The organism is uncultured Jannaschia sp. (assembly GCF_947503795.1).
Classification (GTDB): domain Bacteria; phylum Pseudomonadota; class Alphaproteobacteria; order Rhodobacterales; family Rhodobacteraceae; genus Jannaschia.
Map to the genome: position 1 here is coordinate 115,001 of NZ_CANNEZ010000001.1, position 55,394 is coordinate 170,394.

Genomic DNA, 55,394 nt, shown 5'->3' on the forward strand with positions numbered 1-55,394 from the left:
AACACAGGGCTCTGCGAAGTCGCAAGACGACGTATAGGGTCTGACGCCTGCCCGGTGCCTGAAGGTTAAAAGGAGGAGTGCAAGCTCCGAATTGAAGCCCAGGTAAACGGCGGCCGTAACTATAACGGTCCTAAGGTAGCGAAATTCCTTGTCGGGTAAGTTCCGACCTGCACGAATGGCGTAACGACTTCCCCGCTGTCTCCAACATCGACTCAGCGAAATTGAATTACCTGTCAAGATGCAGGTTACCCGCGGTTAGACGGAAAGACCCCGTGCACCTTTACTACAGCTTCAGACTGGTATCAGGCCAGGCATGTGCAGGATAGGTGGTAGGCTTTGAAGCGGTGACGCCAGTCGCCGTGGAGCCTCCCTTGAGATACCACCCTTGCCTCGCTTGATATCTAACCGCGGTCCGTTATCCGGATCCGGGACCCTCTGTGGCGGGTAGTTTGACTGGGGCGGTCGCCTCCTAAAGAGTAACGGAGGCGCGCGAAGGTTGGCTCAGATCGGTCGGACATCGATCGTTGAGTGCAATGGCAGAAGCCAGCCTGACTGCGAGACTGACAAGTCGAGCAGAGTCGAAAGACGGCCATAGTGATCCGGTGGTCCCAAGTGGGAGGGCCATCGCTCAACGGATAAAAGGTACGCCGGGGATAACAGGCTGATACTGCCCAAGAGTCCATATCGACGGCAGTGTTTGGCACCTCGATGTCGGCTCATCTCATCCTGGGGCTGGAGCAGGTCCCAAGGGTACGGCTGTTCGCCGTTTAAAGAGGTACGTGAGCTGGGTTTAGAACGTCGTGAGACAGTTCGGTCCCTATCTTCCGTGGGTGTAGGATATTTGAGAAGAGTTGCCCCTAGTACGAGAGGACCGGGGTGAACGATCCACTGGTGGACCAGTTGTTATGCCAATAGCAGTGCTGGGTAGCTATGATCGGACAGGATAACCGCTGAAGGCATCTAAGCGGGAAGCCCCCTTCAAAACAAGATATCCCTGAGGACCGTGGTAGACCACCACGTCGATAGGCCAGAGATGTAAGCGCCGTAAGGCGTTCAGTTGACTGGTACTAATTGTCCGATAGGCTTGATTTGATCCAGTAGAAGCTTGGCTTCTGATTGGACTGAACAAGAGCATACACGCACAGCGTGCTTGACTTGGAATTCGATGTGTTTCCTCGGTTTGGTGATCATAGCGCAAGCAAAACACCCGGTCCCATCCCGAACCCGGCCGTTAAGTGCTGTAGCGCCGATGGTACTGCGTCTTAAGACGTGGGAGAGTAGGTCATCGCCAAACCTAGGAAGCACATCGAATGTATCTCTCGAACGATGATGAATTGGCGCGGGATGGAGCAGCCCGGTAGCTCGTCAGGCTCATAACCTGAAGGTCGTAGGTTCAAATCCTACTCCCGCAACCATTTCCAAGATCCACGCCACAGGCCGCCTTCGGGCGGCTTTTTCGCGTTTCGCCGATGTTCATGGCGCCAGAGCCGTGAGGAGGTGGTGTACGATCGGACCACTGCACTCCCGGTCGGTCACGTCAGGCCCCCTTCCAATGCATCGCAATCTGGCAATCCTGTCGCGGGAGGGGGCGACGAGGCCCTCTGTGCGGACGACGCTCGACCTCCAATCTCAATGACGCCGGGGCAGCGCGGGTGCGATTTGGCGTTTGCGGGCTAGGTCGCCCCGGATTTCTGTCTTACGCTCACGTCAGACGATGCCGGATCCGGCGCTGTCGGTCCGTGAAGGCGGCGCTACGCCCACTCGGGCGCGACGTAGCGAAGGAACGGCCGGGGGGCTGCAGAATGCTCGGGGCATTGATGACGGGAGGTCGGGCATGAGTTTGTCGCTGCAGGGCGTGACACAGCAGGTGGGTGCCCAGACGCATATCCACCCGACGGATCTGACGCTTGAGAACGGTACGATGAACGTGCTGCTCGGGCCGACATCCTCGGGGAAAACGACGCTGATGCGGCTGATGGCCGGGCTCGACCAGCCGACCTCCGGGCGCGTCGTCTGGCAGGGTGAGGACGTCACGGGGATGCGGGTGCAGGATCGCAAGGTCGCGATGGTCTACCAGCAGTTCATCAACTACCCGTCGATGACCGTGCGCGAGAACATCGCCTCTCCGATGAAGCTGATGGGAATCGACCGGGGCGAAATCGACCGACGGGTCGAGGAAACGGCCGAGATGATGAAGCTGACCCCGATGCTGGAGCGCAAGCCGCTGGAGCTCTCGGGCGGTCAGCAGCAGCGCTGCGCCCTGGCGCGCGCGCTGGTGAAGAATGCGGGCCTCGTCCTGCTCGACGAGCCGCTCGCCAATCTCGACTACAAACTGCGCGAGGAGCTTCGCGCCGAGATCCCCCGCATCTTCGAGGCCTCGGGCGCGATCTTCGTCTACGCCACGACCGAGCCCGAAGAGGCGCTGCTCCTCGGGGGGCATTGCGCCACGCTCTGGGAGGGGCGGGTGACGCAATTCGGACCGACTGCCGAGGTCTACCGGCAGCCCGCTGACGCGACCACGGCGCGGGTCTTTTCGGACCCGCCGATGAACTTCCTGACGCTACAGAAGCGCGGCGACGCCATGACCTACGGCGCCGATGACGCGCTGCCGCACGGCCATCTCGGGGGAGGGCTGCCCGACGGGACCTATCTTGCCGGGTTCCGACCCAACCATCTTTCGCTGGAGCCGGTCGAGGGCGCGATCCGATTCGAGACGACGCTGACGGTCACCGAGATCACCGGGTCCGAGACCTTCGTCCATCTCGACCATCACGGCGAGCGGTGGGTCGGCCTGATCCACGGCATCCGCGACCTCGCGCCGGGGCAGGCGCTGGACGTCTATCTCCACCCGTCGCGGGTCTATCTCTTCGATGCAGACGGCGCGCTCGTCGTCGGCGCCAGCTATGCAGAGGCCGCCTGATGGCCAAGATCACGCTCGACAATCTGGCGCATTCCTACATGGCGAACCCGAAGGGGCCCGACGATTTCGCCCTGAAGGAGCTGCACCACGACTGGACCGATGGCGAAGCCTACGCCCTTTTGGGGGCGTCTGGCTGCGGCAAGTCCACGCTCCTGAACATCATCTCCGGGCTTCTGCGCCCGAGCCATGGTCGCGTGCTCTTCGACGGGCAGGACGTCACCGATGCGCCCACCGCCGAGCGCAACATCGCGCAGGTGTTCCAGTTCCCGGTCGTCTACGACACGATGACCGTCCGCGAGAACCTCGCGTTTCCGCTGAAGAACCGCGGCCTTCCGGCGGATGAGATCGCGCGCCGCGTCCAGAAGGTCGGCGCGATGATCGACATGGAGGATCAGCTCAACCGCAAGGCGCGAGGCCTGACGGCGGACGCCAAGCAGAAGATCAGCCTTGGGCGCGGCATGGTGCGCGAGGACGTGAACGCGCTCCTCTTCGACGAGCCGCTGACCGTGATCGACCCGCACATGAAATGGGAGCTTCGCACCCAGCTCAAGAAGCTGCACGACGATTTCGGTCACACGATGATCTACGTGACGCACGACCAGACCGAGGCGCTGACCTTCGCCGACAAGGTCGTCGTGATGCATGACGGGCGCGTGGTGCAGATCGGCACCCCGCGCGAGCTGTTCGAGCGGCCGGCCCACACCTTCGTCGGGTATTTCATCGGCTCGCCGGGGATGAACCTGTTTGACGCAACACTGGACGGGCGCCTGGCGCGGATCGGCGCGACGGCGATCGACCTCGGGGCCGTCTATTCGGGCGAGGGGCGCATCCAGATCGGCGTGCGGCCCGAATTCATCCAGCTCCGGTCCGGTGGCGAAGGTCTGCCCGCCACCATCACCCGGATCGAGGATGTCGGGCGGCACAGGATCGTCCGGCTCGACGTGATGGGCCACGAGGTCAGCGCGATCGCGGGCGAGGGTGATCCCATTCCCGCCGATGTCGACCGCATCGGATTGGCGCCCGAGGGCATCAACGTCTACGCTGATGACTGGCGCCTCGCGCCGATCGGGTCGGATGACACACAGGGGAGGGTTGCGTGATGCAGAAGACCGTCAACCACAAGGCCTGGTTCCTCGTCCTTCCGGTGCTGCTGCTTGTCGCGTTCTCAGCGGTCATCCCGTTGATGACGGTGGTGAATTACTCGGTTCAGGACACCTTCGGGAACAACCAGTTCTTCTGGGCCGGCCTTGCCTGGTTCGAGGAGATGCTGGCGTCCGAGCGGATGTGGAACGCGCTGGCCCGCCAGCTGACCTTCTCGGCGATCATCCTCGCCATCGAGGTGCCGCTGGGCATCTTCGTCGCCCTGAACATGCCGAAATCGGGCTTCTGGTCGTCCTTCTGCCTCGTGGCGATGTCGCTGCCGCTGCTGATCCCGTGGAACGTGGTGGGCACGATCTGGCAGATCTTCGGGCGCGTCGATATCGGACTGCTGGGCTATACGCTCGACGCGCTGGGGATCGACTACAACTACACGCAGAACACCGTCGATGCGTGGGTCACCGTGATCGTGATGGATGTCTGGCACTGGACGTCGCTGGTCGCCCTTCTGGCCTTTGCCGGCCTGCGTTCGATCCCCGACGCCTATTACCAGGCCGCCAAGATCGATCAGGCGAGCCGCTGGGCCGTCTTCCGCTTCATCGAGCTGCCCAAGATGGCGGGTGTCCTGATGATCGCGATCCTTCTGCGCTTCATGGACAGCTTCATGATCTACACCGAACCCTTCGTCGTCACCGGCGGCGGTCCGGGCAATGCCACGACCTTCCTGTCGATCGACCTCGTGAAGATGGCGCTGGGGCAGTTCGACCTCGGGCCGGCGGCGGCGTTCAGCCTGATGTACTTCCTCGTGATCCTGCTGATCTCCTGGGTGTTCTACACCGTCATGACCAATCTCGACGCGCGGGAGTCCCGGGGATGACCGACAACACCGTCCAGGCCCCCGGCGCCGGCACCATCCCCGGCAATGTCGCCACCTCGCGGCCCAATGCCGCGACCCGAAGGCGCTTCCGCCCATCGGGCAGCGCGGTGGTCATGACGCTGTATCTGCTGTTCCTGCTGGTGCCGATCTACTGGCTCCTGAACATGAGCCTGAAGACCAATTCCGAGATTCTCGGGGCCTTCTCGCTCTGGCCGCGCGACCTGACGCTGGCGAACTACGCCAAGATCCTGAACGACCCGTCCTGGTACATGGGCTACGTCAATTCGCTGATCTACGTAGTGATGAACACGGTGATCTCGCTGACCGTCGCGCTGCCCGCGGCCTATGCCTTCTCGCGCTACAGCTTCATGGGCGACAAGCACCTGTTCTTCTGGCTCCTGACCAATCGGATGGCCCCGCCCGCGGTCTTCGCGCTGCCGTTCTTCCAGCTCTATTCCTCGGTCGGGCTCTTCGACACGCATATCGCTGTCGCCCTTGCCCACTGCCTCTTCAACGTGCCGCTTGCGGTGTGGATCCTCGAAGGCTTCATGCGCGGTGTCCCCAAGGAAATCGACGAAACGGCCTATATCGACGGCTATTCCTTCGGCGGTTTCTTCGTGAAGATCTTCATGCCCCTGATCGCCTCCGGCATCGGCGTCGCAGCCTTCTTCTGCTTCATGTTCTCGTGGGTCGAACTGCTTTTGTCGCGCACGCTGACGACGGTGGATGCCAAGCCCATCGCGGCGATCATGACGCGGACGCAAGGGGCATCGGGCATCGACTGGGGCGTGCTCGCCGCGGCCGGCGTGCTGACGATCGTGCCCGGCGCGCTCGTGATCTATTTCGTGCGCAACTACATCGCCAAGGGCTTCGCCCTGGGGCGGGTGTGATGATCGGTCCAGAGGAGATGCGTCATGCTTGACTGGATGGCCTGGACCTGGCCCACGGCGGCGTTCTTCGGGGTGATCGCGCTCCTGCTCGTGACCTTCACGGTGCTCGCGATCCGCTATCCCGAGACGCCGCGCACCGGCATCCTCAGGATCGAGACGACGCGGGGCGACCGACTGTTCATCACGCTTCTGGGCTCGGCCTTCATCAACCTGATCTGGCTCGCGCTGGGGATCGGTCCGCAATATTGGGCCCTCGTCCTCTGCCTCGCCTACGCCGCCGCCGTGTTCCGGTGGGTCTAGGCGATACCGAATTCGTGCCGCCTTCGGGCCGGCGCGGGTAACCAAGAAAACGTCCAAGACCAATGGGAGGTAAAGGATGAAAACCCTGATACGATCAACGAGCGCGATGGGGATGGCACTCGCGCTGCTCGCCGGGCCGGCCTTCGCGGACATGGAGGCCGCGATGTCGTTCCTCGACAACGAGATCGACGGTCTCTCGGTCCTCACCCGCGAGGAGCAGGAAGCCGAGATGCAGTGGTTCGTCGATGCGGCCCAGCCCTTCGCCGGCATGGAGATCAACGTCGTCTCCGAGACGATCACGACCCACGAATACGAAAGCCAGGTGCTGGCACCCGCCTTCACCGCGATCACCGGGATCTCGGTGACGCACGACCTGATCGGCGAGGGCGATGTCGTCGAGAAGCTGCAGACGCAGATGCAGTCGGGGCAGAACGTCTATGACGCCTATGTCAACGACTCCGACCTGATCGGCACGCATTGGCGCTATCAGCAGGTGCGCAACCTGACCGACTGGATGGCGAACGAAGGCGCGGACGTCACCTCGCCCACGCTGAACCTCGACGACTTCATCGGGCTCCAGTTCACGACGGCGCCCGACGGCAAGCTTTACCAGCTGCCCGACCAGCAGTTCGCAAACCTCTACTGGTTCCGCTACGACTGGTTCAATGACGAGAAGAACAAGACCGACTTCATGGACACCTTCGGCTACGAGCTGGGTGTTCCGGTCAACTGGTCGGCCTACGAGGACATCGCCGAGTTCTTCACCGGCCGCGACCTGAGCCACATGGGCGTCGAAGGCGACGTCTACGGCAACATGGATTACGGCAAGAAGGACCCGAGCCTTGGCTGGCGTTACACCGACGCATGGATGTCGATGGCCGGCATGGGCGACGTGGGCGAACCCAACGGCCTTCCGGTCGACGAGTGGGGCATCCGCGTCAACGAGAACAGCCAGCCCGTCGGCTCCTGCGTGGCTCGGGGCGGCGCGACGAACTCGCCCGCCGCGGTCTATGCGGTCAACAAGGCGATCGAATGGCTGCAGAAGTACTCGCCGCCCTCGGCTGCCGGTATGACCTTCGGCGAAGCGGGTCCGATCCCGGCGCAGGGCCAGATCGCCCAGCAGATGTTCTGGTACACCGCGTTCACCGCCGACATGGTCGGTGACGGCGCGGCGGCGGTGCTCAACGAGGACGGTACGCCCAAGTGGCGCATGGCCCCCTCGCCGCACGGCGTCTACTGGAAGGACGGCCAGAAGGTCGGCTATCAGGACGTGGGATCGTGGACGCTGATGCAGTCCACGCCCGTCGACCGGGCACAGGCCGCGTGGCTCTACGCGCAGTTCGTGACCTCGATGACGGTGGACCTCAAGAAGTCCGACGTGGGTCTCACGTTCATCCGCGAGTCGACGATCAACTCCGACCACTTCTCGGAGCGTGCCAACCTTCTGGGTGGTCTGATCGAGTTCTACCGCTCGCCCGCCCGCGTGGCGTGGTCGCCGACCGGGACGAACGTGCCGGACTACCCCAAGCTGGCACAGCTCTGGTGGCAGAACATCGGTGACGCCATGTCCGGCGCCAAGACCGCACAGGAAGCGCTCGACGCGCTGTGCGAGGCGCAGGAAAGCGTGCTGGAGCGTCTCGAGCGCGCCGGCGTGCAGGGCGATATCGGTCCGGTCATGAACGACGAGCAGGACCCGCAGGTCTGGTTCGACATGGACGGCGCGCCCTATGCCAAGATCGAGAACGAGGACGAGGAGCCGATGACGGTCTCCTACGACGAGCTCGTCCAGTCCTGGCAGCAGTGATCCGTCACTGAGCGACACCGGGCCGGGCCGCATCCAAATGCGGCCCGGCCCTTCTTGTTTCGGGAAACGGTGTCGCGTCGGTCAGTCGTCAGATGTGACGACGTTGCGCACGCGGTCCCAGGTGTTCGTCAGATGCCGCTCCATGGTCTCGGCCAGCCGCTCGCCGTCGCGCGCGCGCAGGGCCTCGGCCATCTCGGCATGCTCCTCGACCGCCGCCTGCCAGAAATCCTCTTGCCGGTTGCCGATGAAGCGGATGCGCTTCAGGCGGGCCTGCAGGCTTCTTTGGGTCTCGGCCAACGCCTCGTTGCCCGTGATCTCGGATAGCCGCGTATGGAATGCCTGGTTCAGCTTGTAATAGGGCAGGCGGTCGCGCGCTTCGTAGAGCGCCATCATCCGGTCGTGGATCTCGAGCAATTCGTCGATCTCGGCATCCGAGGCCCGCGCGCAGGCAAGACGGCCCGCAAAGGCCTCCAGATGGGCCTGCAATTCCAGCATCCCGCGCACCTCGTCGGCCGAGAGCTTCCGCACGACGCTGCCCCGTGACGGTCGGATCTCGATCAACCCTTCGGCGGCCAGCGTCCGCAGCGCTTCGCGGAATGGGGTGCGCGAAATGCCCAGCTTCACGATCAGCACGGCCTCGTCGATCCGGTGCCCCGGCTCCAGGTGGCCTTCGATGATCAGGTCCCTGATCTGCTCGACGGCCTGATCGTGCAGGCTGCGTTTGGCGATGGTGCGGATCGGGGTCGAATGCATGTCGCGGGCGACTCGTCTGGTGGGCCTGACACGCACCTATCAGCCTTCCGCTTGTCATTCGAGACCGCGTGTGTATTTTGTATACAAACGGGAGGCGGGATGACGGAGCAGCGGCGAATCGCAATGGCCCTCGGCGATGCCGGCGGCATCGGTCTCGAGCTGGCGGCCCGCGTTCTGGCCGACGCCTCGGCGGGTGCCGACATCACCGTCTTCGGCGATGCCCGCGCGCTGGCGCTCGGGGCTTCGCAGGCGGGTGTGACGCTGGACGTGCCGTCCGTCACGCCGGGCGATGTGACTCGGCCGGGCAAGGGGACCGTGCTGGTCGATCTGCACAACTCCGATCCGGCCGACGCCTCCGTGGGCAAGGCCACGGGTGCGGCCGGGAATGCGGCGCTGGAGAATTTCCGGGCGGCCCTTCTGGCGGCGCGCGCGGGCCTCGCCGACGCCGTGGCCTTCACCCCCTTCAACAAGGCCGCCATGCGGATGGCCAAGCCCGACCATGTCGACGAGATCGGGTTCATCGACGCGGTTCTCGACGCGCCGCGCTCGGGGCGGGAATTCAACGTGCTCGACGAGGTATGGAACGCCCGCGTGACGTCCCATATCCCGCTGCGCGACGTCGCGGGCACCCTGAGCACGGACCGCATCTTCGACAGCTTGGCGCTGACGATCGAGGTCATGGAGGACGCGGGCTTCGACCGCCCGCGTATCGGCGTCGCCGCACTCAACCCCCATGCGGGCGACGGGCGCAATTTCGGGACCGAGGATGACGACATCATACTGCCCGCCGTCGCACGCGCACAGGCCCGACAGATGGCGGTCATCGGCCCCGTGCCGTCGGACACCGTCTTCGTGCGGGCGCTCAAGGGCGAGTTCGACGCCGTGCTGACCATGTTCCACGACCAGGGCCAGATCGCGATGAAGCTGATCGGGTTCGATCGCGGCGTGACGCTGATCGCGGGCTACGGCTTCCCGATCGTCACGCCCGCCCACGGCACCGCCTACGACATCGCGGGGCAGGGCATCGCGGATACGGGCGCGACGCTGGCGGCGCTGGCGCTGGGGCGCAAGCTTGCTGCGCGACGCCCGCCGAAGACCATGGATGACGCGGCGCGCGCGGAGTTGCGCGCGGCGCTGATGACCCGGCCGGACTGGTCGGCCGGGACGACCGGCCTCAGCGAGGCGGCTGCCGGGGGCTAGGACCGTCGGCGCGGGCCGACTGAACGAAGATCATTCTGGGAGGATGACATGAGAACGATGAAGCTGGGCGCGCTGGTCGCGCTGACACTTGGGTGGGGCGGCACGGTCACCGCGCAGGAAGAGATCATTTTCGGTGTCTCGGCCACGCCGAACTCGCTGCAGGGCCAGTCGGCCTACGAATTCCAGCGTCGCGCAAACGAAAAGCTGGGCGATCTGGGCGAGGTCACGGTCTTCGACAGCTCGCAGCTCGGCAAGGACAAGGACATGCTCCAGAAGATCCGGCTGGGCACGATGCACATCACGCTCCCGTCGTCGGTCATGCCCGAGATCGCGCCGGAATACGCGATCTTCGATCTGCCCTTCCTCGTGGCCGATCGCGACCATCTCGCGCGGATGGACGAGACGCTGTTCAGCGGCACGCTCGTGCCCGCCGCCGAGGCCAAGGGCTACCGCCCGCTTGCGGTGTGGGAGAACGGGTTCCGGCAGATCACCAACAACGAGCGCCCGGTCAACGTGCCCGCCGATCTCGACGGCCTGAAGATCCGTACGCCCAATTCGTCCTGGCGCGTCTCGATGTTCGAGGAGTGGGGCGCCAATCCGACCCCGATGTCCTTCTCGGAGGTGTTCGTCGCACTCCAGACCGGCGTCATCGACGGGCAGGAGAACCCGCTCACCAACATCGCGGGCGCGAAGTTCGAGGAGGTGCAGAAGTACCTCTCGATGACCGGCCATGTCTATTCGCCCGCCTATCCGACCGTGGGCGTCGAGACCTTCGAGAAGCTCGATCCGGCGATCCAGGAGATCCTCGCCGAGACGGCGCAGGAAGTGGCCGTCTGGGCCCGCGAGCAGGGCGCCGCTCAGGATGACGAGCTGCTGACCAAGTTGACCGATGCGGGCATGGAGGTGAATGTCGCCGACCGCGCGGCCTTCGTCGAAGCCTCGGGCCCCATCTACGAGAAGTTCGCGACCGAGGTCGAGAACGGGCAGGCCATGATCGACGAGGCGATGTCCCTCGCCAACGGCTCCTGACCCCGACGCCATGACACGGGGCGGCGCGCCGATCCGGCCGCGCCGCCCTCTCGTCCCGCACTGGATCGCATGACATGCGCAAGACGGCCATCCGCACGCTCGATCTCGGCCTTCAGGTCGCGACCCTCGCGATGATCGTCCTGTTGGCGGGCATCGTCCTGATGGGCGTGGCCTTCCGTTATTCGGGCGCGTCGCTGATCTGGTATGACGAAGTCTCCTCCGTCCTCCTGGCCTGGATCACCTTCACGGGCGCGGCGCTCGCGGTGCTGCGCAACGCGCATCTGGGGTTCAACGGGCTCCTCTTCGGGTTGCCGATGCCGTTTCGGATGATCCTGTTCTGGGTGGTCGAGGCGCTCTTCGTCGTGACCTTCGCAATCGTCGTCTGGGGCGGCTGGGCGATCCTCGAATTCTTCGGCACCGAGACGATGACGACCCTTCGCTTCGTGCCGCGCGTCGTGGTGCAGGGAGTCTTGCCCGTGGCGGCGGCGCTGATGATCCTTGGCCGCCTCCTGACCCTGCCCGAGCGGCGCGACGCGATCCGCGCGGGCCGCGACCCCGAAGCCGAGGAGATCTCGCACGAAATCGCGCGGGCCGAGGCCGAACTGGCGCGGGCGGGCCGTCGCCCGTGACCGAAGCGCTCGTCCTCCTCTCGATGTTCCTCCTGATCGCCATGGGCCTGCCCATCGCGGTGTCGATTCTCGCCAGCGCGCTGGTCGGCGTCTGGCTCCTGAACGGCTCGCTCGGATTCCTGAACGCGGCGCTGTCGCTCTTCGACGGGGCCACCAGCTTTCCGCTGATCGCGATCCCGCTTTTCATCCTTGCGGGCGCATTGATGAACACGGGCGGCATTTCGGTCCGGCTGATCGCCTTCGTCTCGGCGCTGATCGGCTTCGTCCGGGGCGGGCTGGCGATGGTAAATGTCGGTGTGTCGCTGTTCTTCGCCGAGATTTCGGGCTCGGCCGTGGCGGATGTCGCGGCAACCGGTTCCGTCCTGATCCCGGCGATGAAGCGCAAGGGCTACGCGCCCCGCTTCGCCGCCGCCCTGACCTCGTCCACCGCGTCGCTCGCGATCATCATCCCGCCCTCGATCCCGATGATCCTCTACGGTGCGCTCTCAAACACCTCCATCGTGCAGCTCTTCGTCGCTGGCATCGTGCCGGGTCTCATGGGCGCGTCGCTCCTGATGGGCATGTGCTACTATTTCGCGGTGCGCTACGACCTCCCGCGCGAGGACGGCTTCTCCCTCGCCCGGCTGGGCCGAGCCACCCGCGAGGCGGCCTGGGCGCTGATGCTGCCGGTCATCATCCTCGGCGGCATCTTCGGCGGTATTGTCACGGCGACCGAGGGCGCCGGGCTCGCCGTCCTCGCGGCGCTGGCCATCGGGCTCCTGGTTTACCGCGAGCTGAACCTCCGGAAGCTCTATGCTGCGCTGATCGACGGCGTGCTCCAGACCTCCGTGGTGATGCTGCTCGTGGCGTCCTCGGCGGTGCTCGGGCTCTACCTGACCGAAACCCAGATGCCGCAGAAGCTGGCCGCCGGCATCACGACGCTGACCGAAAACCCGTTTCTCGTCCTCATGATCATCAACGTGTTCCTTCTGTTCGTCGGCATGGTCCTGCACGGGGCCGCGGCGATCATCCTGACGGTCCCGATCTTCATGCCGCTGGTGAACCAGCTCGGGATCGACCCGGTGCATTTCGGCATCCTCCTCACGCTCAACATCGCGCTAGGCCAGCAGACGCCGCCGGTCGCGAGCGTCCTCGTCACCGCCTGTTCGATCGCCAAGACCGACGTCTGGGCCACGACGAAGACGAACCTGCCCTTCATCGGCGTGCTGGTCTTCGTCCTGCTGACGGTGACTTACGTCCCCGCGGTCCCGCTCTGGCTGGTCGGCGTATTCTACGGGCCGTGACAGGCGGGCGCCGTCAGCCGAGTTCCAGCGACGTCGCCATGGCCGGAATTCCAGCCCTCGCCCGCCGCCCAGTCCAGCTCCAGCCGCAACTCGGGCAGCGTCATTCGACGGCAGACGGTCATGCCGCCACGCGCGCCCGGGCGCGCCACGACAGCCGCGTCGCGGCCCGCACCAGGCGGGTCGCGCCATCGCCTCGCCTCAGGTCGGACTGGCCCTGCGTTCCGAGATCGACCATCTGCATCTTCCGCGGCGTCCATCCTCGACGGTTCGGTCGCGGTGATCGGAATTCCCGCGGCATCGCCGGAATGCTATCCGATCGGAACCGCCCTTGTCCGGTCTGCCGCAATCCGCCTGCCCCGCCCGCAGCGGGCGCCCCTAGCGGCGCACCTTTTCGACCACGAGGGAGATCGCGAACAGCAGGGCCGCGACGCAGACGATGCTCGGGCCGGTCGGTGCGTCGGTGATGAAGGACAGCGCGACGCCGCCCAGCGCCGCGATCGCCCCGGCCAGTGTCGCGAGGACGGCCATGCCCTCCGGTGTCGCCGAAACCGTGCGCGCCGCCGCCGCCGGGATCAGCAGCATGGCCGAGATCAGGAGGGCCCCCACGACCTTGATGGCCACGGCGACCGTAATTGCCAGCGCCAGCGTCAGGATCAGTTGCTCGCGGCGCGCGGCGATGCCGTCGGCCTGCGCGAGATCCGCTCCCAGCGTTGCCGTCAGGAGCGGGGTCCATCGCCAGGCCAGAAGGCCGAGGACGATCCCGGCCCCGCCCCAGATCACCCAGAGGTCGATTGGGCGCACTGCGAGGATGTCCCCGAAGAGGAAGGACGTGAGGTCGATGCGGATGCCCGGCACGAAGGTCACGGCCACGAGGCCCGTGGCCAGCGCCGTGTGACTGAGCACGCCGAGGACCGTGTCCGACGCGCGGCGCCGTCCCGTCATGAGCGTCACGCCGACCGCCATGCTCGCCGCCACGAGAAGGACCCCGAGGCTGACCGAGACGCCGAAGGCCAGCGCCAGCGCCACGCCGAGGATCGACGCGTGCGCCGTCGCGTCGCCGAAATACGCCATCCGCCGCCAGACCACGAAGCAGCCCAACGGCCCGGTCGCGACGGCGACACCCAGTCCGGCAAGCGCTGCGCGGACGACGAAATCGTCGAGCATCAGCCGGCATCTCCGTGGTGGTGATGGTGATGCTCGTGGCGGTAGAGGGCCAGTGCGCCCTGCGTGCCGGTCCCGAAGAGCGCGCGGTATTCCGGCGCCGAGGCGACATGCTCGGGCCGCCCATCGCAGCAGATATGACCGTTGAGGCAGACGACCCGATCCGAGGCCGCCATGACCACGTGCAGCTCGTGGCTGATCATCAGAACGGCACATCCGGTCTCGTCGCGGATCTCGGCCAGGCGCTGATAGAAGTCGGCGGAGCCGGGCTGGTCGAGGCCCTGCGTCGGCTCGTCAAGGAGGAGGATCTGTGGGTCCCCAAGCAGAGCGCGCGCAAGAAGAACGCGTTGCCGCTGTCCCCCCGAGAGATCGGCCATCTGGCTGTCGGCCAGCGCGGCGATGCCTGCCCGCGCCATCGCCGCCTCAAGACGGTCGCGCGCGGTCCGGCGGGGCAGGTTCAGGAACCGGCGCACCGTGAGCGGCAGCGTTGCGTCGAGCGCGAGCGTCTGTGGCACGTATCCGATCCGGAGCCCGGGCGCGCGTTCGATCCGGCCGGCGGCGGGCAGGGCCCCGATGATCGTGCGCAGCAGCGTGGACTTGCCTGACCCGTTCGGCCCGACGATCGTGACGATCTCGGCAGGCGCGACCGACAGGTCGATGTCATGCAGGATTCGGCGTCCGTCGAGATGTACCGAGATGTTCGTCAGGGCGAGAAGGGGCGTCACGCGGCGGTCTCGCGGCAGGCGGGGCAGAGCCCTTCCAGTTCGATCGAGCTGCGTTCGATCTCGAACCCGGCATCTCGGGCGATCGGGTCGACCGCGGCGGGATCGGCCTGCGCTTCGGCCACCGCATCGCAGGCGCGGCAGATCAGGAACATCGGGTCGTGAGGCTGGCCGGGACAGATGCAGGCGACGAAGGCGTTGCGCCGTTCGATGCGGTGCGCGAAGCCCTGCGCCCCGAGAAACTCCAGCGCGCGGTAGATGGTCGGCGGCTGCGGTGAATGCCCGTCGGCGCGCATTCGCTCGACGATGTCGTAGGCACCGAGCGCGCGATGCTCGCGCAGCAGGATTTCCAGCACCTGTCGGCGTCCCGGCGTCAACTGGAGTTCGCGCGCGGCGCAATGCGCCTCGGCTGCGGCGAGGGAGGTCTCGACACAGTCGGAATGATCGTGACGGGTAAAGCCGATTGGGGTCATGAGAGGTTGATATGTTATAATGTTGCGTCTAACAAGCGCTCGTCCTGATCCGGAGATACATCATGATGCGCGCCCTTGTCCTATCCCTCGTCGCCATGCCCGCCTGGGCCGAGCCGCCGCATGTCGTCACCGACATCGCGCCGGTCCATTCCTTGGTGGCGCGCGTGATGGACGGCGTCGGCACGCCCGATCTGATCCTGCCCCAAGGTGGATCGCCCCATGATTACAGCCTGCGCCCGTCCCAGGCCGGCGCGCTCGAATCGGCGGATGCAGTCGTCTGGATCGGTCGCGAACTGACGCCATGGCTGGCCGACGCGCTCGAGGCGCTGTCCGAGGAGGGCGCATCGCTGGAGCTTCTCGACGTGCCCGGCACCCGTTTGATCGAGGGGCACGACCATGGCGATCATGGCGATCACGCGGAGCATGCCGACGAAGGTCATGATGATCATGGCCACGACGACCATGGCCATGACGATCACGGACATGACGACCATGCGAGCGACGAGGGCGGGCACGAGGTTCACGACCATGGCGGGCTCGATCCCCATGGCTGGCTCGATCCGGAGAACGGCATTCTGTGGATCGACGCGATCGCCGCGCGGCTCTCGGCGCTCGACCCCGAGAATGCCGTCATCTACGCCGCGAATGCCGAAGCGGGGCGCGCCGAGATCACGGACGCCGCCCGGAAGATAAGCACTCGCCTCGACGCGCTGCCCGACCGCGGATTCGTCGTGTTCCATGACGGCTACGGCCCGTTCGAAGCCGCGTTCGATCGTCCGGCCTTCGGCGCCATCGCGCGCGGCGACGCGGCCGATCCCGGAGCCGCCCACATCGCCGAGTTGCGCGCCGCCATCGCGGACGAATCGGTCATCTGCGTCTTCGGCGAGGCACAGGCCAATTCCGGTCTCGTGGATACGGTGATCGAAGGCTCCGACGCCCGGACCGCGGTGCTGGACCCGCTCGGAATGCAACAGGCGCTGGGCCCCGATCTCTATGTCAAGACACTGACAGCATTGGCAAACAGCATCGCGTCCTGCCTCGAGTCCTGACAGGACTCGACAAACCCGCGCAACATGAGAACATTAGGGGAACATTTTAGCGATTCCCCGGGTTGCCACGCCATGCCCGATTCCGATCCGCCCGTCCTGACGGAAGCCTTCTCGACCTCGCGGGACGGGGCGGGCACCGGCCTCGTGCTGGCCCAGATCGACCAGGCCGCCCCGCGCGGCCGGCCGATCCTCTGGGTGCAGGACCGGCGCGCGGCCAGCGAGGCGGGCCTGCCCTCGATCCGGGGAATCCAGAGTGACGAACGGCCCATCCTGAGGGTCACGGCGAACCGCGCGATCGACGCGCTCTGGGCGATGGAGGAAGGACTGGAATGCAACGCGTTGTCCGCCGTCATCGGCGAGGTCTGGGGCAATCCCAAGGCGCTCGACTTCACCGCGACCAAGCGGCTGGCGCTGCGGTCGAGGCGGTCGGGCGTGCCGCTCTGGCTGTTGCGCCCGGACGGGGTGGCGGACCTGTCGGTTGCCGCCGAGCGCTGGTCCGTCGCGGCGCTGCCATCGCTGGACAACACGCTCGACGCGCGTGCGCCGGGTCTGCCGCTCTGGGGCGCGGAGCTGTTCCGGTCGCGGGGTGCGCGCCCCGGCCGGTGGGTGGCCAGCCATGACCGGGCGACGCATCGCCTCGATCTGGTTGCCGAAGTTCGCGATGGCGCGGTGGGCACGGGTGCAGGCGGCGACGCCCCGGCCCGACCCCGTGCCGTGGGAGACGGCCGCCCCTGAGCCCGACCTCGACGCGCCGCTGGTGCTGGCCGCCGAGGGGCCCCATGGCCCGGTGATCCACGCGGCCAACGCGGCGGCATCCGAGATGGGCGCGTCCCGCGGGATGCGGGTCGTGGACATGCAGAGCCTCTGCCCCGAACTGATCGTGCGCCCGGCGGATCTGGCGGGCGACGCGGGCGCACTGGTGCGGCTGTCGCACTGGGCGCGGCGCTGGTGCCCGTGGTCGGCGACCGACGGGGCGGACGGCGTGGTTCTCGACACCACCGGCGCGGCCCATCTCTGGGGCGGCGAGGTGGGGATGCTGGCCGATATGGCGACCCGGCTGGACGGTCTGGGACAGGCTGCGCGCATCGCCGTGGCCCCGACCCACGGCGCGGCCTGGGCGTTGGCACGGCATGGCGACGCGGCCCCGATCTGCACCGAGGCCGCGCTGGCGGATCGGTTGGCGCCGCTGCCGGTGGCGGCGCTGCGGCTGGACGGCGCGACGGTCCTGACCCTGCGCCGCCTCGGCCTCAAGCGGATCGGCGACCTGATGGCGGTGCCCCGCGCCGTCCTCGAGCGGCGCTTCGGGCGCGATGGCCGGATGCTCGACACGCCGCTGCGCCGACTCGACCAGGCGCTGGGCCAGCTGCCCGAGCCGGTGGTCAGCCCCGCGCCGCCCGAGCGGTTCCGCGTGCTGCGCGGCCTGCCCGAGCCGGTGATGGATCCGCAGCCGCTGCTGCCCGAGCTGATGTCGGCGCTCTGCGACCGGCTGGGGGTGGCGGGGCAGGGCGCGCGCATCCTGCGGCTGGAGCTCTACCGCGTCGACGGGGCGACGGCGCGCTTCGATGCGGGCACGGCGCGGGCCAGCCGCGACCCGGACCACCTGCGCCGCCTGCTGGAGAAGCGCTTCGAAAGCCTCGACGCGGGCTTCGGCTTCGACATGATCGCGCTGGAGGCGACGCGCGTCGAAGACCAGGCGGCCGCGCAGGTCCGGCTCGACGGCGAGACCGAGAGTGACGTCGCCATCGCGACCCTGATGGACCGGCTCTCGGCCCGGCTGGGCGTCGGCGCCGTGCAGGTCCCCGAACTCCGCGAAAGCCACATCCCCGAACGGGCCGAGCGCTGGGTGCCCGCCCTGGCCGGCGGCACCCGGCCCCGCGCCGAGCGCCTCGCCCCCGGTGGTCTGGGCGGCGGCGGCCTGGTGGCGGCCCCCCGGCGCGAACGGCCCGTCCGGCTGCTGCAGGCGCCCGAGCGGATCGAGGTGCTCTATGCGGTCCCCGAAGGCCCGCCCGTCCGCTTCGCCTGGCGCAAGCGACCCTACCGGATCGCGCGGCATCAGGGCCCCGAACGGCTGGCCCCCGAATGGTGGCGCGCCCGGCCCGGCACGCGGTTGCGGGATTACTACAAGGTCGAGGTCGAGGAGGGCGCGCGCTACTGGCTGTTCCGCGAGGGGATCGTGGGCGACGGCCGGGGCGGCACGCCCGACTGGTTCATGCACGGGATGTTCCCGTGACCGCCCCGCCCGGACCTTCACGCGCCATTAAGGTTAACGCGCCCCTGTCGTCCTCTGGCCGGAAATACCTCGGGGGGCGTCGGCGCAGCCGACGGGGGGCTGGCCCCCCAACCCACGACCGGCATCCCGCCTGATCCCAGACCCGGAGCACTGCAATGCCCGACGCCCCGCTGACGCCCGACAAGCGCACGCTCGACCCCGACCAGGTCTTCACGAGGAACCCGCCCGCCCCCTTCGTCGAGCTGGGCGTGACGTCGTGCTTTTCCTTTCTGCATGGCGCCTCGGATGCCGTGGACCTGGCCACGACCGCCTGGAAGATGGGCTACCACGCCATCGGGATCGCCGACCGCAATTCGATGGCCGGCGTGGTGCGGATGCATACCGAAGCGACCACCACCCGGATGACGCCCCTGATCGGGACGCGGCTGATCCTGACCTGCGGGGCGGAGTTCCTCGCCTATCCGAAGGATCGCGACGGCTACGGCAATCTCTGCGCGCTGATCTCGAAGGGGCGGATGACCGGACCGAACGGCGAATGGCAGGAGAAGGGGCGCTGCGACATCACGCTGGCGGATCTGCGCGCACATCAGGCGGGCAGCATCCTGATCGCCGTGCCGGGCGACGACGTGGCGGCCTTCGCCGCCGACCTGCCGCGCCTGACGGACCGGATGCCCGCGCTGACCCATGTCGCGGCGGCCCATCTCTATCGCGGCGACGATGCCGCCCGGATCGAGGCGCTGGACCGGCTGGCACGTGCCCATGACCTGAAGATCGTGGCGACCAACGACGTCCATTACCACACGCCCGAGCGTCGCCCGCTGCAGGACGTGATGACCTGCATCCGCGAGAAATGCACCATCGCCGATGCGGGCTTCCGCCTCGACGCCAATGCCGAGCGCTACCTGAAGTCCCCACGGGAGATGCAGCGCCTGTTCGAACGCTGGCCCCATGCCATCACCGAGAGCCTGCGCATCGCCAACCGGTTGGACTTCTCGCTGAGCGAGCTGAAATACGAATACCCCGAGGACCACATCCCCGCCGGCCGCACCCCCGACGGGCATCTTCGCATCCTGACCGAGGCGGGCGCGGCGCTCCGCTATCCCGATGGCGTGCCGGGCAAGGTGCGCGACGCCCTCGAGAAGGAGCTGGCGTTCATCGCCGAGCGCGATCTCGCCCGCTACTTCATCACGATCCAGGAGATCGTGGAGTTCGGCCGGTCGCAGGACATCCTCTGCCAAGGCCGGGGATCGGCGGCCAATTCGGCGGTCTGCTTCTGCCTCGGGATCACGTCCGTGGACCCCGCGCTCAACGAGGTCCTGTTCGAGCGCTTCCTGAGCGCCGACCGCAACGAGCCGCCCGATATCGACGTCGATTTCGAGCACGAGCGCCGCGAGGAGGTCATCCAGCACATATACACGCGCTACGGCCGGGCCCATGCGGGGCTCTGCGCCACGATCATCCACTACCGCCCCCGCATGGCGATCCGCGAGGTAGGCAAGGTGATGGGTCTGACCGAGGACGTGACGAGTGCGCTGGCCAAGACGACCTGGGGCTCGTGGGGGTCGTCGACCGCCGACATGCACCCCGAAGATACGGGCGTGAACATCGCCGATCCGCTGGTGCGTCGCGTACTGCGCCTGACCGATCAGCTGATCGGAATGCCTCGCCATCTGGGTCAGCATGTCGGCGGCTTCATCATCACCGATCAGCCGCTGATCCGCACCGTGCCCATCGGCAACGGCGCCATGCCCGACCGGACGTTCATCGAATGGGACAAGGACGATATCGACGCGCTGGGCATCTTCAAGATGGACGTGCTGGCGCTGGGGATGCTGACCTGCATCGCCAAGTGCTTCGGTCTGCTGAAGGATCACTACGATATCGACATGGACCTCGCCACGATCGCCGAGGGGGACGCCGCGACCTACGACATGCTCTGCCGGGGGGATTCGCTGGGCGTCTTCCAGGTCGAGAGCCGGGCGCAGATGGCGATGCTGCCGAAGCTGAAGCCGCGCCGCTTCTACGACCTCGTGATCCAGGTCGCCATCGTCCGCCCCGGCCCGATCCAGGGCGACATGGTGCATCCCTATCTCAAGCGGCGCCGTGGCGACGAGGAGCCCGAATACCCCACGCCCGGTCCGCAATATCCGCAGGACGAGTTGCAGAGGATCCTCGGGCGGACGCTGGGCGTGCCGATCTTCCAGGAGCAGGCGATGAAGATCGCCATGGTCGCCGCGGAGTTCTCGGGCAAGGAGGCCAACGGGTTGCGCCGCGCCATGGCGACCTGGCGCTCGAAGGAGGATATCCGAAACCACAAGTCGCGCATGATCGACCGCATGGTCGCGCGGGGCTACGATGAGGCCTTCGCCACGCGCTGTTTCAGCCAGATCGAGGGGTTCGGCGAATACGGCTTTCCCGAAAGCCACGCCGCCAGCTTCGCGCGGCTGGTCTACGTGTCGAGCTATCTCAAGTGCCATCACCCGGACGTCTTCGCCTGCGCGCTTCTCAATTCGCAGCCGATGGGGTTCTACGCGCCCGCGCAGATCGTCGACATGGCGAAGAAGTCGGGGGTGACGGTCCTGCCGGTGGACGTGAATTATTCCGAATGGGACAGCCTGCTGGAGCCGACGGGCCCCGAGACCTACGCGCTGCGGCTGGGGTTCCGGCAGTTGTCGGGCCTGAAGGCCGATGAACTGGCCCGCCTGACCGCTGCGCGCGACCGGCCTTACGCGAATGTCGAAGAGCTGCGCCGCCGCACGGGCCTTTCGAAACGTGCGATCGAGACGCTGGCCTCGGCGGACGCGTTCCGCTCCTGCGGGCAGGACCGCCGCGCCGCGCTCTGGGACGCCAAGGCCATCCGGCGCGGCCCGAACCTGCCGCTCTTCACCCACGGGGACGCGCCGGATGTCGGCGTCGAGCCGGTCCATGCCCTGCCCGCGATGCCGATGCGCGAACATGTCGTCGCCGACTACCAGACCGCGCGCCTGTCGCTGAAGGCCCATCCCGTCAGCTTCATGCGCCGCGCCATGGATCGCGGCGGCTATACCCGGTCGGACCGGCTGCGATCCCTGCGCTTCAACCAGAGCTGTTCGGTCGCGGGGCTCGTGCTGATCCGGCAGAAGCCCGGCTCGGCCAAGGGGGTCTGCTTCGTCACGCTCGAGGACGAGGCGGGCGTCGTGAACGTCGTGATCTGGCCCGACCTCTTCGCCCGGTTCCGCCGCCCGATCATGTCGTCGCGCCTGATGGCGGTGCATGGGCACGTGCAGTTCGACGATGCCGTCATCCACGTCGTCGCCCGCGAGATCGCGGATCGCAACGACGCGCTGACGCGGCTCTCCGAGGACGAGTTGCAATCCGACCTCGCGCGCGCCGATCACGTCGTGAACCCGCTGCCCAGCCACACCTCCCGCCACCCGAGGGATGTGCGCGTCATCCCCAAGTCGCGGGACTTTCACTGACGCCCGTCGCGGCCTAGGCTCGGGGATATGAACACCGTCCTCGTCACCGGCGGCACGCGCGGGATCGGTGCGGGCATCGCGCGCAGCCTTGCCGGGGCGGGCTGGTCCGTCATCGCCGCCTCGGCCAGCCGGGCCGAGCTCGACGCCTTCGACGCCCCCGGCATCGCGACACGGTTGATGGATGTGACCGATACGGCGTCGGTCGCGGCCGCCTTCGAAGGGCTCGACCGGCTGGACGGGCTGGTGAACTGCGCGGGCATCATCGCCCGCGACGACGAATACGAGATCGAGACCTTCGCCCAAGTCATCGACGTGAACCTGACGGGGACGATGCGCTGCTGCCTCGCCGCGCATCCCCTGCTGGCGGCGTCGGGCGGGGCGATCGTGAACACGGCCTCGATGCTGTCGACATTCGGCGGGCCGCGCGTGCCGGCCTATTCGGCGTCAAAGGGCGGGGTGGCACAGCTGACGAAGGCGCTGGCCGGGCGCTGGGCCGGGGACGGCGTGCGCGTGAACGCGGTGGCGCCGGGCTGGATCGACACCGAGATGACCCAAAGCTTGCAGGCCGATCCGGCGCGCAACGGCGCCATCATGGCGCGTACCCCCGCCGGGCGTTGGGGCCGGGTCGAGGAGGTCGCGGCGCTGGTCCGCTGGCTGTTGTCGCCCGAGGCGAGCTACGTCACCGGCGCGGTCTATCCCGTCGATGGCGGCTACATGGCGATGTGAGGAGGACGGACATGAAGGATCACGACCCGAGGATGCCCTACCAGCTGCCGTTTCCGAAAGACGCGCTGGAGGAGATCGTGGTGCCCGACGCCATCCCCGAGGACGAGCGCCTCTGGGTGCCGCAGGCCGAGAACGTCTGGTTCCGCCCCCTCTGCCTCAACCGGTCGCAGGGCTACTGGATGAACCTCCTGCGCGTCCGTAAGTCCGGCGTGCTGTCGCGCCACCGGCATCCGCAGGGTGTGCATGGGTTCGTGCTCAAAGGACGCTGGCACTATCTCGAGCATGACTGGATGGCCGAGACCGGCTCCTACGTCTACGAGCCGCCGGGCGAGACGCACACGCTGGTCGTGCCCGAGGGCGTCGACGAGATGATCACCCATTTTCAGGTGAACGGCGTGATGTGCTACGTCGATCCGTGGGGCGAGATCCTGGGATACGAGGACGTGTTCACCAAGATCGATCTGTGCCGGAAACACTATGCCGAGGTGGGTTTCGGCGAGGACTACGTCAACCGCTTCATCCGCTAGCGGGCGTCGGCGTGAATCCTTCGGGATATCCCAGCATCACGCGCATCTCGGGCAGGGACATGTGCGACTGCTCGGCGACGCTGCGGGTGATGACTTCGACATATTGCGTGAAGCCCGGCATGAAGGCCGCCGGCATCGCGACCTCGCGCGCAGAGGTCAGCATCAGCTCGGCCCAGCGCGCGCGCTGGGCCTCGGTGAACTTCAGGCCCGCGTGCTGCCAGATGACGAAGCGCAGGTCGCCCCGCTCCTCGACATAGTCGCGCGGGCCCCCGAACGAGACCGACATCCACCCGGCCAGCCAGCGCGCGTGCTCGCTGGCCGCGGCGGTGAACATCGCGCCCAGCACGTCGTCGGCCACGGCCTTGGCGTAGAAGCTCTCGGTCATCTCGCGCAGGCGCTCGTAGCCGCCCGAAGCCTGGTAGAGCGTCGGCATCGGCGTCAGAAATCGAGATTCTCGACCGAGAGCGCGTTCTCCTGGATGAAGGCGCGGCGCGGCTCGACCACGTCGCCCATCAGCTTGGTGAACACGTCGTCGGCCTCGGTCATGTCGTCGATCTTGACCTGCAGGAGCGTTCGCGCCTCGGGGTCGAGCGTCGTCTCCCAGAGCTGGTCGGGATTCATCTCGCCCAGACCCTTGTAGCGCTGGAGGCTCAGGCCCTTCTCGCCCTCGGCCATTACGGCCTCAAGCAGATCCGTCGGCCCGTGCACGATGTTCTCGCGATCCTTGCGGACCAGTCGGCCCGGTGCGCGATAGGTGCCTTCGGTCGCGCCAGCGGCCTGCGCCAGCTTGCGCGCCTCGCCCGAGCGCAGGACTGCGCCGTCAAGCGTTCGTACCTCTTCGACACCGCGCAAGACGCGGGCCAACCGGATGCCGTGATCCTGGGTGATGCGCCCCGTCCAGCCCCGCTCGTATTCTTCGGCCACCTGGTCCAGCCGGGCGGCCACGCGGTCCGCGACGCCTTGCAGGTCCGACAGGCCCTCGGCGTCGAAGGCCCCGGCCAGCGCCGCCTGTTCGAGGATGTGGCGCGGGTAGTGGGTCGGGAAGGCGTCGAGGATGCGCTTGAACACCCGGCTCGCCTGCACGACGCGGTCGAGGTCGCGGCCCGCGATCTCCTCACCCGAGGGCAGGCGAAGCACCGCGCCGTCGGTGCCCTGCTGAACGAGGTAATCCTCCAGCGCGGTCTGATCCTTGAGATAGACCTCGGACTTGCCGCGCCCGACTTTGAAGAGCGGCGGCTGCGCGATGTAGAGATGCCCCTGCTCGATGATCTCGGGCATCTGGCGGTAGAAAAACGTGAGCAGCAGCGTGCGGATATGCGCGCCGTCCACGTCCGCATCGGTCATGATGACGATCTTGTGGTAGCGCAGCTTGCCCATGTTGAACTCGTCGCGCCCGATGCCCGTGCCCATCGCGGTGATCAGCGTGCCGATCTCCTGGCTGCCGAGCATCCGGTCGAAGCGCGCGCGTTCGACGTTGAGGATCTTGCCTCGGAGCGGCAGCACGGCCTGGTTCTGGCGCGATCGACCCTGCTTGGCCGATCCGCCGGCGCTGTCGCCCTCGACGAGGAACAGCTCGGCCTTGGACGGGTCCTTCTCTTGGCAGTCGGCCAGCTTGCCGGGCAGCGACGCCACGTCCATCGCGGTCTTGCGCCGGGTCAGCTCGCGCGCCTTGCGCGCCGCCTCGCGGGCGAGGGCGGCCTCGATGATCTTGCCCACGACCTCGCGCGCGATCTGGGGGTTCTCCTCGAACCACTCGGCGAGCTTCTCGTTCACGAGGTTCTCGACCGCGGGCCGCACCTCGGACGAGACGAGCTTGTCCTTCGTCTGGCTCGAGAATTTCGGGTCGGGCACCTTGACCGACAGCACGCAGGTCAGCCCCTCGCGAGCGTCGTCGCCGGTGAAGTTGATCTTCTCCTTCTTCGCGATCCCGGAGGATTGCGCATAGAGATTGATCGTCCGCGTCAGCGCGCCGCGCAGGCCCGCCAGATGGGTGCCGCCGTCGCGCTGGGGGATGTTGTTGGTGAAGGGCAGGACCGTCTCGTGGTAGCTGTCGTTCCACCACATCGCGACCTCGACGCCGATGCCGTCGCGCTCGCCCTCCATGTAGATCGGCTCGGGCATGACGGCGCTTTTCGAGCGGTCGAGATACTTGACGAACTCCCGCACGCCGCCCTCGTAGAAGAGCTCGGTGCGCAAGGGGTCGGCCGGACGCTCGTCCTCGAGCACGATCTTCACGCCGGAATTGAGGAAGGCCAGCTCGCGCAGGCGCTTCTCCAGCGTCGCGAAGAGGTAATCGAGGTTCGAGAAGGTATCGAGCGAGGCCATGAAGCGCACTTCGGTCCCGGTTTCGGTCGCGTCGCCCACGACCTTCAGGTGTTCGACCGTGTCGCCATGTTCGAACCGGGCGACATGCTCCTTGCCGTCGCGCCAGACCCGCAGCTCCAGCCAGTCGCTCAGCGCGTTGACCACCGAGACGCCGACGCCGTGCAGGCCGCCCGAAACCTTGTAACTGTTCTGGTCGAACTTCCCGCCCGCATGGAGCTGGGTCATGATGACCTCGGCCGCCGAGACGCCCTCTTCCTCGTGCAGGCCGACCGGAATGCCGCGCCCGTTATCCTTCACAGAGACGCTGGAATCGGCATGAATCTTGACGCTCACCTCGGTCGCGTGACCGGCCAGCGCCTCGTCGATGCCGTTGTCCACGACTTCGTAGACCATGTGGTGCAGACCGGACCCGTCATCGGTGTCGCCGATATACATGCCCGGCCGCTTGCGTACGGCCTCCAGGCCCTTGAGAACCTTGATGGAATCCGCACCGTATTCCTCGGGCGTGGGGGCTGCGTCAGCCATTGTCGATTATCCCCTTCGTGTCCCCCAAGATATATGATCCCGGGCGGGGATTGTCACGCGAATGACACCAAATCTGGTGGGTTCAGGCGGTCTCGATCCAGCCATCCGGATTGAGCGGCCAGACCGGGTTGAACGCGTACTCCCAGACATGTCCGTCCGGGTCCGCCCACTAGCTCGAATATCCGCCCCATTCCATCTTCGCCGGCCGTGACACCGCGCGGGCGCCGGCCGTGATCGCAGCATCGAACGCGGCGTCCACCTCTACCTCGGACGGCCAGTTCACCGAGAGCGTCATCGCGCCCCGCCCGAGTTCGGAGACCGGGCGCCCCAGTTCCTGTGCGAGCGCGTCGAGCCCGAAGAGCCCGAGCTTGAACCCGCCCATGGCAAAGAAGGCGACCGAGGGCGGCGCGTCCTCGGCGACGAGGCCCAGCCGCTTGTAGAACGCCTTCGACGCAGCCAGATCGGCGACGCCCAGCGTGATGAGGTTCAGCCGGTTCGGTGTCACGCGATCTCCACGCGGCTTTCGCCGTCCTCTTCGGTCACCTCCAGATGCATGGCCCCCTCCAGCCCGTCGAACAATTCCCTGCCGGTTCCCGTCAGGAAAACCTGACCACCGAGCGCATGGAACTCGGCATAGAGCGCCGCGCGGCGGTCGGCGTCGAGATGGGCCGCGACCTCGTCCAGCAGCAGGATCGGTGGCGTCCCATCGTCGGTCTTCAGCGCGCGGGCATTGGCGAGGATCAGCGAGATCAGAAGCGCCTTCTGCTCCCCGGTCGAACAGAGCCGCGCCTCGATGTCCTTGGCGGCATAGCGCCCCAGAAGATCGGTGCGATGCGGCCCGATCAGGCTGCGACCCGCCGCCATGTCGCGGGATCGGCTGGCGGCAAAGTCCTCGGCGCCGACCGGCGCGCCGCCATCCGAGAGGGCCAGCGCGGCGGCGGGGAAGGGGCCGTCTTTATCCTGCGCGGCAACGAGACGGGCGAGCGCGGCCACGCGGCGGGTTTGGATGCCCGCGCCGTACTCGGCCATCTGCGCCTCGAGTGCGGCATACCAATGCGCGTCCCGAACCCCGTCCTTCAGAAGGCGGTTGCGGTCGCGCATCGCCTTCTCGTAGCGCAGCGCGCCTTCGGCATGGGCCGGATCGAAGGATAGGACCATCCGGTCGAGGAACCGGCGCCGCCCCTCGGCGCCTTCGAGCCAGAGCCGGTCCATCGAGGGCACCAGCCAGAGCACCCGCAGCAGCCGCGCGAGGGCCACCTGCGCGGTCGACTTGTCGTCGATGCGGGTGGTCCGGGGTTGGCCGGGCTCGGCGCGGAGTTCGATGTCGTGCGGCACGTCACCCGAAACCGTCGCCGCGATCCGCCAGCCCAGCGCCTCGGGGCGGCGGATGATCTCCTCGGCCTGCGCGCGGCGCATGCCCCGTCCGGGCGACAGGAGCGAGATGGCTTCCAGGAGATTGGTCTTGCCCGCGCCGTTCGGCCCGTGGATGGCGGTGATCGGCGCGTCGAAGGTGAGCCGCGTGCGGCGGTGCGAGCGGAAATGCGACAGGGCGAGCGTGGCGACCCGACCCGGAGGGGCGTCAGACACGCATCGCCCCGAAGGGGCGTCAGACACGCATCGGCATGACGACGTAGATGGCGCTCTCGTCGCCGCCCTCGCGCATCAGCGTGGGATCGCCCGCATTGTTGAAGAGGAAGACCGCATTCTCGCGGTCCACCTGGCCCGCGATTTCCTGCAGGTACTTGGCGTTAAATCCGATTTCCAGCTTCTCGTCGCCATAGGCCACGGCCAGTTCCTCCTCGGCGGCGCCCGCGTCGGGGGCGTTTACCGACAGGGTCAGCCGGTCCTCGTCGAGGCTCAGCTTGACGGCGCGGGACCGCTCCGACGAGACGGTGGCCACCCGGTCGACGGCCTTGGCGAAATCGGCGGCATCCACCTCGAGCTTGCGGGTGTTGCCGGTCGGGATAACGCGGACGTAGTCGGGGAATGTGCCGTCGATCACCTTCGAGGTCAGCGTGATCTCGGGCGTGGCGAAGCGGACCTTCGTCTCGGAAACGGAGACGGCGATCTGCATGTCGTCATCGTCCAAGAGCTTGCGCATCTGGTCGACGGTCTTGCGGGGTACGATCACGCCGGGCATGTCGGCGGCCCCGTCGGGCAGCGGCGCGTCGACGCGCGCCAGTCGATGCCCGTCGGTCGCCACGCAACGCAGCGCCTGGCCGTCGGCGCCTTCGGCCACATGCATGTAGACGCCGTTGAGGTAGTAGCGCGTCTCCTCGGTCGAGATGGCGAAGCGCGTCTTGTCGAAGAGCCGCCGCAGCACGGGAGCGTCGCAGGAGAAGTTGGCCGCGTAATCCGAGGACGCCATGACCGGGAAGTCTTCCTTGGCCAAGGTCGCAAGCGAGAAATGCGACCGGCCCGCGGTCACGTTCATCCGGCCCGCGGCCTGATCCTCGTCGATCTGGACGAGCGCGCCATCGGGCAGCTTGCGCACGATCTCGTGGAAGAGGACAGCGCTGACGGTGGTACCGCCCGACCGCTCGACCTGCGCGGGGGCCTTGTCGATCACCTCGATATCGAGATCGGTCGCCTTGAAGCTCACCCCGTCATCCGCGGCTTCCATCAGGACGTTGGCGAGGATCGGAATAGTGTTCCGGCGCTCGACGACGGCCTGCGCCTGGCTCACCGCCTTCAGGAGGGCGGCGCGTTCGATGGAGAATTTCATGACGACCTCGTCGATATTCGGACGCGCAGCATACCCGGCGCGCGCCCGCGCGCAATGGCCGTGTCAGCCGTCGAGCTTGCGCGTCAGAAGCTCCGCATCCTCGGCGATCTGCGGCTCGGCCGCGATCAGCTCCTCGATCTTGCGCACGGCGTAGAGCACCGTCGTGTGATCGCGCCCGCCGAACTTGCGACCGATCTCGGGATAGCTGCGCGGCGTCAGCTTCTTGGAAAGATACATCGCCATCTGCCGCGGCCGTGCGACCGTGCGCGAGCGGCGGGCGGAGGTCATGTCCGACATGCGCAGGTTATAGTGATCGCAGGTCGTCTTCATGATGTCATCGATCGTCAGCTTCTTCTGGCTGGAGCGCAGGACATCGGACAGCACCTCCTGCGCATGGGCCATCGAGACCGGCTGCTTGAGAAGGTCGGCATAGGCCGCGAGGCGGGTGACCGCGCCTTCGAGCGCGCGGATCGAGGTGTTGATGCGGCTGCCGAGGAACTCCAGCACGCCGTCCTCGACCGTGAAGCCCTTGTAGTGCTCGCCCAGGCTTTCGACGCGCTGCTGCAGGACGCCGAGGCGAAGTTCGTAATCGGCCGGGTGAAGGTCGACCACGAGGCCCATCTCGAGGCGCGAGGTGATCCGCTCCTCGAGATCCGAAATCTCGGCGGGGCTGCGATCGGCCGAGATGACGACCTGCTTGCCCTGGTTCACCAAGGCATTGAACGTGTGGAAGAACTCTTCCTGGGTGCTGTCCTTGCCGGCGATGAACTGCACGTCGTCGACCAGCAGCACGTCGACGCTGCGGAAGAGGTGCTTGAAATCCATGGTGTTCTTTTCGCGCAGGGCCTGCACGAAGCGATACATGAACTGCTCGGCCGAGAGGTAGAGCACGCGGCACTCGGGGTCGCGTTCCTGGATCTGCCAGGCGATCGCCTGCATCAGGTGCGTCTTCCCGAGGCCGACGCGACCATGCAGGAACAGGGGATTGAAGCTGACGGCGGCGCCAGAAGCGACGCGGCGCGCGGCGGCATGGGCCATCTCGTTGGACTTGCCGACGACGAAGCGGTCGAAGGTGAAGCGCTTGTCCAGCTCGCTTTCGCTGCGGGACCGGGTGCGGGGCGCGACCTCGTCGGGGGTGTTGGAAACGGGGCGATCGGAGTCGGCGGCGCAGACGAGGCGGGTGACGTCGGCACCACCTTCGGTCATCCGGCGGAGGATCACGTCCTGATAGTTCTGGCCGACCCATTTCCCGATGAAATCCGTCGGGGCCGTCAGGTGCAGGACGCGGCCTTCGACCGACGCGAATTCCAGCGGCGCGATCCACGCCTTGAAGTTATGCGCTCCCACGTCCTTCGCGATCACGCCTTTGGCGTGTTGCCACGTCCCGTCCGTCATGTCTGCTCTCCGGCCCTGTCCCGCTTCAATCGTTCCATTCAGGACTGACGCCATGCCAATCCTCGGGCCTTCCATCCATTGAGGCCCCCCCGTCGTCCCAACGGATCCAGATCGCCTTCGAACCCCTCGGCCACGTTGATGCATGTCACGGCGCCTCCCTCGTCACCAAGGGCGTCCGCCACGGCCTGGGCCGCCTGCATCGACCGAGCGCCCGAGCGGCAAATGAAGAGAAGGTGGGATGGCAGTCCCGTGAGCCCTTCCTTCAATGCCGCGACGAACGCGGGGTTGTGGTCCATGTCGGGCCAGGACTTCCATTCGATGCGAGCGACGTCCTTGTTCAGATCCGACAGGTCGGCCCCTCCCACGAAATCCCACTCGGGTCGGGTCCGAACATCCACAAGTGTCGCGGCGGTCTCTTTCGATAAGATGTCCCACGCCTCCCGAGGCCCCACCTCGAGGATTTGCGGACCCGCTGCGGTGCCCATGCGATGTTCCCACTAGAGCGATCTGACTCGCTGTATGGAGGGAATATCGTTCGCGCCCGATCCGCTTCAATCGAACGTTGGTCTTGACTCGCCGCTGGGCGGAAAAGAATCTCGATCGTGCAGCGCATGTCCATGTCTTTCAAAGAAAAAGGGCCCGCCGATCCGGCGCGCCCTTAAATTTCTTGACTGTGTCTCCGGGCATCGCCCGGCAGACGGAATCAGTTGGCCAGGGCCTTCACGCGGGCCGACAGGCGGGACACCTTACGGGCGGCCGTGTTCTTGTGGAACACACCCTTGGTGACGCCGCGCATCAGCTCGGGCTGGGCGGCCTTCAGGGCCTCGGCGGCGGCGGCCTGGTCGCCGGAGGCGATGGCCTCCTCGACGCGGCGGAGATAGGTGCGGATGCGCGAGCGACGCGCCTTGTTGACGGCGAATCGCGCCTCGTTCTGACGAGCGCGCTTCTTGGCCTGGGGCGAATTTGCCATGATGATCGGTCCTTCGGATCGGGTTCGTGTTCAGTCGCGCGAAGGCCCGATCCGGTCGGGGGACGGCGGGCGCCCCCATGGATCTCGATCCGGCCAAAGCGGGCCTCACACGCATATGAGACGCGCTCTAGAGCGCCGGAACGGGGACGTCAACAGTACGTCAGTCGTCCGCTGCCGTCCTCGACGCGGCGACGGCGACCGCTTGGCCCGACCGGACCCGAGGGCTCCCGGTCAGCGGTCGCGGAACTGCGGCTCGCGCTTTTCGACGAAGGCGGTCATGCCTTCGGTCTGGTCCTCTGTCGCAAAGAGCGCGTGGAAGAGCCGCTTCTCGAACAACAGCCCCTCGGCCAGCCCGACCTCCTGGCTGCGGTTCACCGCCTCCTTGATGGCGGTGACGGTGATCATGGACTTCTCGGCGATCTTGCCCGCCGCCGCGAGCGCTTCGTCCAAAAGCTTCTTGGCGGGCACGACCCGGCTGACAAGGCCCGATTTCTCGGCCTCGGCGGCATCCATGAAGCGGCCGGTCAGATGCATGTCCATGGACTTGGCCTTTCCCACCGCCCGCGTCAGGCGCTGGGTGCCGCCGATGCCCGCGACCACGCCGAGATTGACCTCGGGCTGGCCGAACTTCGCGGTGTCGGCGGCGATGATGAAGTCGCACATCATCGCCAGCTCGCAGCCGCCGCCGAGCGCATAACCCGACACCGCGGCGATGATCGGCTTGCGGACTCGCAGGAACTGCTCGACCTCGGGCCCGAAGAGATCGCCCATGAAGACGTCGGTGAAGGATTTCTCGGACATCTCGCGGATGTCGGCGCCGGCGGCGAAGGCCTTCTCGGAGCCGGTCAGCACGATGCAGCGCACCTGCTTGTCGTCCTGCGCCGATTTCAACGCGCGGGACAGCTCGCCCAGCAGCTTCGAGTTCAGCGCATTCAGCGCGTCGGGCCGGTCGAGCCGGATCAGGGCGACGTGATTGCTCACATCCACGTTCAACGTCTCGTAACCCATTTTCGCCGCTCCGCATGGTGCTTGGGATGTCAGGCCTGCCCGATGGCCCGACGCGGTTCAAGTCATCTCTGGCAACGCGGGCAGTGGAACGTCGAGCGTCCGGCCTGAACGATCCGCCGAATTGTCCCATCGCAGCCGGGCGTCGGGCAAGGCGCGCCTTCGCGGTCATAGACCCGGAACCCGTGCTGGAAATAGCCCAGCGTGCCGTCCGCCTGCCGGTGGTCGCGCAGGCTCGACCCGCCCGCCGCGATCGCTTCGGCCAGCACGTCGCGGATGATCGGGACCAGCCGCGCGACGCGCGGGGCGGCGATGCGTCGCGCCTTGCGGGTCGGCGCGATGCCGGCCCGGTGCAGCGCCTCGCAGACATAGATATTGCCCAGGCCCGCGACGACGCGCTGGTCGAGCAGCGCGGATTTGATCGGTGTGTTCTTCGCAGCCAGTGCGTCGATCAGATGCGCCTCGTGGAACCCGTTTCCCATCGGTTCGGGCCCCATCCGCGCGAAATGGGCATGGGTCTCGAGCGCATCCGTCGCCGCGAGATCCATGAAGCCGAAGCGCCGCGCGTCGTTGAAGGTCACCCGGTGCCCGTCGGTGTGGAACACGACGTGGTCGTGCTGCGGCAGCCAGCCCGCATCGCGGTGGAAGTTGCCATGTTGCGCATCGTCGACGACCATCCGCCCGGACATGCCCAGATGCACGATCAGCGTCTCGCCCGTGTCGAGATGGAGGAGCAGGTATTTCGAGCGCCGCCCCAGCGCGGTCACGGTCGCACCCTGCAACCGCTCGGCCATGCGCTCGGGGAACGGCCAGCGCAGATCGGGCCGGTTGACGTCGATCCGGGTCAGGCGCGCGCCCTCGAGCGCGGGCGTCAGGCCGCGGCGTACCGTCTCGACTTCGGGAAGTTCCGGCATGGTGCCCTTTCGGTCGGGGCCTCGCGCCCTATAAGTCATGCCGAGACATGAGGACGCCCGCCCGATGACGCAAGACACCCCCAAGACCACCCATTTCGGCTTCGAGGATATCCCCGAGGGCGAGAAGGCGGGCCGCGTCCACGGCGTATTCACTAACGTGGCCTCGAAATACGACGTGATGAACGACGCGATGTCGATGGGCATTCACCGCGTCTGGAAGGACGCGATGATGGACTGGCTGGCGCCGCGCCCCGGCCAGCGCCTGCTGGACGTGGCCGGCGGGACCGGGGACATCGCCTTCCGCTTCCTCGACCGCGCGCCGGGCGCGTCGGCGGTGGTCTGCGACATGACCGAGGGCATGCTGGTCGCCGGGCGCGGCCGTGCCGAGGCCGAGGGCGCGGCCATCGACTGGGTGGCGGGCGACGCGATGGCGCTGCCGTTCGAGGACGGACGCTTCGATGTCTACACGATCAGCTTCGGCATTCGGAACGTCACGCGCATCCCCGATGCCCTGACCGAGGCCTACCGCGTGCTGCGGCCCGGTGGACGGCTGATGGTGCTCGAATTCTCGCAACTGCCCAACCCGTTGATGCAGAAGGTCTATGACCTCTACTCGTTCAACGTCATCCCGCGCATGGGGCAGGCGATCGCCGGGGATCGCGACTCCTATCAGTATCTCGTCGAATCGATCCGAAGGTTCCCCGATCAGGATCGCTTCGCCGGGATGATCGCGGAGGCGGGTTTCGGCAACGTGGCGTATCGCAACCTGTCTTTCGGGATCGCGGCGCTGCATTCCGGCTGGAAGCTGTAGGTCCGACCCGGCAATGCGAGGTCCCCACAACATCTGGCGCCTGATCCGCACGGCGGGCACGTTCGAGCGGACGGGCGCGATGGCGGTCGTGCTCGATCAGGTCGAGGCGCCGCGCGGCCTCCGGATCGCGGCGCGCGTGCTCGGCTGGCCCTTCCGCTGGCTGGGATACGAGGGCGATCCCGCGCTCCCGCCGGTGACTCGCGCGATCACGGCGCTGGGTCCGAGCTACATCAAGCTGGGCCAGATCCTATCGACCCGGCCTGACTTCGTGGGCTCCGATCTCGCGGTGCAATTGCGCGTCCTGCAGGACAAGCTGCCGCCTTTTCCGACATCCGAGGCGCGCGCCATGGTCGAGCGCGATCTCGGCCTGCCGCTCGATGCGATGTTCTCGAGCTTTTCCGAGCCGGTCGCCGCCGCATCGATCGCGCAGGTCCATGAGGCGCGGCTCGTCTCGGACGGGCGCCGCGTCGCCGTGAAGGTGCTGCGGCCGGGAATCGCGCGCGCCTTTCGCCGCGACATCGACGCGTTCTACTTCGGTGCGCGGATGGTCGAGCTCCTCTCGCCGGGTGCGCGGCGCCTGCGCCCGATGGACGTGATCGCGCATTTCGACGCGACCGTGCAGCAGGAGCTGGATCTGCGCACCGAGGCGGCCGCGGCGGGCGAGTTCGCGGCCAACACCGCGCGCGACGACGGGTTCTCGGTGCCGCAGGTCGAATGGGGTCTCTCCGGCCGCGCCGTCCTGACGCTCGACTGGGCCGAAGGCATCCACATGGCCGATCTCGACGCGCTCGATGCGGCTGGGCACGACCGCGCCGAGCTGTCGCAACGGGTCATCGCGATGTTCCTGCGGCATGCGCTGCGCGACGGGTATTTCCACGCCGACATGCACCAGGGGAACCTGAAGGTGGCGCCCGGCGGTGACATCGTGGCCGTCGATTTCGGGATCATGGGGCGGCTCGACGAGTACACGCGCCGGGTCTACGCCGAGATCCTGATGGGGTTCATCCGCAAGGACTACCGCCGCGTGGCCGAAGTTCACTTCGAGGCGGGATACGTGCCGGCCGATCGCGATGTCGACCTCTTCGCGCAGGCGCTGCGCTCGGTGGGCGAGCCGATCTTCGGCATGGACGCCTCCCGTATCTCGATGGGGCGGCTGCTCGCCTATCTCTTCGAGGTGACCGAGCGGTTCGGTATGGAGACGCGGACCGAACTGATCCTGCTGCAACGCACGATGGTCGTGGTCGAGGGCGTGGCGCGGACGCTGAACCCGCATATGAACCTCTGGACGGCCGCCGGACCGGAAGTCGAGCGCTATATCCGCGAAAATCTCGGACCCCGGGCCTTTGCGCGCGACCTCGCGCGCACCGCGCGGGTCCTCGCGCGATTCGGGCCGCATCTGCCGACGGCCGTCGAGGCGGCGCTGCGACGGCCGGACCGCACGGTCGTCGTCGATGCGCGCCGTTCGCACCGCTCGCCCGTAGTCTGGTTCCTTGCCGGGGCCGCCGTCGCAGTCGGCGCCGTCGCACTCGGCGCAATGCTCTAGGCTCGCTTTGCCGCCCCGCTATTGGCGGCGGCGACCATCCCGGCCTAGCCCGCCTGCGGGCGGCGGATGGCCTCCATGGACGAGGCGGGCAGGCGGATGCCGCCGTCAAGTACCAGCTCGGCGCCCGATGGGCCCAGCACGACCTCCTCGACCCGACCGTAATGCGACACCGGCATGGCCACGTTTACCTGTTCGCCCGCCGACGATTCGACATGCAGGCGATAGGCACCGTTCGGCAGGGTCTCTCCCCGGCCCGGCACGGGCCAGGTCAGCGCGGTCGTGTCCGTCGGGATGGGCCAGCGCCCGGCTTCGGAACCGTCCGGCAGGGACGCGACCAGCGCCGCACGGTCCGCCCCCGGCGGGACGCTGATGGTGAGATCGGTGGGCGTACCGCCGACCATTACGGGTCCGGCATGCCGGACGTCGAGGCCGATCCACGAGGCGGCGGTACTGGCCTGGCCCTGGTCCAGGCGCCCGATCATCGTTGTGAGAAGTTCGTTGGTCTGCACCGCCTGTTCGACGTTCGAGAAGGTGGCGAGCTGTGCGGTATAGGCCGTGCTGTCTGCCGGTTCGAGCGGGTCCTGGTTGCGGATCTGCGCGGTCAGAAGGGTGAGGAACGTGTCGAAATCCGACGCGATCTTGGCCGCGGAACTCGGCGGGGTGGCGCTGGCGACGGCTGTGCCGGCGATCGGGGTCAGGGCGTCCATGTCTGCTCCTTCAAAGGCGAATGTCGAGGCGACCGGGTCGAACGGCCTCGGTTGATGACGGGGTGGGCGTTGGCGCCGCGCCAGTCTCGGCCATGGCGTCATTTTCGGGGGGAGGGGGCCCGTCGGTCCGGTCGCCGCGTCGATCCCAACCCGCCCCGCCGGTTCCCAAGTCGATCCGGTCGAGCGCGACGCCGTCGCCCAGAAGGCCGCGCTGCAGCCCGTCGATATGGCGCCGCACGAGGTCCATGGTCTCGGGGCGTTCGACGGTGATGATCATCTGCAACCCGCGCTCCCCCGTCTGCATCACGAGACGCAGCCGCCCAAGCTCGGCCGGGGCCAGTTCCAACTCGGTGCGCAGCGCGCCGTTCGCGAGCCGCTCGGTCCCGGCCTGAATGTCGGACCGAGTAATCGGGGCCGCAAGCTGGGTGAGCACCTGCGGAAGGTCGCGCAGCGGCAGATTCAGGGGGCGGCCCGCGCTCGCTTCGATGGAAGCGACCGGTGAGCTATCGACTGCGATCGCGACCGGAGTCGTCGATACGTCCACGAGCGGCGCCGACATGGGCGGGGCGGGGGTGGTCGGTGCGACGTCCGTAGGCCTTGGCGGGGCGAGGTCGGGCGAGTTGATCTTGTGATGCGATGCCGGCGCGAGCTTTGGTGGCGGGGTGTCCACCGACATTTTGGATGCGGCGAGCATCGGACCGTCCGGCAGCCCCGTTCGACCGGGGGCCTCGGCGACCGCACTCCGGGCGAGTGGTAGCCCCAGCCGTGGGTCGAGAGCCCCAGTCTCTGCCTTGGTGCCGGGCGGTTGGATCGGCGTGACCGCGAGAAGGTCATCAGGTCGTTGGCGACGCACCCCGACGTCCTTCGGCACGAAGGGGAGAGCGCCATCATCCGAGAGCGTTAAACTCGCGCGGGAGATGGGCGTCCGTTGAGCGACGAGGTCCTTGGGCGGCAATGCCGCGGCGCCGTCCGCGGCGTCCGTGGGCAGGGTCGGTCCGACCACAGCGCCGGGCGGGGCAGGGCGAGACGTAAGCCCCTCAACCGCGCGTGGTGCCTCGACCGGCCAAAGGTCGGGAGAGAAGGGCGCGATGCGCGCGGGTCCAGCGGTCGGGGGCGACGGCGGAGCCGTGTCCGGACGAACCTGCAGCGGTTCGGCCGGGTCGGACACCAGCAGGGCGTCCCCGAAGCCCGCGAGATGGATGTCGGCCAAGGCGGTCTCGGTCGATGATTCGGCGGTCGGGTCGCCGGTCGCGAGCGCATCTTCGATATCCGCGTCCCCGGTTTCGGGGCCGCCGTCATGCCCTTTCATTTCCACGGCGAGTGCGTCGGCAAACCCGTCTTCTCCGACTGCCCTCGGCGCGCGCGGCGGGGGCGAGGTTGCGGGCATCTGGGTCGGGATCGGGCTGACTGGCGGCAAGGCTGCGCTCCGGTTCTGTCGGCGAGAGACCTAGCGACCGGGCGTTACGGAATCCTTTACCCGGAGATGATCTCTGACCGTCAAAGGAGGCCCGCCGATGACAATTTCGATCACAGCACCGCCCGCCCCGGCGGATCGGGTGTCTGCACCGGATCCGTTGCGCGAACAGGCCGTGCAGCTCGAGGCGTTTCTCTTCGCCGAGATGATGCGCGCGTCGGGAACGGGGCCGCCCGGCGCGTCGGGCGGCAGCGAATCGCAATTCGACAGCTTCCTGCGCCGCGCCCAGGCCGAAGCCGTCGCGGGCAGCGGACAGACCGGGCTGGCCGAGGCGATCCACCGCGCGATGCTGCGCGGCGCGGGCCGGCCGGGATGACGGGGCGCGCGCCGCCGTCTCAGCGACAGCGGAGAAGCTGTTGCTGGTAGGTGGCCGCGCGGGATTCGATCTCGCCGGAAATCCGCATCAGCCACGGCTTCGAGCGATAGGTCCCGCGCCGGAAGCCGGTGCGCCCGTCGTGATAGGCGAGATACTGGTTGCGCGCGTCCGACAGCGAGATGCCGAGCGATCGGTTCGTCTCGGCCATGTACCAGCCCATGAAGTCGGTCGCGTCGCGGATGTTGTCGCGCCGCGTGCGCCGGCCGCCTTCCTGCTGCTGGTATTCCTTCCAGGTCGCGTCGAGCGCCTGGGAGTAGCCGAAGGCACTGCTCTGGCGCCCGATCGGAACCACGCCGAGGGCGAACCGAAGCGGCGTGCGCGCATCCGAGATGAACTTCGATTCCTGATAAATCGTCGCCATCTGGACATGCACGGGCACGCCCCATTTGCGCTCGGCCGCGCGGAAAGCGCGCAGGTATCCCGGACGCTGGTCGAGAATACGGCATGCGTTGTCGAGGTCGCGCGGCGCGCGACCGTCCCCGCCCGAGCTGCCGCCGCCGCACGCGGCCAGAAGCAGCAGACACGCGATCTGCAAGATGATTTTCATGTTCACTGCCCGGCTCTTGTTCGTCCGATTTTGCGAGATGATAGCAGGCCCAACCCGGTCCTGCCAATCACGTCATACGAAAGCGGCGAGGATCAGCGGCAGCGCGGCCACGGACATCAGCGTCGAGACCACCACGAGGCCTGCGACGGGCGGCGCGTCGGCGCCGTATTTCAGCGCCAGCAGGTAGGAGGACACGGCGACGGGCGTCGCGAGCTGGACGACGAGCACGCCGAGGACGGGGCCCGACAGTCCGAAGGCGAAGCCGATCCCCAGCGCAAGGCCCGCGCAGATCGCGAGCTTGAGCACCGAGAGCCCGGCCATCGGCCAGAGCCCGGCGGGGCGGATACGTGCGATCGCGACGCCGAGCGTCAGCAGCATGAGCGGAATCCCCATCTGTCCGACGAGGCCGATGGCGTTCATCGCGACATCGGGCAAGGTCCAGCCCTGCCAGAGGAACAGCCCGCCAAGCAGGGTGGCCGCGACCATGGGCTCCTTGAGCGCGCGGACCGGGTTGCCGCCGCCCGCGACGATCCAGATGCCCAGCGTGAATTGCAGGATGGCGGTTACCGAGAAGACGACCACCGCATAGCCGAGCCCCACATCGCCGAACGCGAAGAGCGCCAGCGGCAGGCCCAGATTGCCCGTGTTTCCGAAGATCAGCGGCGCCCAGAAGGTCCGCGGCTCGAGCCCGAGCACCGCACAGACGATCCGGAACACGATGACCATCGCGGCATAGACCGCCAAGGTGGCCACGGTCAGCCGCCCGGCGGAGGCGGCGTCGATCTGCCCCTCGGCCAGGGCGGCGAACACGAGACACGGGACCGCGAGGGTCATCGCCAGTCGCGTCACGAAAGCCGTGTCGTAGTCATACCCCAGCCGGACCCATGCGAATCCGATTGCGGCGAGTGCGAAGACGGGCGCAACGATCTGCAGGACTGTCAGGACTGATTCCACAGTGTGTTTCCGCCGAATCGGGGGGTGCGCGATTTACAAGTCCCGCGGGCGCGGTCTAGGAACGGGCAGGGGAAAGGGCAACGCGTCATGCTGCATAACCACGCCAAATATGGCCTCGGCGAAGTCGTTCGCCACAAGAAGCACCCCTTCCGGGGTGTGATCTTCGACGTGGATCCGGAGTTTTCGAACTCCGAAGAATGGTACGACAACATCCCGCAGGAGGCGCGGCCCCGCAAGGATCAGCCCTTCTACCACCTGCTCGCCGAGAACGAAGAAAGCTACTACGTGGCCTATGTCTCTGAGCAGAACCTGACCCTCGATCGCTCGGGCGAACCGGTGACGCATCCCGATATCGGCGACCTCTTCGGCGCGTTCGACGGGCGGCAATATCCGCTGCATTTCGACCTGAACTGATCCGCCCCGCTTAACCTGCCTTTTACCTGACCCTGCCAACAGGGAATGTGTGTCCGGATCGGCCGGACGCGCGTGCGCGAGGCAGGGCTGGGCATGGACGGATCGCCGCCGGACGGTCTCTATCAGCAGGAACGCCGCCGTCGCCTCGCCGCCGAGCGGATGCTGGATCGCGCCAAGCGGGATCTGAGCCGGGCCCATGCGGCCCTGGTCGCCAATGCCGACCGCCTGTCGCGCGACTATCTCTCCGAACGCGAAACGAACCTGCGGCTGACCGAACGGCAGGCCCAGGTGCTGGCCCAGCGCAAGGAAGCCGCGGAAAAGGCCGATCGCGCCCGCCGCCGCCTCTGGCACGCGCTCGAGGCGATGCGCGACGGGTTCGCGCTGTTCGACGCGCAGGGCACGATGGTCGCGGCCAATCACGTCTATCTGAACCTCTTCGATTGCGCGGGCGTGGTCGGGCCCGGCGCATCCGCCGCCGAGATGTTCGAGATCGCGGCCGAGGAAGGGAGCTTCGACACCGGCGGCCAGGACGAGGAGGAATGGGCGGACGCGATGACCGAACGCTGGCGCGGGGACCGGTTCGATCCGATGATCCTGCGGCATTACGACGGCCGCATAATCCGGCTGTCGGACCGGCGTGCGCCCGACGGGGATCTCGTGTCGCTCGCCGTCGACGTGACCGAGGACGAGGCGCGCGTGGACGCGCTGGCCGCCGCGCGCGACAGCGCCGAGGCGACGGCGCGGATGAAGGCCGATTTCCTCGCCCGGATGAGCCATGAGATCCGGACTCCGATGAACGGGGTGATCGGGCTGGCCGACATGCTGGCCGAGCAGGTGACGGACGAGGAGGGGCGGCTCTCGGCCCGGACGATCCGCGACTCGGCCGAGGCGCTGCTGACGATCGTGAACGACACGCTCGACGTCTCGAAGATCGAAGCGGGCAAGATGGATCTGCGCGCCGACCGCTTCGACCTCGAGGCGATGCTGCGCGACTGCATCCGGCTGGCGCAGGCGTCGGGCCGGGCGCGCGTGCCGATCGCGCTGTCCTGGCCGCTGGACGCCTCCGCGCCCGTCGTCGGCGACGAGGGTCGGGTGCGGCAGATCGTGATGAACCTTCTGGGCAACGCGATGAAGTTCACCGCGGCAGGCGGCGTGACCGTCCGCGTCGCCCGCGCGCCCGACGTGGTGTCGGTCACGGTCGCCGATACCGGGCCGGGCATCGCCGACGCCTTGCGCGACACGATATTCGAGGCGTTCGGCCAAGCCGACGATCCGGGGATGTCGACCAAGGAGGGCACCGGGCTGGGCCTGACGATTTCGCGCGGGCTGGCTCAGCGGATGGGGGGCACGCTGCACCTCTCGGACGAGGTCGGGCCGGGCGCGACCTTTGTCCTGACGCTGCCGCTCCGGGTGCTCGAACCCGGGCCGCCATTGCCGTCCCTGCCCGATACCGTGGCGCTGGGGCCGGGCGTGATCTGCGACGCGCTGGCCGAGAGCCTGTCGGTCGCGGGGATCGAGGTCGTGCGGACGACGTCGACGCCGCACCCCCTTGTCGCGCGGGCCCAGGATGTGCCGGCGGATGCCGTGGAACCGATCGTGCTGCGCGACGGCGCCCCGGTCGAGGCCGCGCTTGCGGCGCGGGCCCGCGCGGTGCTGTCGCTGCCAGCCGCGGCGGCGGACCTTGTGGCGGCGCTGGCCCTCTCCGCCGACGATTCCGGCGCCACTGAGGCGGTGTCAGCCGCGTCTAGGGGAGCGACGCGGCGCATCCTCCTGGCGGATGATAACCAGACCAATCGCTTTCTTCTGGACCGGATGCTGGCGGACGGCGTTCTGGACTACAGGATCGTCGAGGACGGGGCCGAGGCGGTCGCGGCGCAGGCAGAAGGACGGTTCGACGCGGTGGTGCTCGACATCTCGATGCCGGTGCTCGACGGCATCGGCGCGGCCGCCGCGATCCGGGCCGCCGAAGCCGAGGCCGGTCTGGCGCCGGTTCCTCTGCTCGCTTTGACGGCGCATACGGGCGACGAAATGGGTGAGCGCCTGCGCGCGGCCGGCTTCGTCGCGCATCTGACGAAACCGCTCAAGAAGCAGGTTCTGCTGGAGGCGCTCGAGGCGGCTTGGGCCACGCAAGGCGCGCCTGGTCAGCCGAGCGTCACCTCGTAGCGGCCCGTCACGATCTCGCGCCGGTTGGTGATGGGCCCGTGGGTCAGGCGCCGCGCCACCGGATGGTCGGCCGCGAGCGCCCCGATGCGCACCAGCAGCGCCGCGATCACGGCTTCGGCTGCGCGGGTTCCGCCATCGGCGATCTTCAGCGCGATCCCTCGGTCGAGTTCGGGTATAATCGCCACATAGACTGCCTCAGCGCCGGTCTTGACCGCGACGCGTCCCCCCATCGCACGCATCAGGTCGGTGCAGGCCCGCGTCTCGCCCGCGACCATCTCGGGATGGGTCGCCATCGCGGCGACCAGCCGCGCCATCGCCTCGGCCCGCGTCCCGCCGCCCGCGCGTGCGGCCGCGAACCGGCCCATCGCCCCGCCGAAGGCCGAAAGCCGGGTCGCGAAATTCGGCGCCGAACAGCCGTCGATGCCGTAACCCGGACTGTCCATGTCCGTGACCTCTTCAAAGGCGGCCCGGACGGCCGTCTGGACCGGATGCGCGGCGTCGACGTAGTCCGGCCCCGCGCCCAGATGCCGCCCGAGCATCAGGAAGCCGCAATGCTTGCCCGAGCAATTGTTGTGAAGCTGGCAGGGCGCGTCCTCTGCCCGGATCAGGCGGTCCCGCTCGGGGCGGTCGTCGGGCCATTGCGACCCGCAGCGCAGGTCGCTCTCCGACAGACCCATACCGGCGAGCCAGCTCGCTGCCGCCTCGCGGTGGATGGCGGCGCCATTGTGTGACGCGCAGGCGAAGGCCAGCTGTCGGTCGTCGAGATCGCGCCCCGCCCCGGATTCCAAGAGCGGCAGCGCCTGGATCATCTTGGCGGAGGAGCGCGGATAGATCACGACGCCCGGCGCGCCCCAGCTTTCGATCACCGCCCCGGATCCGTCGCAGATCACCGCGTGCCCACGATGCACCGACTCGACCCGATCGCCCCGGATCACCTGCACGAGGTCGACCGCATCTCCGCTGATCCTGTCCATATCGCCTCCATGCGCGATTTTCCGCCGCACGGGCTTCCCCCGTGGCCTCCGCCTGCGCTAACACCGGGTTGCGAAATTGGGAACCACGCGAGGCCCATGCCCGCGATCCGGGCCAACCCGGACGGGGGCGGCCTCACGCGACGTGAAGAGGCAGTGACAGACATGACTCACAAGGCGATGGCCCCCGCGATCCTGGCCGCCCTGCTCTGTGTGACCCCCGTGGTCGCGCAGGAGAGTGCGAACCGCGTCAACACCGAGACGGACTGGTCCGTCTTCGTCGAGGACAATCCGACGCAATGCTGGATCGTTTCGGCGCCGAAATCGATCCGCAATACGCGCGACGGCCGCGAGGTCGCGGCCCGGCGCGGCGATATCCGCCTGTTCGTCAGCTACTGGCCCGGCTCAGAGAAGAAGGGCGAGGTGTCGGCGACCGGCGGATACCCCTATGCCGACGGCTCGACCGTGACGCTGCAGATCGGCTCGGATTCCTTCGAACTCTTCACCGATGGCGAGCTGGCCTGGGCCGCGTCGCCCACCGATGACGAGCGGATCGTCGCCTCGATGCGCCGCGGCGCCGAGGCGGTGGTCTCGGGCCGGTCGGGCCGAGGCACGCAGACGCAGGACACGTTCAGCCTTCTGGGCTTCACCGCGGCCGTTGCCGATGCCGAGGCCCGCTGCGGCAGCTAGGCACGGCCATTTGAGTTCTCGCGCGGGCGCTCCTATATGGGGCGCCCGTTTACGTTTCGGCCCCTGCCCCCGGAGTATGCCATGAAAGCGCCCGTCACCCCGGACGTCCTGACCGTGCCCCGCAAGGAGGTGATGGACCGTCCGAACCTGATCGGCATGACCCGCGACGCCCTGCGCGCCGCGCTGATCGAGATTGGCATCCCGGAGCGGCAGGCAAAGATGCGGGTCGGCCAGATCTGGCAATGGCTCTATCATTGGGGCGTGCGCGATTTCGCAGCGATGACCAACCTGTCGAAGGACATTCGCGCCAAGCTCGCCGACCGGTTCACGGTCGACCTGCCCGAGGTGGTGACGCGGCAGGTCTCCGGGGATGGAACGCGCAAGTACTTGGTGCGCATCGCGGGCGGGCACGAGGTCGAGGTCGTCTACATCCCCGAGGAGGGGCGCGGCACGCTGTGTGTGTCGAGCCAGGTCGGCTGCACGCTGACCTGTTCGTTCTGCCATACGGGCACCCAGAAGCTGGTGCGCAACCTGACGGCCGGTGAGATCGTGGGCCAGGTCATGCTGGCGCGCGACGACCTCGAGGAATGGCCCGAGCCGGGCACCGGCACCGGCGACAAGGGCCCGCGCCTTTTGTCGAACATCGTGCTGATGGGCATGGGCGAGCCGCTCTACAATTTCGAGAATGTCCGCGACGCGATGCGGATCGTGATGGATGGCGAGGGCATCGCGTTGGGCCGCCGTCGCATCACCCTCTCGACCAGCGGTGTCGTCCCCGAGATCGCGCGCACCGCGCAGGAGATCGGGTGCCTTCTGGCCGTCAGCTTCCATGCCACGACCGACGCGGTGCGCGACGTACTCGTGCCGATCAACAAGCGCTGGAACATCGACGCGTTGCTCGATGCGCTGCGCGACTATCCGAAGGCCACCAATTCCGAACGGATCACCTTCGAATACGTGATGCTGGACGGCATCAACGATAGCGACGAAGACGCCCATCGGCTGGTCGAGCTGCTGGACGGCATCCCGGCCAAGGTGAACCTGATCCCGTTCAACGAATGGCCCGGCGCGCCGTATACGCGATCGTCGAACAATCGCATCCGCGCCTTCGCGACGATCCTGATGCAGGCGGGCTATGCCTCGCCCATCCGCACGCCGCGCGGTGAGGACATCATGGCGGCCTGCGGCCAGCTGAAATCCGCGACCGAACGCCAGCGAAAGAGCCGGGCACAGATCGCCGCCGAAGCCGGGCTCTAGACGCGACCGGCGCTAGCGGTGCCGGCGAAAGCGGCGCGGCAGAAGGATGTCGAGCACGAAGCGGACGGGATCGATCTCGGTCATGGCAGGCTCCTTCGGGTCTCGGGCCGCCAGATAGTGCGGGCGCGTGACATGGCCATGACGATCCGCCACGGGGATCGCGGCGCGGCGATCAGGCTGCCGCGAAGGCCTCCCAGTGGTAACCCTGAAGATAGAGCAGCGTCGTCAGGTCGCCGTGATTGACGCGAAGCCCGGCCTCGGCTTGCACGGCGGGCTTGGCGTGAAGTGCCACGCCCATCCCCGCCCGCGTCAGCATCCCGAGGTCGTTGGCCCCGTCGCCGACCGCGATCACGTCGGCCGCGGTTACACCCATCTCGGCGGTCAGCTCTTCGAGCGCCTGAACCTTGGCCGCGCGCCCGAGGATCGGATCGGCGACGCGCCCGGTCAGGCGGCCGCCTTCGGTCAGGAGGGTATTCGCCCGGTTCCAATCGAAGCCCAGCCGCGCGGCGATGGCCTGCGTGAAGGCGGTGAATCCTCCCGAGACCAGCGCGGCCTTCGCACCATGGGCCTTCATCGTCGCCAAGAGGACCGGCCCGCCCGGCATCAGGTCGATCCGGTCGCGCAGGACGGCCTCGATCACCCCTTCGTCCAACCCCTCCAGCAAGCCGACCCTCTCGCGCAACGCGCCTTCGAAGTCGATCTCGCCGTTCATCGCGCGGGCCGTGATGGCCGCCACGCGTGCCCCGACGCCCGCCTCGTCCGCCAGCTCGTCGATGCATTCCTGCCGGATCATCGTCGAGTCCATGTCGGCCAGAAGCAGACGCTTCTGCCGCCCCTCGCGGGGTACGATGTTGAGGTCGATGCCCATGCCGTCCATCTCGGCGCGCGTTGCTTCAAGGGTGTCGGGCAGGCGGTCGAGGTCGAATTCGGCGGCGCGGTCCCGGTCCAGCCAGCGTGCGTCGCCTCCGCCCCAGCCATTGCGCAACGCCTCGACCAGCGGGATCTCGATCACGGGGGCGGCGGCGGTGAGAACGATGGTGTGCATGGGCGTTTCCGATAGGCGACGGGAGCAGGGCGCGCAGCCCCGGTTTCCCGCCGACTAGCGCCATTATGCGCCTTGCGCGACCCCTCGGCCCCCGATAGCGACGGCGGCGGGACACCCTTCCCCAACGAAGGGCACATATCTGCAAGGATAGACATGACTGCGACGAACACCCCGGCCACGCGGCCGGCCAATCCGCGTTTCTCCTCCGGCCCCTGCGCCAAGCACCCCGGCTGGACCCTCTCCGCACTCGATGATGCGCCCCTCGGCCGCTCGCACCGCGCGAGCGTCGGCAAGGCCAAGCTCAAGGCCGCGATCGACCGGACCCACACGCTTCTGGGCCTGCCCGACGACTACCGCGTCGGCATCGTGCCCGCCTCGGATACCGGCGCCTACGAGATGGCAATGTGGACGATGCTCGGCCAACGTCCCGTGACCATGATGGCCTGGGAGAGCTTCGGCACGGGCTGGGTCACCGATGCCGTCAAGCAACTGAACCTCGACGCGACCGTGATGGAGGCGCCCTACGGCGCGCTTCCCGATCTGGGCGCGGTCGACTGGAACACCGACGTCTGCTTCACCTGGAACGGCACCACGAGCGGCGTGCGCGTGCCCGACGGCGACTGGATCTCCGCCGACCGCGCGGGGCTGACGCTGTGTGACGCCACCAGTGCGGCCTTCGCGATGGACCTGCCCTGGGACAAGCTCGATGTGACGACGTTCAGCTGGCAGAAGGTGCTGGGCGGCGAGGGCGCGCACGGCGTCATCATCCTGAGCCCCCGTGCCGTCGAACGGCTGGAAAGCTACACCCCCGCCTGGCCGCTGCCGAAGATCTTCCGCCTGACGAAAGGCGGCAAGCTGATCGAGGGGATCTTCTCGGGTGCGACGATCAACACGCCATCGATGCTCTGCGTCGAGGATTACCTCGCCGCGCTCGACTGGGCCGAGGGCGAGGGCCTGTCGGGCCTGATCGACCGCGCCACGGCCAACGCGACGGCCATCTGGGACTTCTGCGAGACGCGGGACTGGATCGCGAACCTCGCGTCGGACCCGGCGACGCGCTCGACCACCAGCGTCTGCCTGACCATCGACGCGCCCGAGGGCACGTCCAAGCGCATCGCCAAGCGGCTCGAGGCGGAGGGCGTGGCTCTCGATATCGGCAGCTATCGCGATGCACCCGAAGGCCTGCGCATCTGGTGCGGCTCGACGGTCGAGACCTCGGACATCGAGGCGCTGCTGCCCTGGATCGACTGGACGTATCACGCCGAGACCGCCGCCTGATCCCATCTCCGGGCCAACGGCCCGCCCGAACCCTGAAGAAGGAGCCCGACATGGCCCCCAAAGTCCTCGTGAGCGACAAGCTCTCCGAAACCGCAGTCCAGATCTTCCGCGATCGCGGCATCGACGTCACCTTCGACCCCAGCCTCGGCAAGGACAAGGACAAGCTCCTGTCCGTGATCGGCGAGTATGACGGCCTCGCCTTCCGGTCGGCCACCAAGGTCACCGAGAAGCTGCTCGAGGCCGCGCCCAACCTCAAGGTCGTCGGCCGTGCCGGCATCGGCACCGACAATGTCGACAAGGCCGCAGCGTCGAAGCGCGGCGTGATCGTGATGAACACGCCCTACGGCAACATGATCACCACTGCCGAGCATGCGATCGCCATGATGTTCGCCGTCGCCCGCCAGATCCCGGAGGCCAGCGCTTCGACCCATGCGGGCAAGTGGGAGAAGTCGCGCTTCATGGGGGTCGAGCTGACCGGCAAGACGCTGGGCGTGATCGGCGCGGGCAATATCGGTGGCATCGTCTGCCAGAAGGCGGTGGGCCTCGGGATGAAAGTCGTGGCGTACGATCCCTTCCTGTCGGAGGAACGCGCGACCGACCTGCGCGTCCAGAAGGTCGAGCTGGACGAGCTTCTGTCCCGCGCCGACGTCATCACCCTGCACGTGCCCCTGACCGACCAGACGCGCAACATCCTCTCGGCCGAGGCGCTGGCCCGGACGAAGCCGGGCGTGCGGATCATCAATTGCGCGCGCGGCGGTCTCGTGGACGAGGCGGCATTGGCCGAGCTGCTTAAGACCGGCCATGTCGCCGGCGCAGGCTTCGATGTGTTCGAGACCGAGCCCGCGACCGACAGCCCGCTCTTCAACCTGCCCAACGTGGTCGTGACGCCCCATCTGGGTGCCGCCACCACCGAGGCGCAGGAGAACGTGGCCCTGCAGGTGGCCGAACAGATGGCCGACTACCTCCTGACGGGCGCGGTCTCGAACGCGCTCAACATGCCGTCGGTCACCGCCGAGGAGGCCAAGGTCATGGGCCCCTGGATCAAGCTGGCCGACCATCTGGGCGCCTTCGTGGGCCAGATGACCGACGAGCCGATCGAGGCGATCGAAGTCCTCTACAACGGCACGGTCGCCGACATGAACCTCGAGGCGCTGAACTGCTCGGCCATCGCGGGCGTGATGAAGGCCACGAACCCGGATGTGAACATGGTGTCGGCCCCCGTTCTGGCGCGCGAGCGTGGCGTGGACCTGTCGACCACGCGGCAGGACAAGTCGGGCGTCTTCGACGGCTACATCAAGCTGATCGTCCGCACCAAGACCCGCGAACGGTCCATTGCGGGCACCGTCTTCACCGACGGCAAGCCGCGCTTCATCCAGATCAAGGGCATCAATATCGACGCCGAGATCGGGGCCCACATGCTCTACACCACGAACGAGGACGTGCCGGGCATCATCGGCACGCTGGGCCAGACGATGGGCGACAACGGCGTCAACATCGCGAACTTCACGCTCGGCCGTTCGGATCGCGGGCGCGAGGCGATCGCGCTGCTCTATCTCGACGAGCAGCCGCCCGCCGCCGTGCTGGAAAAGCTGCGCGCGACGGGCATGTTCCGCACGGTCGCGCCGCTGCGCTTCGACGCCTGACGCGCTCGGGCGGGCTGGACACGGCCCGCCTCCGCGCGGCACTGAAGCGGGATGGACGACTTCCGCCTTGACGATTTCCTGCCCTATCGGCTGGCCGTGGCCGCCGGGCGCGTCAGCCGCGACTTCGCCCGCGACTACCGCGACCGGTTCGGTCTGACGCGCGCGGAATGGCGCGTGATCGCGCATCTCGCGGGGTCGGGCACCGTGTCGGTCCGAGAGATCGCGGACCGGGCCGACATGGAAAAGTCCCGCGTCTCCCGCGCCGCCGCCCGGCTCGAGGCGGCGGGCCATGTCGCCAAGCGTGTGAACGCGGGCGACAAACGGCTGGTCGACCTCACCCTGACGGAGAGCGGGCGCGCCATGGTCGCCGAACTGGCACCCATCGCGACCGCCTATCAGCGTCGTCTCGTGGCGGAACTCGGGTCCGATGCGGCGCCGCTTCTGCGGGCGCTCGACCTTCTGGCGTCGCGCGACGGCTGATCTCGCCGCGACGTCCCGCTTTTCACCGCGACCCGCGCCGGTCAGACTGCTCTCATCCTGTTCTCCCGGAGGTCCCATGTCCGACGTCGTCATTCTGTCCGCCCGCCGCACCGCCATCGGAACCTTCGGCGGCAGCCTCGCCGCCATTCCACCGATCGAGTTGGCCACCCTGGCCGCACGGGCCGCCATCGCGGATGCCGGCATCGAGGGCGCGCAGATCGGGGCGAGCGTCTTCGGCCATGTCATCAACACCGAACCGCGCGACATGTATCTCAGCCGGGTCGCCGCCATGCAGGCCGACGTGCCCGAGACGGTGCCCGCGATGAACGTCAATCGCCTCTGCGGGTCGGGCGTGCAGGCGATCGTGTCGGGGACGCAGGCGCTGGCGCTGGGCGACGCCGATTTCGCGCTGGTCGGCGGCGCCGAGAACATGAGCCGGTCGCCCTTCATCCTGCCCGACGCCCGTTGGGGCGCAAAGATGGGCGACGTTGCCGGGCGTGACATGATGCTGGGCGCGCTGAACTGTCCATTCGGCACGGGCCATATGGGTGTCACCGCCGAGAACGTCGCCGCCGAACATGGCGTGAGCCGCGCCGATCAGGACGCCTTCGCCCTGCAAAGTCAGGAGCGGGCGGCCACCGCCATCGCCGAGGGGCGTTTCGCCGATCAGATCGTGCCGGTCATGGTGCGGCGCCGGCGCGAGGAGGTCGCGTTCGAGGTCGACGAGCACCCGAAGGCCTCGACGATGGAGACCTTGGGCGGCCTTCGTTCTGTCTTCCAGAAGGACGGCACGGTCACGGCCGGCAATGCCTCGGGCATCAACGACGGCGCGGCGGCGCTCGTGCTGGCGCGCGCCGACGCGGCGGACGCGGCGGGCCTGACGCCGCGCGCGCGCATCCTCGGCTACGGCCATGCGGGCGTGCGGCCCGAGGTGATGGGGATCGGACCCGTCCCGGCGGTCCGCGCGCTCCTTGAACGCACGGGCCTCTCGGTCGGTGATTTCGACGTCATCGAATCGAACGAGGCCTTCGCCTCGCAGGCCCTCGCCGTGACCGCCGAGCTGGGGCTCGACCCGGCCCGCGTGAACCCCAATGGCGGGGCCATCGCGCTGGGTCACCCGGTCGGCGCGACGGGTGCGATCATCACCGTCAAGGCGCTGCACGAGCTGGAGCGCACCGGCGGGCGCCGCGCGCTGATCACCATGTGCATCGGCGGCGGTCAGGGCATCGCATTGGCGATCGAGCGCATCTAGGGCGCCCGCGCGCCGGTCAATACCCCAGCGCGCAGCCGTCCTTTCGCGGATCGGACGCGCCTTCCAGATACCCGTTGGCGTCGATCCGGATGGCCTGCGCGCCCCCGATCGGCGTGTCCGGCACCTCGATCCGGTGCCCCATCGCCGCCAGTTCGGCCGCGACCCCGTCGTCGTAGCCCCGCTCCAGCTTCAGGACACCACCGTCGGCGAAGGCCCGCGGCGCATCGATCGCGCTTTGCGCATCCATTCCGAAATCGAGCATGTTCGACAGGACGCGCATATGCCCGTTCGGCTGATACTGCCCGCCCATGACGCCGAACGGCATGGTCACGCGCCCGCCCTCGCGCAGCATCGCGGGGATGATCGTGTGCATCGGCCGCTTGCCGGGCGCCATCTCGTTGGGATGCCAGCGGTCCAGCGTGAAGCCTGCACCCCGGTTCTGGAACAGGATGTCGAATTTCTCCGATGCGATCCCCGATCCGAAGCCGTGGAAGATCGAGTAGATCAGCGAGACGGCCATGCGGTCGCGATCGACCACGGTGATGTAGATCGTGTCCTTGTGGACCGCCTCGGCCGTCTCGGTCAGGCGCGGCGTGGCGCGCTTGGGATTGATCAGCCCGGCCAGCGCGGCCCCCGTCGTCGGGTCCAGCATGTGCTCGAGCCGGGTCATGTGATCGGCATCGGCAAGGAAGCGGTTGCGCGCGTCATAGGCCAGTTTCGCGGCCTCGGCCTCGATATGGGTGCGGCGCGCCCCGAACGGGTCCATCGCCGCGATGTCGAACTGCGCGAGGATATTCGCCATCAGGATCGCCGTCGCGCCCTGGCCGTTGGGCGGATGTTCAACCAGTTCGGTGCCCTTGTAGAGACCCGACACGGGGTCGGCCCAGTCGCAGGCCGTCGCCGCGAAATCGTCCAGGGTGTGGGGTCCGCCAGCCTGGGTCAGCGCCGCGACCATGTCCTCGGCGACCTCGCCCGCGTAGAACCCTTCCCGCCCCTCGGCGGCGATCCGGCGAAGGGCGGCGGTCTGCCGCGGCGAAGCGAAGGTGGCGCCCGGAGCAGGGATGTCGTCGCCCAGATATGCCTTGCGCGCGTGGCCCTGAAGGGTGCCCGCGTCCTTGGCCCAGTCGAAGGCGACGCGGGGCGCGACCGGCACGCCCTCCTCGAAATAGGGGATCACGGGGGCGAGCGTGTCCTCGATCCCCAGTTTGCCCTCCTGCTCCGAGAGGGTGCAGAACGCGTCGACGGCGCCGGGCACCGTCACGGCCCATGGCGAATTGGCGGGAACGGTCTTGTGGCCTTGCGCCCGCAGCGTCTGGGCAGTGGCACCCGCCGGGGCGCGGCCCGATCCGTTTAACGCGCGGACCTCTTCCGAGCCTGCAGGCTTCAGGAGGACGAAGCAGTCGCCCCCGATCCCGGTCATCTGCGGCTCGCACAATCCCAGCAGGACCGCGCCCGCGATCGCCGCATCGACCGCGTTGCCGCCCCGTTCCAGCACGTCGATCGCGACCTTCGCTGCCAGCGGGTGGGAGGTCGCGCACATGCCGTTGCGCGCCAGGACGGGGGAACGGCCAGGCCGGTGGAAATCACGCATGCGCACCTCTCGGGGATCGAATTCGCATCAGAGGCTAGGTCGTGGGGCGGGCATTGCCAACTCGGCACGTACCTGCCGCGAAAGGCAGCGGGTGTGACGATCCCGCTGGCGCCCCATCCATCGCACCCGGCCGGACTGCGACTGCCGGCGCGGCGGGGATGCGACCCTGCTTCAGATTACGAAGGAGAAGTGCAGACGGTTCAGCCCGTCCGCCCGCTCATAGGTCATGTCCTCGGTCAGCGCATGGATGATGAACCAGCCGAATCCGCCCTCGGGCAGGTCGCCCGTTTGCGGATCCTGCGCGGGGAGCTCCGCGATCGCGAGAAGCGGCGAAGGCAGCGGGCAGCCGTCATCTGCTGTCATGACGAAAACACGTCCGCCCTCGGCCGTGACGGCCAGTTCGATCCAGGCGTCCTCGCGCCCGGCGAGCGCGTGCTCGACGATGTTGTTGAGTACCTCGGCCACCACGAGTTCGACATCCGCGCGCCGCGCCTCCGGCAGCCAGCCCAGCTCGAAAAGGCGCGCGAAGGCGGTCATCGCCTCGCCTACGGCATTCGGCGTGCCCGCGATGCGCGTGCTCCGCGTGGTGATCGGCGGCGAGGCAGCCATCGCTTGCGCCATCAGGCCGCGTCCTGTCCCGGCGCCGCCCCGTCCGGAAGATCGTCATGGATCGCGAAGACCCGGTCCATCCGCGTCAGGTCCAGCACCCGGCTGACCGCGCCGCGCGCGCGCGCCAGTTCCAGCGTGCGGCCGTCGAGCCCCTTCATCACCGCCACCAACGCACCGAGTCCGCTGCTGTCGAGGAAATCGACCTTGGCCATGTCGAGCACGACGCGGCCCCCATGCCCGTTGCACAATTCGCGCACCCGCTCCTTGAAGGCCACGGCACCGGCCGCGTCGAGGCGGGGTTGCGTCAATGTCAGGATGAGGATGTCGTCGGTCGTCCGGCTGTCGATCTGCATGCCACGTCTCCGGTTCTGCGCCCTCTGGAACCTCGGGCATCCCGGTGGCAAGCTAGGCGCCATTCCTTACCAATCCGTAAGCGGGGACAGATGGAACAGGTCATCATCGCAGGCGCGAAACGCACGCCCATGGGCGGCTTCCAGGGCGCGCTTTCGGCAGCGACCGCATCCGAGCTCGGGGGTGCAGCCATCGCTGCGGCCCTCGCCGATGCCAGCGTCCCGAGCGACTGCGTGGACGAGCTGCTGATGGGCTGCGTGCTGCCCGCAGGGCAGGGGCAGGCCCCGGCGCGGCAGGCCGGGTTCGCTGCCGGTCTCCCGAAGGAAGTGCCCGCCACGACGCTCAACAAGATGTGCGGCTCGGGCATGAAGGCCGCGATGATGGCGCATGACCAGATCGCGCTGGGCCAGACGGACGTGATGGTCGCGGGCGGCATGGAGTCGATGACGAACGCGCCGTATCTTCTGCCGGGGATGCGGGGCGGCGCGCGGCTGGGCCATGGCGCGGCGGTCGATCACATGTTCCTCGACGGGCTGGAGGACGCCTATGACAAGGGCCGCCTCATGGGTACCTTCGCCGAGGACTGCGCCGAGGCCTACCAGTTCACGCGCGACGCGCAGGACGACTACGCGCTCCGATCGCTGTCGCGTGCGCAGGAGGCCATCGCGTCGGGCGGGTTCGAAGGCGAGGTCGCGCCGTTCACCGTCACGTCCCGCAAGGGCGACGCGACCGTCGCGCAGGACGAGCAGCCCGGCAGCGCGCGGCCCGACAAGATCCCCCATCTGAAGCCCGCCTTCCGCAAGGACGGGACGGTCACGGCAGCCAATTCCTCCTCCATCTCGGATGGGGCGGCGGCGCTGGTCCTCGCCTCCGGCCGCACCGCCGAGACCGAGGGTCTGCCCGTCCGCGCGCGCATTCTCGGCCATGCCAGTCACGCGCAGGAGCCGGGTCTCTTCACCACCGCGCCGGTGCCGGCGGCCCGGAAGCTGATGGATCGGCTGGGCTGGGAGGTGGGCGACGTCGATCTCTGGGAGGTCAACGAGGCTTTCGCCGTCGTGCCCATGGCCTTCATGCACGAGATGGGCCTCTCGCCCGAGATCGTGAATGTCAACGGCGGCGCCTGCGCGCTCGGTCACCCGATCGGGGCCTCGGGCGCGCGCATCATGGTCACGCTGCTCCATGCGCTCGAAGCCCGCGACCTCAAGCGCGGCATCGCGGCGATCTGCATCGGCGGCGGCGAAGGCACGGCCATCGCCATCGAACGCCCCTGACAACAACTCATTAAGGTTAACGCGCGTCCTCGTCCTCTGGCTCCAAGTACCTCGGGGGGCCCGAAGGGCGGGGGCAAAGCCCCCTCCGGACCATGCCCCAGATCGACTACGCCCATCTCGACCGAACCGCCGCCAGCCTGACCGAAGGCGAGGACGACGCCGTCGCGCTGATGGCCACGCTCGCCTGCGAGCTGCACCATGCCGACGACCGCTTCGACTGGACGGGGTTCTACCGCGTCGTCGCACCCGGCCTGCTGAAGATCGGCCCCTATCAGGGCGGCCATGGCTGCCTCGTCATCCCGTTCGATCGGGGCGTCTGCGGCGCCTGCGCGCGCACGGGCGAGGTTCAGATCGTTGCCGATGTCGACGCCTTCCCCGGCCATATCGCCTGCGCCTCCTCGACCCGGTCCGAAATCGTGCTGCCCGTCCGCGACCGCAGCGGCGCGCTAATTGCGGTGCTCGACATCGACAGCGACCAGCCCGACGCCTTCGGCGCCGCGGATGCCGAGGGACTGGCACGGATCCTCGACGCGACCTTCGCCCGATGAGATCGCTTCGCGATCTGATGGATGCGCATCATCATGCGGGGCGGCTCGACTGGATCGGCCTGCGGCCCGCGCGTCGTGCAGACATGGCGGAGGTCGACGCGGTCGACATTGCCGACGGAGGTCCCGTGGGCGACCACGCGCGGCCCGGCAAGCGCGCCGTGACGCTGATCCAGGCCGAACACCTGCCGGTCATCGCCGCGCTCAGCCGCACCGATGCCGGGCCGGGCGCGCTTCGACGCAACCTCGTGGTCTCGGGCCTCAACCTCGCGACGCTGCGGGGGCGTGATCTGAGGATCGGCACGGCCGTGCTGCACGTCACCGGCCCCTGCGCGCCCTGTTCGCGTATGGAGGATACGCTGGGCCCCGGCGGCTACCAGGCCGTGCGCCATCACGGCGGCTGGTGCGCGTCCGTCGTCACGCCCGGCCGGATC

General features: G+C 67.8%; 53 protein-coding genes, 1 tRNA gene, 2 rRNA genes and 1 pseudogene (2 of these 57 running past the window's edge). 33 read left to right on the forward strand and 24 right to left on the reverse strand.

Going from position 1 to position 55,394, the window contains the following annotated elements; genetic code table 11:
- The 9 genes from Q0833_RS00595 to Q0833_RS00635 form a co-directional block, all read left to right on the forward strand.
- Positions 1 to 1,092 (forward strand): 23S ribosomal RNA (locus Q0833_RS00595); it begins 1,739 nt to the left of the window's first position.
- An 87-nt stretch (positions 1,093 to 1,179) separates the two neighbouring features.
- Positions 1,180 to 1,294, forward strand: a 5S ribosomal RNA gene (gene rrf / locus Q0833_RS00600).
- A gap of 44 nt (positions 1,295 to 1,338) precedes the next feature.
- Positions 1,339 to 1,415: transfer RNA gene (locus tag Q0833_RS00605), tRNA-Met, on the forward strand.
- A 419-nt stretch (positions 1,416 to 1,834) separates the two neighbouring features.
- On the forward strand, positions 1,835 to 2,920 hold the full coding sequence (locus Q0833_RS00610) for an ABC transporter ATP-binding protein (protein WP_298429077.1): 1,086 nt from the start codon (positions 1,835 to 1,837) through the stop codon (positions 2,918 to 2,920).
- Positions 2,920 to 4,020 (forward strand): ABC transporter ATP-binding protein, encoded by a 1,101-nt coding sequence (locus tag Q0833_RS00615; RefSeq protein ID WP_298429080.1) that lies wholly within the window; start codon positions 2,920 to 2,922, stop codon positions 4,018 to 4,020. Before Q0833_RS00610 ends, Q0833_RS00615 begins: the two co-directional genes overlap by 1 nt.
- Complete coding sequence (locus tag Q0833_RS00620; RefSeq protein ID WP_298429082.1) at positions 4,020 to 4,895, forward strand: carbohydrate ABC transporter permease; 876 nt, start codon at positions 4,020 to 4,022, stop codon at positions 4,893 to 4,895. The genes Q0833_RS00615 and Q0833_RS00620 overlap by 1 nt, the downstream gene beginning before the upstream one ends.
- Positions 4,892 to 5,785 (forward strand): carbohydrate ABC transporter permease, encoded by an 894-nt coding sequence (locus Q0833_RS00625; protein WP_298429084.1) that lies wholly within the window; start codon positions 4,892 to 4,894, stop codon positions 5,783 to 5,785. The genes Q0833_RS00620 and Q0833_RS00625 overlap by 4 nt, the downstream gene beginning before the upstream one ends.
- A 24-nt stretch (positions 5,786 to 5,809) precedes the next feature.
- Positions 5,810 to 6,085, forward strand: a complete 276-nt coding sequence (locus Q0833_RS00630; protein ID WP_298429087.1) for a DUF2160 domain-containing protein — start codon at positions 5,810 to 5,812, stop codon at positions 6,083 to 6,085.
- Between the two features lie 76 nt (positions 6,086 to 6,161).
- Positions 6,162 to 7,889, forward strand: a complete 1,728-nt coding sequence (locus Q0833_RS00635; protein ID WP_298429090.1) for an ABC transporter substrate-binding protein — start codon at positions 6,162 to 6,164, stop codon at positions 7,887 to 7,889.
- An 81-nt stretch (positions 7,890 to 7,970) separates the two neighbouring features.
- Here the strand turns inward: Q0833_RS00635 and Q0833_RS00640 are convergent, their stop codons facing one another.
- Positions 7,971 to 8,642, reverse strand: coding sequence for a GntR family transcriptional regulator (locus Q0833_RS00640; protein ID WP_298429093.1), 672 nt, complete (start codon positions 8,640 to 8,642; stop codon positions 7,971 to 7,973).
- A 123-nt stretch (positions 8,643 to 8,765) separates the two neighbouring features.
- Between Q0833_RS00640 and Q0833_RS00645 the strand changes: the two genes are divergently transcribed.
- From Q0833_RS00645 to Q0833_RS00660, 4 genes are all read left to right on the forward strand, one after another.
- Positions 8,766 to 9,842 (forward strand): 4-hydroxythreonine-4-phosphate dehydrogenase PdxA, encoded by a 1,077-nt coding sequence (locus tag Q0833_RS00645; protein WP_298429096.1) that lies wholly within the window; start codon positions 8,766 to 8,768, stop codon positions 9,840 to 9,842.
- Positions 9,843 to 9,890: 48 nt separating this feature from the next.
- Positions 9,891 to 10,871 carry a TRAP transporter substrate-binding protein gene (locus Q0833_RS00650; RefSeq protein ID WP_298429099.1) on the forward strand — a complete coding sequence of 327 codons (981 nt, stop codon included), beginning with the start codon at positions 9,891 to 9,893 and terminating at the stop codon, positions 10,869 to 10,871.
- Positions 10,872 to 10,945: 74 nt separating this feature from the next.
- Positions 10,946 to 11,500: a TRAP transporter small permease gene (locus Q0833_RS00655; protein WP_298429102.1), complete on the forward strand. Its 555-nt coding sequence runs from the start codon at positions 10,946 to 10,948 to the stop codon at positions 11,498 to 11,500.
- Positions 11,497 to 12,783 carry a TRAP transporter large permease gene (locus Q0833_RS00660; protein ID WP_367274929.1) on the forward strand — a complete coding sequence of 429 codons (1,287 nt, stop codon included), beginning with the start codon at positions 11,497 to 11,499 and terminating at the stop codon, positions 12,781 to 12,783. The genes Q0833_RS00655 and Q0833_RS00660 overlap by 4 nt, the downstream gene beginning before the upstream one ends.
- A gap of 375 nt (positions 12,784 to 13,158) precedes the next feature.
- Here the strand turns inward: Q0833_RS00660 and Q0833_RS00665 are convergent, their stop codons facing one another.
- From Q0833_RS00665 to Q0833_RS00675, 3 genes are read right to left on the reverse strand one after another with little or no spacing between them, the layout of a single operon-like run.
- Positions 13,159 to 13,947, reverse strand: coding sequence for a metal ABC transporter permease (locus Q0833_RS00665; RefSeq protein WP_298429105.1), 789 nt, complete (start codon positions 13,945 to 13,947; stop codon positions 13,159 to 13,161).
- Complete coding sequence (locus tag Q0833_RS00670) at positions 13,947 to 14,669, reverse strand: metal ABC transporter ATP-binding protein (RefSeq protein ID WP_298429108.1); 723 nt, start codon at positions 14,667 to 14,669, stop codon at positions 13,947 to 13,949. The genes Q0833_RS00665 and Q0833_RS00670 overlap by 1 nt, the downstream gene beginning before the upstream one ends.
- Positions 14,666 to 15,139 carry a Fur family transcriptional regulator gene (locus Q0833_RS00675; protein WP_298429111.1) on the reverse strand — a complete coding sequence of 158 codons (474 nt, stop codon included), beginning with the start codon at positions 15,137 to 15,139 and terminating at the stop codon, positions 14,666 to 14,668. The genes Q0833_RS00670 and Q0833_RS00675 overlap by 4 nt, the downstream gene beginning before the upstream one ends.
- Before the next feature lie 62 nt (positions 15,140 to 15,201).
- Between Q0833_RS00675 and Q0833_RS00680 the strand changes: the two genes are divergently transcribed.
- From Q0833_RS00680 to Q0833_RS00705, 6 genes are all read left to right on the forward strand, one after another.
- Positions 15,202 to 16,188, forward strand: a complete 987-nt coding sequence (locus Q0833_RS00680; protein WP_298429116.1) for a zinc ABC transporter substrate-binding protein — start codon at positions 15,202 to 15,204, stop codon at positions 16,186 to 16,188.
- A 72-nt stretch (positions 16,189 to 16,260) separates the two neighbouring features.
- Positions 16,261 to 16,923 (forward strand): hypothetical protein, encoded by a 663-nt coding sequence (locus Q0833_RS00685; protein WP_298429119.1) that lies wholly within the window; start codon positions 16,261 to 16,263, stop codon positions 16,921 to 16,923.
- Entirely contained in the window at positions 16,805 to 18,418 is a 1,614-nt protein-coding gene (locus tag Q0833_RS00690; RefSeq protein ID WP_298429121.1) for a DNA polymerase Y family protein, read from the forward strand. The genes Q0833_RS00685 and Q0833_RS00690 overlap by 119 nt, the downstream gene beginning before the upstream one ends.
- A 155-nt stretch (positions 18,419 to 18,573) precedes the next feature.
- Entirely contained in the window at positions 18,574 to 21,876 is a 3,303-nt protein-coding gene (locus Q0833_RS00695; protein WP_298429124.1) for an error-prone DNA polymerase, read from the forward strand.
- Between the two features lie 27 nt (positions 21,877 to 21,903).
- A complete protein-coding gene (locus Q0833_RS00700) occupies positions 21,904 to 22,602 on the forward strand; it encodes an SDR family oxidoreductase (protein ID WP_298429127.1) in 699 nt (232 codons plus the stop codon).
- 11 nt (positions 22,603 to 22,613) lie between these two features.
- Positions 22,614 to 23,129 (forward strand): 2,4'-dihydroxyacetophenone dioxygenase family protein, encoded by a 516-nt coding sequence (locus Q0833_RS00705; protein ID WP_298429129.1) that lies wholly within the window; start codon positions 22,614 to 22,616, stop codon positions 23,127 to 23,129.
- Here Q0833_RS00705 and Q0833_RS00710 read toward each other — a convergent pair.
- The 10 genes and pseudogenes from Q0833_RS00710 to mutM form a co-directional block, all read right to left on the reverse strand.
- Positions 23,119 to 23,562: a hypothetical protein gene (locus tag Q0833_RS00710; RefSeq protein WP_298429132.1), complete on the reverse strand. Its 444-nt coding sequence runs from the start codon at positions 23,560 to 23,562 to the stop codon at positions 23,119 to 23,121. The two genes, Q0833_RS00705 and Q0833_RS00710, sit on opposite strands and share 11 nt — an antisense overlap.
- 5 nt (positions 23,563 to 23,567) lie before the next feature.
- Positions 23,568 to 25,979 (reverse strand): DNA topoisomerase (ATP-hydrolyzing) subunit B, encoded by a 2,412-nt coding sequence (gyrB, locus tag Q0833_RS00715; protein WP_298429135.1) that lies wholly within the window; start codon positions 25,977 to 25,979, stop codon positions 23,568 to 23,570.
- 82 nt (positions 25,980 to 26,061) lie between these two features.
- Positions 26,062 to 26,484: pseudogene (locus tag Q0833_RS00720) on the reverse strand (VOC family protein).
- Positions 26,481 to 27,566 (reverse strand): DNA replication/repair protein RecF, encoded by a 1,086-nt coding sequence (recF, locus tag Q0833_RS00725; RefSeq protein WP_298429138.1) that lies wholly within the window; start codon positions 27,564 to 27,566, stop codon positions 26,481 to 26,483. Before recF ends, Q0833_RS00720 begins: the two are co-directional and overlap by 4 nt.
- A 19-nt stretch (positions 27,567 to 27,585) precedes the next feature.
- Positions 27,586 to 28,704 (reverse strand): DNA polymerase III subunit beta, encoded by a 1,119-nt coding sequence (gene dnaN / locus Q0833_RS00730; RefSeq protein ID WP_298429141.1) that lies wholly within the window; start codon positions 28,702 to 28,704, stop codon positions 27,586 to 27,588.
- A 63-nt stretch (positions 28,705 to 28,767) separates the two neighbouring features.
- On the reverse strand, positions 28,768 to 30,099 hold the full coding sequence (gene dnaA / locus Q0833_RS00735; protein ID WP_298429144.1) for a chromosomal replication initiator protein DnaA: 1,332 nt from the start codon (positions 30,097 to 30,099) through the stop codon (positions 28,768 to 28,770).
- A 38-nt stretch (positions 30,100 to 30,137) separates the two neighbouring features.
- Positions 30,138 to 30,584, reverse strand: a complete 447-nt coding sequence (locus Q0833_RS00740; protein ID WP_298429147.1) for a rhodanese-like domain-containing protein — start codon at positions 30,582 to 30,584, stop codon at positions 30,138 to 30,140.
- A 218-nt stretch (positions 30,585 to 30,802) separates the two neighbouring features.
- Positions 30,803 to 31,069, reverse strand: a complete 267-nt coding sequence (rpsT, locus tag Q0833_RS00745) for a 30S ribosomal protein S20 (RefSeq protein WP_298429150.1) — start codon at positions 31,067 to 31,069, stop codon at positions 30,803 to 30,805.
- A 231-nt stretch (positions 31,070 to 31,300) separates the two neighbouring features.
- The gene (locus Q0833_RS00750; RefSeq protein WP_298429153.1) at positions 31,301 to 32,077 is read right to left on the reverse strand and encodes an enoyl-CoA hydratase; all 777 of its coding nucleotides are present in this window, start codon (positions 32,075 to 32,077) and stop codon (positions 31,301 to 31,303) included.
- Between the two features lie 62 nt (positions 32,078 to 32,139).
- Positions 32,140 to 32,988 carry a bifunctional DNA-formamidopyrimidine glycosylase/DNA-(apurinic or apyrimidinic site) lyase gene (gene mutM, locus Q0833_RS00755; protein WP_298429156.1) on the reverse strand — a complete coding sequence of 283 codons (849 nt, stop codon included), beginning with the start codon at positions 32,986 to 32,988 and terminating at the stop codon, positions 32,140 to 32,142.
- 64 nt (positions 32,989 to 33,052) lie between these two features.
- On the opposite strand from mutM, the gene ubiE reads away from it, so the two are divergent.
- Positions 33,053 to 33,799 (forward strand): bifunctional demethylmenaquinone methyltransferase/2-methoxy-6-polyprenyl-1,4-benzoquinol methylase UbiE, encoded by a 747-nt coding sequence (gene ubiE / locus Q0833_RS00760; protein ID WP_298429159.1) that lies wholly within the window; start codon positions 33,053 to 33,055, stop codon positions 33,797 to 33,799.
- Between the two features lie 13 nt (positions 33,800 to 33,812).
- A complete protein-coding gene (gene ubiB / locus Q0833_RS00765; RefSeq protein ID WP_298429163.1) occupies positions 33,813 to 35,342 on the forward strand; it encodes a 2-polyprenylphenol 6-hydroxylase in 1,530 nt (509 codons plus the stop codon).
- A gap of 44 nt (positions 35,343 to 35,386) precedes the next feature.
- Here ubiB and Q0833_RS00770 read toward each other — a convergent pair whose 3' ends face one another.
- A complete protein-coding gene (locus Q0833_RS00770) occupies positions 35,387 to 36,049 on the reverse strand; it encodes a flagellar hook capping FlgD N-terminal domain-containing protein (RefSeq protein ID WP_298429166.1) in 663 nt (220 codons plus the stop codon).
- A 10-nt stretch (positions 36,050 to 36,059) separates the two neighbouring features.
- A complete protein-coding gene (locus Q0833_RS00775; RefSeq protein WP_298429169.1) occupies positions 36,060 to 37,436 on the reverse strand; it encodes a flagellar hook-length control protein FliK in 1,377 nt (458 codons plus the stop codon).
- Between the two features lie 127 nt (positions 37,437 to 37,563).
- Between Q0833_RS00775 and Q0833_RS00780 the strand changes: the two genes are divergently transcribed.
- On the forward strand, positions 37,564 to 37,839 hold the full coding sequence (locus Q0833_RS00780) for a flagellar biosynthesis protein FlgJ (RefSeq protein ID WP_298429171.1): 276 nt from the start codon (positions 37,564 to 37,566) through the stop codon (positions 37,837 to 37,839).
- Positions 37,840 to 37,858: 19 nt separating this feature from the next.
- Here the strand turns inward: Q0833_RS00780 and Q0833_RS00785 are convergent, their stop codons facing one another.
- Together Q0833_RS00785 and Q0833_RS00790 are read right to left on the reverse strand one after the other, a co-directional pair.
- The gene (locus Q0833_RS00785) at positions 37,859 to 38,446 is read right to left on the reverse strand and encodes a transglycosylase SLT domain-containing protein (RefSeq protein WP_298429174.1); all 588 of its coding nucleotides are present in this window, start codon (positions 38,444 to 38,446) and stop codon (positions 37,859 to 37,861) included.
- 72 nt (positions 38,447 to 38,518) lie between these two features.
- Entirely contained in the window at positions 38,519 to 39,400 is an 882-nt protein-coding gene (locus Q0833_RS00790) for an AEC family transporter (RefSeq protein ID WP_298429177.1), read from the reverse strand.
- A gap of 87 nt (positions 39,401 to 39,487) precedes the next feature.
- Between Q0833_RS00790 and hspQ the strand changes: the two genes are divergently transcribed.
- On the forward strand, positions 39,488 to 39,814 hold the full coding sequence (hspQ, locus tag Q0833_RS00795) for a heat shock protein HspQ (RefSeq protein WP_298429180.1): 327 nt from the start codon (positions 39,488 to 39,490) through the stop codon (positions 39,812 to 39,814).
- Positions 39,815 to 39,907: 93 nt separating this feature from the next.
- Complete coding sequence (locus Q0833_RS00800) at positions 39,908 to 41,977, forward strand: ATP-binding protein (protein ID WP_298429183.1); 2,070 nt, start codon at positions 39,908 to 39,910, stop codon at positions 41,975 to 41,977.
- Here Q0833_RS00800 and Q0833_RS00805 read toward each other — a convergent pair.
- Positions 41,956 to 42,951 (reverse strand): asparaginase, encoded by a 996-nt coding sequence (locus Q0833_RS00805; RefSeq protein WP_298429186.1) that lies wholly within the window; start codon positions 42,949 to 42,951, stop codon positions 41,956 to 41,958. The two genes, Q0833_RS00800 and Q0833_RS00805, sit on opposite strands and share 22 nt — an antisense overlap.
- Before the next feature lie 177 nt (positions 42,952 to 43,128).
- Between Q0833_RS00805 and Q0833_RS00810 the strand changes: the two genes are divergently transcribed.
- Together Q0833_RS00810 and rlmN are read left to right on the forward strand one after the other, a co-directional pair.
- Positions 43,129 to 43,638, forward strand: a complete 510-nt coding sequence (locus Q0833_RS00810; RefSeq protein WP_298429189.1) for an invasion associated locus B family protein — start codon at positions 43,129 to 43,131, stop codon at positions 43,636 to 43,638.
- Between the two features lie 81 nt (positions 43,639 to 43,719).
- A complete protein-coding gene (gene rlmN, locus Q0833_RS00815; RefSeq protein ID WP_298429191.1) occupies positions 43,720 to 44,895 on the forward strand; it encodes a 23S rRNA (adenine(2503)-C(2))-methyltransferase RlmN in 1,176 nt (391 codons plus the stop codon).
- A 12-nt stretch (positions 44,896 to 44,907) separates the two neighbouring features.
- Here rlmN and Q0833_RS00820 read toward each other — a convergent pair whose 3' ends face one another.
- Both Q0833_RS00820 and serB read right to left on the reverse strand, forming a co-directional pair.
- Positions 44,908 to 45,048 carry a hypothetical protein gene (locus Q0833_RS00820; protein WP_298429194.1) on the reverse strand — a complete coding sequence of 47 codons (141 nt, stop codon included), beginning with the start codon at positions 45,046 to 45,048 and terminating at the stop codon, positions 44,908 to 44,910.
- 19 nt (positions 45,049 to 45,067) lie between these two features.
- Positions 45,068 to 45,940 carry a phosphoserine phosphatase SerB gene (gene serB, locus Q0833_RS00825; RefSeq protein WP_298429197.1) on the reverse strand — a complete coding sequence of 291 codons (873 nt, stop codon included), beginning with the start codon at positions 45,938 to 45,940 and terminating at the stop codon, positions 45,068 to 45,070.
- 153 nt (positions 45,941 to 46,093) lie between these two features.
- On the opposite strand from serB, the gene Q0833_RS00830 reads away from it, so the two are divergent.
- From Q0833_RS00830 to bktB, 4 genes are all read left to right on the forward strand, one after another.
- The gene (locus Q0833_RS00830; RefSeq protein ID WP_298429200.1) at positions 46,094 to 47,218 is read left to right on the forward strand and encodes a phosphoserine transaminase; all 1,125 of its coding nucleotides are present in this window, start codon (positions 46,094 to 46,096) and stop codon (positions 47,216 to 47,218) included.
- A gap of 50 nt (positions 47,219 to 47,268) precedes the next feature.
- Positions 47,269 to 48,861 (forward strand): phosphoglycerate dehydrogenase, encoded by a 1,593-nt coding sequence (gene serA / locus Q0833_RS00835; protein ID WP_298429203.1) that lies wholly within the window; start codon positions 47,269 to 47,271, stop codon positions 48,859 to 48,861.
- 51 nt (positions 48,862 to 48,912) lie between these two features.
- Positions 48,913 to 49,341: a MarR family transcriptional regulator gene (locus tag Q0833_RS00840; RefSeq protein ID WP_298429206.1), complete on the forward strand. Its 429-nt coding sequence runs from the start codon at positions 48,913 to 48,915 to the stop codon at positions 49,339 to 49,341.
- Between the two features lie 76 nt (positions 49,342 to 49,417).
- Positions 49,418 to 50,593 carry a beta-ketothiolase BktB gene (bktB, locus tag Q0833_RS00845; protein WP_298429208.1) on the forward strand — a complete coding sequence of 392 codons (1,176 nt, stop codon included), beginning with the start codon at positions 49,418 to 49,420 and terminating at the stop codon, positions 50,591 to 50,593.
- Positions 50,594 to 50,609: 16 nt separating this feature from the next.
- Here bktB and Q0833_RS00850 read toward each other — a convergent pair whose 3' ends face one another.
- The 3 genes from Q0833_RS00850 to Q0833_RS00860 form a co-directional block, all read right to left on the reverse strand.
- Positions 50,610 to 52,184, reverse strand: coding sequence for a gamma-glutamyltransferase family protein (locus Q0833_RS00850; protein ID WP_298429211.1), 1,575 nt, complete (start codon positions 52,182 to 52,184; stop codon positions 50,610 to 50,612).
- 171 nt (positions 52,185 to 52,355) lie between these two features.
- Entirely contained in the window at positions 52,356 to 52,805 is a 450-nt protein-coding gene (locus Q0833_RS00855) for an ATP-binding protein (RefSeq protein WP_298429214.1), read from the reverse strand.
- Positions 52,805 to 53,146 (reverse strand): STAS domain-containing protein, encoded by a 342-nt coding sequence (locus Q0833_RS00860; RefSeq protein WP_298429217.1) that lies wholly within the window; start codon positions 53,144 to 53,146, stop codon positions 52,805 to 52,807. Before Q0833_RS00860 ends, Q0833_RS00855 begins: the two co-directional genes overlap by 1 nt.
- A gap of 90 nt (positions 53,147 to 53,236) precedes the next feature.
- Between Q0833_RS00860 and Q0833_RS00865 the strand changes: the two genes are divergently transcribed.
- The 3 genes from Q0833_RS00865 to Q0833_RS00875 all read left to right on the forward strand — a co-directional run.
- Positions 53,237 to 54,415, forward strand: a complete 1,179-nt coding sequence (locus tag Q0833_RS00865; protein ID WP_298429220.1) for an acetyl-CoA C-acyltransferase — start codon at positions 53,237 to 53,239, stop codon at positions 54,413 to 54,415.
- 92 nt (positions 54,416 to 54,507) lie between these two features.
- Entirely contained in the window at positions 54,508 to 54,963 is a 456-nt protein-coding gene (locus Q0833_RS00870; protein ID WP_298429223.1) for a GAF domain-containing protein, read from the forward strand.
- Positions 54,960 to 55,394: the 5' portion of an MOSC domain-containing protein gene (locus Q0833_RS00875; protein ID WP_298429226.1), read on the forward strand. It continues 30 nt past the right edge of the window; the window shows 435 of its 465 coding nt (coding positions 1-435); its start codon is at positions 54,960 to 54,962; the stop codon falls past the right edge of the window. Before Q0833_RS00870 ends, Q0833_RS00875 begins: the two co-directional genes overlap by 4 nt.

Coding starts and splice junctions, on each gene's coding strand:
- mutM (WP_298429156.1), bottom strand. CDS start 32,988: ATGCCGGAACTTCCCGAAGTCGAGACGGTACGCCGCGGCCTGACGCCC.
- Q0833_RS00865 (WP_298429220.1), top strand. CDS start 53,237: ATGGAACAGGTCATCATCGCAGGCGCGAAACGCACGCCCATGGGCGGC.
- Q0833_RS00700 (WP_298429127.1), top strand. CDS start 21,904: ATGAACACCGTCCTCGTCACCGGCGGCACGCGCGGGATCGGTGCGGGC.
- dnaN (WP_298429141.1), bottom strand. CDS start 28,704: ATGAAATTCTCCATCGAACGCGCCGCCCTCCTGAAGGCGGTGAGCCAG.
- Q0833_RS00640 (WP_298429093.1), bottom strand. CDS start 8,642: ATGCATTCGACCCCGATCCGCACCATCGCCAAACGCAGCCTGCACGAT.
- Q0833_RS00650 (WP_298429099.1), top strand. CDS start 9,891: ATGAGAACGATGAAGCTGGGCGCGCTGGTCGCGCTGACACTTGGGTGG.
- Q0833_RS00610 (WP_298429077.1), top strand. CDS start 1,835: ATGAGTTTGTCGCTGCAGGGCGTGACACAGCAGGTGGGTGCCCAGACG.
- Q0833_RS00675 (WP_298429111.1), bottom strand. CDS start 15,139: ATGACCCCAATCGGCTTTACCCGTCACGATCATTCCGACTGTGTCGAG.
- Q0833_RS00665 (WP_298429105.1), bottom strand. CDS start 13,947: ATGCTCGACGATTTCGTCGTCCGCGCAGCGCTTGCCGGACTGGGTGTC.
- Q0833_RS00630 (WP_298429087.1), top strand. CDS start 5,810: ATGCTTGACTGGATGGCCTGGACCTGGCCCACGGCGGCGTTCTTCGGG.
- Q0833_RS00870 (WP_298429223.1), top strand. CDS start 54,508: ATGCCCCAGATCGACTACGCCCATCTCGACCGAACCGCCGCCAGCCTG.
- Q0833_RS00620 (WP_298429082.1), top strand. CDS start 4,020: ATGCAGAAGACCGTCAACCACAAGGCCTGGTTCCTCGTCCTTCCGGTG.
- bktB (WP_298429208.1), top strand. CDS start 49,418: ATGTCCGACGTCGTCATTCTGTCCGCCCGCCGCACCGCCATCGGAACC.
- Q0833_RS00830 (WP_298429200.1), top strand. CDS start 46,094: ATGACTGCGACGAACACCCCGGCCACGCGGCCGGCCAATCCGCGTTTC.
- Q0833_RS00810 (WP_298429189.1), top strand. CDS start 43,129: ATGGCCCCCGCGATCCTGGCCGCCCTGCTCTGTGTGACCCCCGTGGTC.
- hspQ (WP_298429180.1), top strand. CDS start 39,488: ATGCTGCATAACCACGCCAAATATGGCCTCGGCGAAGTCGTTCGCCAC.
- ubiB (WP_298429163.1), top strand. CDS start 33,813: ATGCGAGGTCCCCACAACATCTGGCGCCTGATCCGCACGGCGGGCACG.
- dnaA (WP_298429144.1), bottom strand. CDS start 30,099: ATGACGGACGGGACGTGGCAACACGCCAAAGGCGTGATCGCGAAGGAC.
- Q0833_RS00855 (WP_298429214.1), bottom strand. CDS start 52,805: ATGGCGCAAGCGATGGCTGCCTCGCCGCCGATCACCACGCGGAGCACG.
- Q0833_RS00705 (WP_298429129.1), top strand. CDS start 22,614: ATGAAGGATCACGACCCGAGGATGCCCTACCAGCTGCCGTTTCCGAAA.
- Q0833_RS00690 (WP_298429121.1), top strand. CDS start 16,805: ATGACCGGGCGACGCATCGCCTCGATCTGGTTGCCGAAGTTCGCGATG.
- Q0833_RS00780 (WP_298429171.1), top strand. CDS start 37,564: ATGACAATTTCGATCACAGCACCGCCCGCCCCGGCGGATCGGGTGTCT.
- Q0833_RS00740 (WP_298429147.1), bottom strand. CDS start 30,584: ATGGGCACCGCAGCGGGTCCGCAAATCCTCGAGGTGGGGCCTCGGGAG.
- Q0833_RS00685 (WP_298429119.1), top strand. CDS start 16,261: ATGCCCGATTCCGATCCGCCCGTCCTGACGGAAGCCTTCTCGACCTCG.
- Q0833_RS00680 (WP_298429116.1), top strand. CDS start 15,202: ATGATGCGCGCCCTTGTCCTATCCCTCGTCGCCATGCCCGCCTGGGCC.
- Q0833_RS00655 (WP_298429102.1), top strand. CDS start 10,946: ATGCGCAAGACGGCCATCCGCACGCTCGATCTCGGCCTTCAGGTCGCG.
- Q0833_RS00615 (WP_298429080.1), top strand. CDS start 2,920: ATGGCCAAGATCACGCTCGACAATCTGGCGCATTCCTACATGGCGAAC.
- gyrB (WP_298429135.1), bottom strand. CDS start 25,979: ATGGCTGACGCAGCCCCCACGCCCGAGGAATACGGTGCGGATTCCATC.
- serB (WP_298429197.1), bottom strand. CDS start 45,940: ATGCACACCATCGTTCTCACCGCCGCCGCCCCCGTGATCGAGATCCCG.
- Q0833_RS00770 (WP_298429166.1), bottom strand. CDS start 36,049: ATGGACGCCCTGACCCCGATCGCCGGCACAGCCGTCGCCAGCGCCACC.
- serA (WP_298429203.1), top strand. CDS start 47,269: ATGGCCCCCAAAGTCCTCGTGAGCGACAAGCTCTCCGAAACCGCAGTC.
- Q0833_RS00860 (WP_298429217.1), bottom strand. CDS start 53,146: ATGCAGATCGACAGCCGGACGACCGACGACATCCTCATCCTGACATTG.
- Q0833_RS00785 (WP_298429174.1), bottom strand. CDS start 38,446: ATGAAAATCATCTTGCAGATCGCGTGTCTGCTGCTTCTGGCCGCGTGC.
- Q0833_RS00695 (WP_298429124.1), top strand. CDS start 18,574: ATGCCCGACGCCCCGCTGACGCCCGACAAGCGCACGCTCGACCCCGAC.
- Q0833_RS00840 (WP_298429206.1), top strand. CDS start 48,913: ATGGACGACTTCCGCCTTGACGATTTCCTGCCCTATCGGCTGGCCGTG.
- Q0833_RS00635 (WP_298429090.1), top strand. CDS start 6,162: ATGAAAACCCTGATACGATCAACGAGCGCGATGGGGATGGCACTCGCG.
- Q0833_RS00805 (WP_298429186.1), bottom strand. CDS start 42,951: ATGGACAGGATCAGCGGAGATGCGGTCGACCTCGTGCAGGTGATCCGG.
- rlmN (WP_298429191.1), top strand. CDS start 43,720: ATGAAAGCGCCCGTCACCCCGGACGTCCTGACCGTGCCCCGCAAGGAG.
- ubiE (WP_298429159.1), top strand. CDS start 33,053: ATGACGCAAGACACCCCCAAGACCACCCATTTCGGCTTCGAGGATATC.
- Q0833_RS00775 (WP_298429169.1), bottom strand. CDS start 37,436: ATGCCCGCAACCTCGCCCCCGCCGCGCGCGCCGAGGGCAGTCGGAGAA.
- Q0833_RS00800 (WP_298429183.1), top strand. CDS start 39,908: ATGGACGGATCGCCGCCGGACGGTCTCTATCAGCAGGAACGCCGCCGT.
- Q0833_RS00710 (WP_298429132.1), bottom strand. CDS start 23,562: ATGCCGACGCTCTACCAGGCTTCGGGCGGCTACGAGCGCCTGCGCGAG.
- Q0833_RS00850 (WP_298429211.1), bottom strand. CDS start 52,184: ATGCGTGATTTCCACCGGCCTGGCCGTTCCCCCGTCCTGGCGCGCAAC.
- Q0833_RS00645 (WP_298429096.1), top strand. CDS start 8,766: ATGGCCCTCGGCGATGCCGGCGGCATCGGTCTCGAGCTGGCGGCCCGC.
- rpsT (WP_298429150.1), bottom strand. CDS start 31,069: ATGGCAAATTCGCCCCAGGCCAAGAAGCGCGCTCGTCAGAACGAGGCG.
- Q0833_RS00625 (WP_298429084.1), top strand. CDS start 4,892: ATGACCGACAACACCGTCCAGGCCCCCGGCGCCGGCACCATCCCCGGC.
- Q0833_RS00750 (WP_298429153.1), bottom strand. CDS start 32,077: ATGGGTTACGAGACGTTGAACGTGGATGTGAGCAATCACGTCGCCCTG.